Source organism: Pseudonocardia wallangbongensis, from assembly GCF_054486945.1.
On the sequence record NZ_JBRERS010000003.1, the window covers coordinates 798,578 to 840,707 of the forward strand.

Below are 42,130 nucleotides of genomic sequence, written 5' to 3' on the forward strand. Positions count from 1 at the left end.
GCTCGCTGCTGGCCGTCGCGCTCCCGACGCGCTCCAGCCCGGCGACGAGGTCGGGGTCGGGTCGGACGATGTCGGGCGTCTCCACCATGTGGTCCTCTCACGTGCTGCGCCGCGGCGGCCTGCCGCAGCCTCCCGGACGATCTCCGGTTCTCCCCGACCCTCGCCGGAGCCCGGCCCGCGCGTCAATGGAGCCGCGCCACGAGCGTCATTCGACAACCGAATGCCGGTATCAGCCCGCCGGGTGGGTGGGATCGATCCACGGCACGTGCTCGGGCTCCGCCACGCCCTCGATGTCGAGGTTCACCACGACCGGCTCCTGCCCGCTGCGCGTGAGCACGCACTCGAGGGGCTCCTCGTCGAGCGCGTTGATCTCCTGGTGCGGCACGAACGGCGGCACGTAGATGAACCCGCCCGGCCCGGCCTCCGCGGTGAACTCCAGCCGCTCACCCCACCGCATCCGCGCCCGGCCACGCACCACGTAGATCACGCTCTCCAGCTCGCCGTGGTGGTGGGCACCGGTGCGCGCGCCCGGGTGGATCGTGACGGTGCCGGCCCACAGCTTCTGCGCGCCGGTGCGGGCGGCCGTGATCGCCGCGGCGCGGTGCATGCCGGGCGTCTGCGCGGTGTTCGTGTCCAGCGCGTCGCCCGGGACGACGCGGACTCCTTCGGAGCGCCAGTCAAAATTCATCCGGCTAGGATTCACCCGGCCGATCCTGGCAGACCGGCGGCCCGCACGGCGCTCAGACGGCGGTGGCCAGGGTGAGCGCCATCCGGTCCTGCGGATCGGTCCAGCTGCCCACGACGTCGAAACCGGCCCCGGCCAGCATCGCCCGCACCCCCGGCAACCGGAACTTGGCCGATATCTCGGTGCACATCTCCTCCCCCGCCTCGAACTCGACGGTGAGGTCCAGATCGGCGAGGGTGACGGTCATCGCCCGCCGCGCGACGAGGTGCATCTCGATCCATTCGTTGCCGGCGTCCCACACCGCCTCGTGGTCGAACGCCTCGACGTCGAAGTCGGCGGAGAGCTCCCGGTTGAGCACGTGCAGCACGTTGCGGTCGAACTCCGCGGTGACCCCGGCCGCGTCGTCGTAGGCGGGCACGAGCACGGCGGGGTCGACGACGAGCCCGGTGCCGAGCAGGAACTGCTCCCCCGGCCGCAGCGCGGCGCGCAGCGCCCGCAGGAACTCCGCCCGCTCCGGTGGCAGCAGGTTCCCGATCGTGCCGCCGAGGAAGGCGACCATGCGGCGGCCCTCGGTCGGCAGCCGGTCCAGGTGCGCGGTGAAGTCGCCGACCACGCCGTGCAGCTCCAGCCCGGGGTAGTCGGCCGCCAGCTCCGCCATCGCGTCCCGCAGCGCCGAGGCGCTCACGTCCTGCGGCACGTACCGGCGCAGCGTGCCGGCGCGGCGGAACGCGTCGAGCAGCAGGCGGGTCTTGGCCGAGGAACCGGACCCGAGCTCGACGATCGTGTCGGCACCCGACGCGACCGCGACGGCGCCGGCGGTGCGTTCCAGCAGGGCGCGTTCCGTGCGGGTGGGGAAGTACTCGGGCAGCTCCGTGATCTTCTCGAAGAGCGCACTGCCGCGGGCGTCGTAGAACCACTTCGGCGGCAGGTGCTTCGGGCGGGCCGTGAGGCCGGCGCGCGCGTCGGCGCGCAGCGCGGCATCCGCGTCGGCGCCGGTGAGGTGGACGTCGAGCAGCGCGGTCATCGCACTCCTTGGATGGTGGGTGCCCCGGCAGTGGCCGGCGTGGCTACCAGCGGGACGCATCGGTGGCCGCCGGGCTCGGCAGTGACGAGGTGGCGGTCGGGCACCGGGCGCCAGCCCGGATCGGTGTCGAGGGGCTCGGAGGCGACCAGCGCGCTCCGGTCGTCGGTGCGGACGGACAGCGCGTGGTACCAGGCGGTGGCCCAGATCCCGGTGCCGTCGGTGAGCAGCAGGTTCAGCCGGGACTCCGGCGCCGCGGCCACCACGTCGGTGACGACCCCGGCCAGCGCGTCACCCGGCTGGACGCCGGCGCGCAGCCGGTGGCGCACCAGCGCCCAGAGCAACGCGGCATCGGTGGGCGCCTCGAGGGTGAGCAGGTCGGTGACGGGCAGCGCACCGGCGAGCCCGGCCATCGACCGCGGCCATCCCCGGACCACGCCGTTGTGGCTGAACAGCCACCGCCCCTCCGCGAACGGTGCCGCGGCGCCCGCGGTGACGGGCATGCCCACCGTGGCCGAGCGGACGGCGGCGAGCACCCCACCCGACCCGACGGCCGCCGCGACCGCCGGGAACGAGGGGTCCGACCAGATCGGCTGCGCACTGCGGTAGCACGCCGCCGGACCGCCGGGATCGGGGTACCAGCCGGCGCCGAAGCCGTCGGCGTTGATCGTGCCCCCGCCGCGCATGTCGGCGGGCGCGTAGCTCTGGCGCAGCAGCGAGTGCGGCGCCTCGAGCACCAGGGACGCCGGGGTGACCGGCGGCCCGACGTAGGCGAGGTGTCGGCACACTAGTGCCCCCCACCGGGAGCTCGGTGCGCGTATCGGCGGATCCAGGTTCCTGCCGCGGGGCCGGCCTCGTACCGGGCGTACTCGGCCGGTACGCCGGTACGCCCAGCGGGAAGCTGGGCCGTCGAGACGTGTGTCGGGCTTCCGGTGGGGGGCACTTTCTACGCCACGTCCTCGGGACGGGCGTCGCGCGCGCAGCGGAAGCCGGCGAAGATCTGCCGGCGGATCGGGTGGTCCCAGTTGCGGAACGTGCCGCGGACCGCCGCGGGCGCGGTGCCGAACGAGCCGCCGCGCAGCACCCGGTAGTCGCCGCCGAAGAACACCTGCGAGTACTCCGGGTACGGGAAGACCTCGAAGCCCGGGTACGGGTGCCAGCCCGAGCTCGTCCACTCCCAGACGTCACCCATCAGCTGCTGCACGCCCAGCGCGGACGCCCCGAGCGGGTAGGCGCCTGCCGCGGCCGGCCGCAGGTGGCGCTGGCCCAGGTTGGCGCGGGCGGGCGTGGGGTCCTCGTCGCCCCACGGGTAGCGCCGGGACCGCCCGGTGGCCGGGTCGTGCCGGGCGGCCTTCTCCCACTCCGCCTCGGTGGGCAGCCGCTTGCCCACCCAGCGCGCGTACGCCTGTGCCTCGTGGAAGCAGACGTGCACGACCGGCTCGTCGGCGGGCACCGGCTCCACCACACCGAACCGGCGGTGGTGCCAGGTACCGGAGCCGTCGCGCTGCCAGAACTGGGGCGCGACCAGCCCGGCCGACACCCGGTGGGCCCAGCCCTCGTCGGTCCACCACCGCGCGTCGTCGTAGCCGCCCGCCTCGACGAACGCCGCGTACTCGCCGTTGGTGACGGCCGCCGTGTCGATCACGAACGCCGGCACGTCGACGGCGTGGGCCGGCCGCTCGTTGTCCAGGGCCCACGGCTCCGTGGACGTGCCCATCGTGAACCGACCGGCCGGCACCAGCACCTCGCGCACCGCGGGCGGGCGCCCCGCAGGTGGTGGGGGTGCGTGCAGGACCGGCGCCCCGGCGCGCAGCTGGTGGGTGGCGAGCATCGTCTCGTCGTGCTGCTGCTCGTGCTGCACGATCATGCCGAACGCGAACCCGTGCTCGACGAGCCTGCGCCCGGTGAGCGGGCTGCGCTCCAGCGTGTCGAGCGCCTTGTCCCGCACCTCGGCGACGTACGTGCGGGCCTCGGCCGGGGTGAGCAGCGGCAGCTCGACGCGGCTCGCGCGGGTGTGCTGGAACGCGTCGTAGAGCCCGTCGATCTCCGGGCGCAGCGGCTCGCGGCCGCCCACGTCGCGCACGAGCCACAGCTCCTCCTGGCTGCCGATGTGCGCGAGGTCCCAGACCAGGGGGGACATCAGCGGCGAGTGCTGGGCCACCAGATCGGCCTCGTCGACGGCATCGGTGAGGACGGTGCTGCGGGCCCGCGCCTCCGCGAGGAGCCCGGCGACGCGGCCGCGCAGCTCTTCGGTGGAAGTGGCCGTTTCGGGGATGGTCATGGGGTCGCTACCTCCGGGAGGTCCGGATCGTCGGCGGGACATCGCCCGCGGAGTACCTGCTGCTCGTGCATGTCGATGAGGTCGTCGGCCACCCACTGCGGGGCCCCGACGGCGGGCAGCCTGCCGATCGCAAGCTCGAAGACCGTGGCCGCGGCCCGGGCGAGCACGCGGTCGGACAGGCCGTGGCGGGCACCGGAGGTCCAGCGCCCGGCCGCGGGAGCGCACGCCGCGCGCACCTGGTCGATCGTGGCGGGGTCGGACAACAGCCCCACCAGCACCGCGACCGGCAACGCCCAGCGCCGGCCCGGCTGGGCGTCGACGTAGCGCACCTCGAGGTGACCGTGCGGGCGCACCGGCGGGAACAGCGTGGTGACGTGGTAGTCGAGATCGGCCGTGGTGGGCGGCTCCGGCAGGGCACCGCGGACCCAGTCGGCGAACGTGACGCCGTGCGGCACCGTCCACGTGCCGGGCCTGCGCACCGCAAGCACGGGCGTGTCGAGCACCCTGCGGGCCCACGCCTCCCCCGGGTCGGTGCCGCGGGCGTCGGCCACCGGTGGCGGCGCCGTGCGGGCCGGGTCGGCGCTCTGCCAGCACGCCCAGCGCGACGACTTCCAGCCGGTGCGCCTGCCGTGCAGCGTGGGCGAGTTGGCGAACGCGGCGAGCAGCACCGGGCCCAGGGCGTGCAGCACCGCCCACCGGGCGCCGACGTCCGACGCCTCGCCCGCGTCGAGGCACACCTGTACGGCCGCGGTGGAGCACATCGCGCTGCGGCCGAAGGGCCCCCGGCGGTCGAACGACTCCTCCATGGCCTGGTAGCGCGGCAGCTGCAGGATGCGGCGAGGCGGGCGGATCGCGTCGGTGGCGCGGGGCGCTGGATGGAGCCCGGCGGCGGCGAGGCGCTCGTGCAGGACGGCCGTGTCGGCGATGACGGTCTGCAGGAGGGAGGCGAGGTCGGGGCTCGGTGGGCTGGCCAGTTCGATCTGGCCGCCGGGTTCGACCGTGACGGTGGAACCGGAGGGTAGGGGCTGGGCGGGGGACGACGGGTCGAGGCTGGACGGGGCGTACCGGCCGAGTGCGGTGGCGAGCTCCGCGGCCTCCGGTGCCGAGCGCTGCTCGGGCGGGCGGTGCAGGAGCCACTCGAGCTCGACGCCGAACAGCCGCGGTGGACCGTGCTTGAAGCAGACGGAACCGACGTGGGTCTCGGCATCGGCACAGTCGCGCAGCACCGAGGGCCCCGGATCGGGACGACCCGCCTCCGGGCCCGAGTTCTGCTGCGGGACGGCCATGATCGCCGCCTTTTCTGACATGCCCGCGACGCTACCCTCGGGCGCTGACAATTTCGGATGACGTGACGATGACGTCCGAGCCCGACGTCCGAACCGGCGTCCTCCCAAGCCGTACGTACGGTTGGAGATGGCGGTATCGTCGACCGGGTGCCCAGGGTCAGCACCGACCAGCTCGCAGCACGGCGGCAGCAGATCCTCGACGGCGCCCGCAGCTGCTTCGCCCGTCACGGCTACGAGGGCGCCACCGTGAGGCGGCTGGAACAGGCCACCGGCCTGTCCCGGGGTGCGATCTTCCACCACTACCGCGACAAGGAAGCGCTGTTCTTCGCCCTCGCGGAGCAGGACGCCGAGCGGATGGCCGACGTGGTGGCCGCGCAGGGCCTGGTCCAGGTGATGCGCGAGCTGCTGTCGTCCCCCCATTCCCTCGACACCGGCTGGACCGGCACGTTCCTCGAGGTCGCCCGCCGCGGCCGCACCGACCCGGGCTTCCGCGCCCGTTGGCGCGCGCATGCCGAGGCGCTCACCACCGCCACCGAGCAGCGCCTCGCCCGGCAGGCCGCCGCCGGCATCCTCCGCGACGACGTCCCCGTCCCCGTGCTGGCGCGCTACCTGGAGCTGGTGCTGGAAGGCCTGGTGTCGCAGCTGGCCATGGGCCTGCGCGCCGACCACCTGGAGCGGGTCCTGGACGTGGTGGAAGGCTCGGTCCGGCGGAGGTGACCCCGCAGGCGGAGCTGAGCGGCGCACTCCCGGCGCTCGCACACCAACCGTGGTGCTCGCACACCAACTGCAGTTCGTGTGCGAGCACCGGAGTTGGTGTGTGAGCCCGGCGGTCAGCCGACCAGGTGCTCCTCCCGGTGCCGGGCGGTGCAGCCCGGGACGCCGCACGCGACGCCGTCCGCCCCGGGGTCGGGGGCGAACTGGGTGCGGTGCAGCAGGGCGTAGCGCCCGTCGAGGGCCAGCAGCTCGTCGTGGGTGCCGCGCTCGACGATCCGCCCGTGTTCCAGCACCGCGATCCGGTCGGCGGCGCGCACCGTGGAGAGGCGGTGCGCGATGACGATCGCGGTGCGGCCGTCGAGGGCCTCGGCGAGCGCCTCCTGCACCGCGGCCTCGGACTCGGAGTCGAGGTGGGCGGTGGCCTCGTCGAGGATCACCACGCGGGGCCTGGCGAGCAGCAGCCGCGCGATCGTCAGGCGCTGGCGTTCGCCGCCGGACAGCCGGTAGCCGCGCTCCCCCACCACCGTGTCGAGCCCGGCGGGCAGGCCGGCGAGGAGGTCGCCGAGCCGGGCCCGGCGCAGCGCGTCGACGATCTCGGCGTCGGTGGCCTCCGGCGCGGCGTAGCGCAGGTTGGCGCGGATCGTGTCGTGGAACAGGTGCCCGTCCTGCGTGACGACGCCGACGGCGCCGCGCAGCGACGCGAACGTCAGGTCCCGCACGTCGGTCCCGGACAGGTGCACCGAGCCCGCGTCCACGTCGTAGAGGCGCGGCACGAGCGAGGCGAGCGTCGACTTCCCGGCGCCCGACGACCCGACCAGCGCCACCAGCTGCCCGGCCCCCACCTCGAGGTCGATGTCGTGCAGCACCTCGTCGCCGCCGCGGGTGTCGAGCACCGCGACCTCCTCGAGGGACGCGAGCGACACCTGCTCGGCGCTCGGGTAGCCGAACCGAACGCCGGTGAGGCGCACGTCGACGGGGCCGTCGGGGAGCGCGACGGCGCCGGGCCGCTCGGTGATCATCGGCTTCAGGTCGAGGACCTCGAAGACGCGCTCGAACGACACCAGCGCGGTCATCACGTCCACCCGCGCGTTCGCGAGGGCGGTCATCGGCGTGTACAGGCGGGTCAGCAGCAGTGCGAGCGTGACGACGGTGCCCGCTTCGATCCGGCCGGTGACGGCGAGCCAGCCGCCCAGCCCGTAGACCAGCGCCTGGGCCAGCGCGGACACCAGCGACAGGGCCGTGACGAACACCCGCGAGACCATCGCGGTGCGCACGCCGATGTCCCGGATGCGCTCGGCGCGCTCGCCGAACTCCCGCGCTTCCTCGTCCGGCCGGCCGAAGAGCTTCACGAGCGTGGCACCGGGCGCGGAGAACCGCTCGGTCATCTGGTTGCCCATGCCGGCGTTCAGGTCGGCCGCCTCCCGGCGGAGGTCGGCGAGGCGGCGGCCGAAGCGGCGTGCGGGGATCACGAAGATCGGCAGCAGGACCAGCGCGAGCAGCGTGACCTGCCAGGCGAGCGTCATCATCACGCCGAGCGCGAGCGCCAGCTGGATGCTGTTGCTCAGCACGGTGGCCAGCGTGGAGGTGATCGCGGACTGGGCACCGATCACGTCGCCCGACAGCCTGCTCACGAGCGCGCCGGTGCGGGTGCGCGTGAAGAACGCGACCGGCATCCGCTGCACGTGCTCGAAGACCGCACGGCGCAGGTCGACGATCACGCTCTCGCCGATGCGGGAGGAGAACCAGCGCGAGACCAGCCCGACGACGGCCTCGACGACCGCGAGCGCCGCGATGCCCGCGGCCAGCCCGACCACCGTGGCGACCGCGACCGACACCTCACCGCGGGCGACGATCGCGTTCACGACCCGCCCGGCGAGGACGGGCGTGAGCACGCCGACGGTGGCCGACACCACCGTGAGCAGCAGGTACGCGAGCAACCGGGCGCGGTGGGGGCGCGCGAACGCCCAGATCCGCGGGATCGTGCCCTTCTTGATCGATTTCGGCGCGTCCGCGCCGCGCACGACCCCGCGCAGCATCCCCATCGGCCGATCCATCCACGGCCCCCTTCACTTACACCGTTGCAACCAACGTTCCAACACGAAGAGGACCTCCGGTACTCCCCCTCCCGTATTACGGTCGACCCACCCGCCTCAACGAGGAGACCGGCCATGCCCCTTGACCCGCCCGACCACGCCGCACTCCACGCCGCAGCCGAGCGCTACGGCCTCGGCCTCTCCGACTCGGACATCGAGTCGTTCGGCCCGTTCGTCGACGGGCTGCTGGCGTCGTGGGACGTCGTCGAGCAGCTGTACACCGCCGACGCGCCGGCAGCGCCCGAGCGCACGTGGCGGCGCCCGGACGACGCCGACAACCCGTACGGCGCCTGGTACGTCACCACCGACGTCACCGAGGGCGGGCAGGGCCCCCTCGCCGGCCGCACCGTCGCGATCAAGGACAACACCGCGGTGGCAGGCGTGCCGATGATGAACGGCTCGCCGTACCTGGAGGGCTACGTCCCGCTGCGCGACGCCACCGTCGTCACGCGACTGCTCGCCGCCGGCGCCACCATCGCTGGCAAGGCGGTCTGCGAGGACCTCTGCTTCTCCGGCGGCTCCCACACCTCCCGCCCCGCGCCGGTGCGCAACCCGTGGGACGAGTCCCGGTCCGCGGGCGGCTCGTCCTCGGGCAGCGCCGCGCTCGTCGCGGGCGGCGTCGTGGACGTCGCCACCGGTGGCGACCAGGGCGGCTCGGTCCGCATCCCGTCCGCCTACAGCGGCACCGTCGGCCACAAGCCGACGTTCGGGCTGGTCCCCTACACCGGGGCGTTCCCGATCGAGCAGACCATCGACCACCTCGGCCCGATCACGCGCACGGTGGCCGACGCCGCGCTCGTGCTCTCGGTCATCGCGGGCCCGGACGGCCTCGACCCCCGCCAGCCGCGCGACATCGTGCCCGACGACTACGTCGGGGCGCTCGCCCGCGGCGCCGAGGGCCTGCGCATCGGGGTGGTCGCCGAAGGCTTCGGGCACCCGAACTCCGAGGCCGAGGTCGACGACGCGGTGCGCGCGGGCGTCGACGTCCTGCGCGGCGCCGGCCTCACCGCCGAGGACGTCTCGATCCCGTGGCACGCGCACGGCGCGCGCATCTGGGACGTCATCGCCACCGAGGGTGCGATGAACCAGATGGTCGAGGGCAACGGCTACGGCATGAACTGGGAGGGTCTCTACGACCCCGAGGTGATCGAGCACTACGGCAGCCGGTGGCGCGCCGACGGGAGCCACTTCTCCGAGACCGTGAAGTTCGTGCTGCTGACCGGCGGCTACGCCGTCGACCGCCAGCACGGCCGCTACTACGCGATGGCGCGCGACCTCGCGCCCCGGCTCCGAGCGGCCTACGACGAGGCGCTCGAGCGCTACGACGTGCTCGTCATGCCCACGCTGCCGCTGCGCGCCACCACGCTGCCCGCGCCCGGCGCCCCGCGCGAGGAGGTGATCCCCCGCGGGCTCGAGATGATCGCCAACACCTGCGTCACCGACGTCACCGGGCACCCGGCCTGCTCCGTGCCCACCGGTCCCGCCGGCGGCCTCCCGGTCGGGATGATGATCATCGGCAGGCACTTCGCCGACGCGACGGTGCTCCGCGTGGCCCACACGTTCGAGCAGGCGGTCGGCGGCTTCCCGGCGCCACCGCGCACGGCTGCCGCGGCCCGGGCCTGATCCGGCGGACGGCGCGGCGGTCGGACAGCTACCGACGAACGCGCCGTCCGTCCGCGCCGCGCTCAGCCTTCGCCCGCTGCCAGCGAGCGGAGCCTGCGCAGCTGGGCCGCCCGCTCCGCGGCGAGGGCCTGGGCCGGGTCGGCGCCCTCGGCCACGCCCGCCAGCAGGCCGAGGGTCTCCGCCGCGGCCTTCGGCGATGCGGTGAGCAGGGAGGCGATGCCCGCGTCGACAGCGGCGTCGAGCTCCGCGACCGGCACGGCACGCACCGCGAGGCCGATCGAGACCGCCTCGGCGGCACCGATCCGCCGTCCCGACAGGCAGATCTCCACGGCGCGGGCGTAGCCGACGGCGTGCACGAGCGGGTACGTGCCGCCGAGGTCCGGGACGATGCCCAGGGTGGTCTCGGCCATGCAGAACTGCACGTCGTCGGCGACGACGCGCAGGTCGCAGGCGAGCGCGAGCTGGAAGCCCGCGCCGATGGCGTGGCCCTGCACCGCCGCGACCGTGAGGCGCGAGGGGTCACGCAGCCACGAGAAGCCCGCCTGGTAGGTGGCGATCGTCGTGTCGGCCTCGCCGTCGGGCAGCGCGGCGACACCGGCCAGGCCCGGCTGCCCGTCCAGCTCCGTGGCGGTGAAGAACTTCCGGTCGAGACCGGCGGAGAACGCGCGGCCGGAGCCACGCACCACCACGGCGCGGACCCCGGCCGGCAACGTCTCCCCGATCGCCCGGAGCGCCTCCCACGTGGACGGGCTCTGCGCGTTCAACACCTCGGGTCGCGCCAGCGTGATCGTGGCCCGTGAACCGTCGACGTCGAGCGTGAGCCCGCCGCGCTGAAGGAGCTCCGGGTCGATCGCCGTCGCAGTCATGACGGCAGGTTACCTCGGAGTAGGAAGCGGCTTGCGCCTACTTCTTCTTGGTGCGAGTGGCCCCGCCACGCCCGCGCAGCGTCACACCCGTCTCGGACAGCACCCGATGGACGAAGCCGTACGACCTGCCGGTCTGCTCGGCGAGCGCACGGATGCTGGCGCCCTTCTCGTACTTCTTCTTCAGGTCGGTGGCGAGCTTGTCGCGCTGGGTGCCGGTGATACGAGCACCCTTCTTCAGGTCGGCCATGACACCTGATCTCCTTCGCCCACCTGCATGACCGCAGGCAGATCGTTTCCGGCTCCCCCCGGTGGGGCAATGATCGTCCACGGAGGTACCCGGTGCCAGGAGATCCACTCAGTGATCGGCGAACGGTTCGGCCGAATGGATCACGCGTACGGGTGATCATTGCCGCGGCCCGCACATCCGGATGTCACCCCGTCGCCACCTGGACGTCACTCCGCAAGGGGAGCGCGGGGCCCCGAAGCCCCGCCGCTCCGGCGGGCCCCAGGCCGCCCGCACCCCGATCGGGTGGCGGGGCGGGGGCGGTACCGGCCGGGAGAAATCGCCCGATCAGGCCAACTGCACGAGCTCGAGGTAGTCCGCGGACCAGTGGTCCTCCGTGCCGTCGGGCAGCACGATCACCTTGTCCGGGGCCAGCGCCTCCACCGCTCCGGGGTCGTGCGTGACGAGCACGACGGACCCGGAGAACCGGCGGAGCGCGTCGAGCACCTGCTCGCGGCTGGCCGGGTCGAGGTTGTTGGTGGGCTCGTCGAGCAGCAGCACGTTGGCCGCGCTGGAGACCAGCCCGGCGAGGGCGAGCCGGGTGCGCTCGCCACCGGACAGGGTGCCCGCGGACTGCGACAGCTGCTCGCCCGAGAACATGAACGCCCCGAGCAGGGTGCGCAGCTGCTGCTCGGGGGTGTCCGGCGAGGCGTGCCGGACGTTCTCCCAGACCGTGGCCTCCATGTCGAGCGTGTCGTGCTCCTGCGCGAAGTAGCCGGTGCGCAGGCCATGGCCGGGCACGACCCGGCCCGAGTCGGCGCTCTCGGTGCCGGCGAGCAGCCGCAGGAGCGTGGTCTTGCCGGCGCCGTTGAGGCCCAGCACCACGACCTTCGTGCCGCGGTCGACGGCGAGGTCGACGCCCGTGAACACCTCGAGCGAGCCGAACGACTTCGACAGGCCCTCCGCCGTGAGCGGGGTGCGCCCGCACGGCGCCGGGTCGGGGAAGCGGATCCTCGCGACCCGGTCGGCCTGCTGCTCCGGCTCGAGCGCGGCGAGCATCTGGTCGGCGCGGCGCGCCATGTTCTTGGCCGCGACCGCCTTGGTGGCCTTCGCGCCCATCTTGGCCGCCTGGGTGTGCAGCGCCGCCGCCTTCTTCTCCGCGTTGGCGCGCTCGCGCCGGCGCCGCTTCTCGTCGGTGGCCCGGGCCTGCAGGTAGCGGACCCAGTCCATGTTGTAGACGTCCACCTCGCTGCGGGTGGCGTCCAGGAACCAGACCTTGTTGACCACGGCGGCGAGCAGGTCGGTGTCGTGGCTGATCACGACGAGCCCGCCCTCGTGCGAGGACAGGAACGAGCGCAGCCACGTGATGGAGTCGGCGTCCAGGTGGTTGGTGGGCTCGTCGAGCAGCAGGGTGGTGGCGCTCTGGCTGCCCCCGTCGGACGCGGCGAAGAGGATGCGCGCGAGCTCGACACGACGACGCTGGCCGCCCGACAGCGTGGCCATCGGCTGGCCGAGCACGCGCTCCGGCAACCCGAGGTGGGTGCAGATCCGGGCGGCGTCGCTCTCGGCCGCGTAGCCGCCGAGCGCGGAGAACCGCTCCTCGAGCCGGCCGTACTCCCGCACCGCCTTCGCGTTCTCCGTGCCGTCGACCAGCTCGGCCATCGCGGTCTGCGCCTTCTCCATCTTGCGCAGCAGCGTGTCGAGCCCGCGGGCGGACAGCACGCGGTCCCGGGCCGGGACCGACAGGTCGCCCTCGCGCGGGTCCTGCGGGAGGTAGCCGACGGGGCCGGTGGAACCGATCTTCCCGCCGTAGGGCTCGCCCTCACCGGCGAGCACCCGCATGGAGGTGGTCTTGCCGGCGCCGTTGCGGCCGACGAGGCCGATGCGGTCGCCGGGCTGCACGCGCAGCGTGGCCCCGGACAGCAGGATCCGGGACCCGGCGCGCAGTTCCAGGTCAGAAGCAGTGATCATCAGAAAGACTCCAGGACGAGCGGAAATGGCGGCACGGAGCCGCTCGCTACTCGATCCGGATCTCGATCACGCCGTCCAGAGTACCGACCGGGTCGAGCGAATACGGGCAGTAGGGTCGCCCACATGACCGACGTCACCGCCGACTCCCTCGACGCCCTGGCCGGACACGACCTCGCGGGGCGCGCCGCCCTCGTCACGGGAGCGAGCCGGGGCATCGGATTCGCCATCGCCCACGAGCTGCTCGGCCGGGGCGCCTCGGTGACGATCACCGCCCGCAAGCCCGACGAGCTGAACGAGGCCGCCGCGCGGCTGGTCTCCGGGGCGGCGGGCGGCGCCGCCGACCGGGTGCTCGCGGTGCCGGGCAACGCCGGCGTCGCCGAGGCGCGGGAGGAGGCGGTCGGGCGCACCGTGGAGCGGTTCGGCAACCTCGCGATCCTGGTCAACAACACCGGGATCAACCCCACCTACGGCTTCCTCATGGACGCCGACCTCGACGCCGTCCGCAAGACCTTCGACACCAACGTCGTCGCCGCGCTCGGGTACGTGCAACTGGCCTACAAGGCGTGGATGGCCGAGCACGGCGGCGCGATCATCAACCTCGCCTCGGTGGCGGGCATCCGCTCCTCGGGGGTGATCGCCGCGTACGGGGCGTCGAAGGCCGCGCTCATCCGGCTCACCGAGGAGCTGGCCTGGCAGCTCGGCCCGGCCATCCGCGTCAACGCCGTCGCGCCGGCGATCGTGAAGACGAGGTTCGCCACCGCCCTGTACTCCGACAACGAGGAGCAGGTGAGCGCCGCCTATCCGATGAAGCGGCTCGGCACGCCGGAGGACGTCGCCCGGCTGGTCGGGTTCCTCGTCTCGGACGCCGCGTCGTGGATCACGGGCGAGACCGTCCGCGTCGACGGCGGGATCCTCTCGACCGGTTCGCTCGGTACGGCCTGATCAGAGGTCAGAGGGCCACGGCGTCGACCCAGAGCCGGGCCGAACGGCCGGTCAGCACGTCGAGCAGCGCACCGGCCTGCCCGTCGGTGAGCGAGGCCACGTAGTCGATCACCGCTCTCCCCCGCGCGAGCGTGTCCACGTCCGGGTCGGGGCCCAGCCTGCCGTCCGCGGCGAGCCCGCGGTACTCGTCGTGGGACAGCGCCACGAGGTCGTGCAGCCGGGGCGGGAGACGGACCTCGTCGTCGCCGGTGAGCCAGTCGGCGAGCGCGTCGACCAGCCCGGTCAGGACCGTCGCCTGGCCGCGCTGGTGGGATGCCAGGTCGGCGCGCCGCAGCACGAACCGGTGGTGCACGAACTTCAGCACCGCCACCTCGTGCCACGGCGCCGTGGCGAGGGCGACCGGGGCGGCGCGCACGGGCGGGTCGGGCAGCACCCGCACCCCGGCGACGAGACGGGCCGTCCACCGCGCCGAGAACTCCGCGACGGCCCGCTCGGCGGCCATCGACCCGTCGAACGGCACGGCCAGTAGCCCGTCCACGAGCTCGTCGCGCACCACGGCGACCGCGAAGGCGAACACCTCGTCGTCGAACGCCCACCCGTCCTTGGCGTGCAGCCGCCTGCGCAGCCGCTCGAGGTCCGCGCCCGGGCGCAGGGGCCCAAGCGCGGACGGGTCGGCGGCGGCGAGCCCTCCGCGGTCGCGCAGCCAGCCGCCCAGCTCGGCGGCGACGCCCGGCTGGGCGAGCACACCGACCCGGTGGAAGTCCTCCAGGTCGTGGATGGCGTAGGCGACGTCGTCGGCGGTGTCCATCACCGCGGCCTCGACCGTCTGCTGCCACGGCCCGACGGCACCGGCGACCGCGTCCCGGCTGTCGACCAGGTCGTCGAGCTCGGTGAGGTAGCAGGAGAACTTGGCGGAACCCGCATCCGGGGCACCCGGCAGCGGGCCGGCGCCACGCGGCGGGGTCGGCGCCGCACTCGGGTGCGGGTCCGGGTGGCCGCGGCGCGCCCACGGGTACTTGAGCACGGCCGCCCGCACCGCCGCGGTGAGGTCGAGCCCGGCCCCGCCCGGGCCGTGCAGGTCGATCGTCGTGATCACCCGGAAGCTCTGCGCGTTGCCCTCGAAGCCGTCGGGCAGGCCCAGCCGCTCGCGGCCCGCCCGGTCGAGGACCTGCTCCCCGAGGTGCCCGAACGGCGGGTGGCCCAGGTCGTGGGCGAGCGCGGCGGCCTCCACGACGTCCGGGTCGCAGCCCCCCAGCGAGTCCAGGAGCGGGCCGGCGTCGGTGGCCAGCCGCTCCGCGATCGACCGCGCCACCTGCGCGACCTGCAGGCTGTGGGTGAGCCGGTTGTGCAGCAGCAGGCCGCCGCCGGTCGGGCTCACCACCTGCGTCACGCCGGCGAGGCGCGCGAAGTACGGCGACGCCGCGATCCGGTCCCGGTCGACGCGGAACGGGCTGGCGGCCAGGCCGGCCCCGGTCTCCCCCACCCCGGAACGCCGAGCCGCCCGCGAGTGATCCACCACACCGGAAGGCTAGTGCGCCGCAGGCTCGCGGCCGGAGGCCCCCGGAAGTTCAGGAAAGCCACATTCCTGAACCTGCAGGACAGCAATGTGGCTTTCCTGAACTCCTCCGGAGGCCCTCCACGGCAGGATGCGGGGGTGGACCCCGATGTGCTCGTCGTCGGCGGCGGGCCCGCCGGGCGCGCCGTCGCCGCTGCCACCGCCGGGCGCGGGCTGCGGACCGTGTTGCTCGACCCGGCGCCGGAGGCGCCCTGGCGGGCCACCTACGGCTGCTGGGCCGGCGAGCTGCCGGCCGGCCTGCCGCCGTCGGTGATCGCCGCGCGCGCGGCGGGTCGGGCGATCGCGCTGTCCGAGCACCGGCTGGGCTGGGAGTACGCCGTGCTGGACGTCCCGGCGCTGCGCGCGCACCTGGACGGGGAGATGGCGCGGCACGGGGTGGAGGTCCGCGCCGGGCGGGCCACCGGGTGGGCCGCCGGGGCCGTCGGGCTGCCCGACGGCGCGGAACTGCGGGCCGCGGTCGTCGTCGACGCGGGCGGGCACCGCAGGCCGCTGCACACCGGGTCCGCTCGGCGCCGGCCGGCCGCCGAGCAGACGGCCGCGGGCGTGGTCGTCGCCGAGGAGGTGGCCGCACCGCTGGTCGCGCCCGGTGCGGCCCTGTTCATGGACTGGCGTCCCGACCACGGGGAGGACGGCCCGCCCACGTTCCTGTACGGCGTCCCGCTCGGCGCCGGGGCCGTGCTGCTGGAGGAGACCTCGCTCGCCCGCCGGCCCGGCCTGCCGCTGCCGGTGCTGCGCAGGCGGCTGCACGCCCGCCTCGCCCGGCTCGGGGTCGTCGCGCCCGCCGGTGCCGTCACGGAGTCCGTCCGGTTCCCGGTCGACACCCCCCGCCACCGCGGTCCCGGCGTGCTCGCCTTCGGCGCGGCGGCCCCGCTCGTGCACCCGGCGAGCGGGTTCTCCGTGGCGACGTCGCTGCGGCTCGCGCCCGCGGTCGCCGACGCGATCGCCGCCCGCCTCCCGGGCGGGCCGGACGGCGCGCTCGCCGCCGCGCGCTCGGTCGTCTGGCCGCCCGGGTCCCGCGCCGTGCACCGGTTCCGGCGGATCGGCCTCGAGGCGCTGCTGAGGATGCCTCCCGCCGAGGTGCCGGTGTTCTTCGAGACGTTCTTCGCGCTGCCGCCGCGCCACCGCTGGTGCTACCTGGTGGGCCGCGCCGACGTGCGCGGCACCGCCGCCACCATGCGCGCCCTGTACGGCCGTTCCGGCTGGCGCATGCGAGCCCGGCTGATCGGCCCCGCCCTGCTTCCCCCGACCGGGGTATGACGGTGTGCACGCGCCTCTCACTACCGGCGGTAACCTGAGGCCCGTTCCCCGATGCCGGAGGCTCCCCCATGCCCGCCTACCGCACGATCGTCGTCGGTACCGACGGCTCCGAGACGTCGTTCAACGCCGTCGTCCGCGCCGCGGCCGTCGCCGCCGACAGCGACGCCCAGCTCGTCATCGTCTGCGCCTTCACCCCCGCGTCGCGGGAGGACACGGCCCAGGCCGAGGACGCCCTGAAGGACGAGGCGTACCTCGTGGTCGGGTGGACCCCGGCCGAGGAGACCCTGCGCGCGGCCGAGGAACGTGCGGCTGCCGCCGGCGCCCGCAAGGTCAGGACGCTCGCCGCTGACGGTCCGCCCGTCGACGTCCTGCGCAAGGCGGTCCACGACACCGGCGCCGACCTGCTCGTCGTCGGCAACCGGGGCCTCAACACGCTCAGCGGGCGGCTGCTCGGCTCGGTGCCGTCGGACGTGGCCCGCCGCGCCGGCATCGACGTGCTGATCGTCCACACGACGTGACGTGAGGGACCCCGCACCGGAGGACGCCCTCGAGGAGCTCATCCTCGGTGCCCCGCGGCGCTACACCCGGCGGCAGGTCAGCGAGGTCGCCGGGCTCGACCTCGAGACCGGGCGGCGCCTGTGGCGCGCCCTCGGGTTCGCGGAGGCGGGCGACGACGAGGTGCTCTTCACCGAGCGTGACCTCGAGGCCGTGCGGCTCATGACCCACCTCACCGACGCGGGTGTGCTCGATCCCGACGTGCGCGAGGCGGTGGCGCGGGCGATGGCGCAGTCGCTCTCGCGGCTCGCGGACTGGCAGGTCGGGATGCTCGTCCGCGTGATCGAGGGGCAGGGCGGCGAGGTCACGCCGCACGGCTCCCGCGACATCGCGGCCGCCGTCCTGCCCGTGCTGGAGGAGCTGCAGAGCTACGTGTGGCGGCGGCACCTCGCCGCGGCGGTCCGCCGGATGGTGGTGCCGGCGGACGGCTCCGGCCAGGAGCCCGGGACGTGGCCGCTCGTCGTCGGGTTCGCCGACATGGTCGGGTTCACCCGCACCACCCGGCGCCGCTCCACCTCCGAGCTGAGCGAGATGATCGAACGCTTCGGGTCCACCACCACCGAGGTCATCGCGGACGGGCACGGGCGGATCGTCAAGACGGTCGGGGACGAGGTGCTGTTCGTCGCCGACGACGCCGCCGACGGCGCGGAGATCGCGCTCGCCCTGCAGGACCGCGTCCGGGCCGAGCCGGCCCTGCCCGAGCTGCGCATCGGGCTGGCCGCGGGCCCGGTGCTGGTGCGCTACGGCGACGTCTACGGCGAGGTCGTCAACATCGCCGCCCGGCTCACCTCCCACGCCCGGCCCGGCAGCGTGCTGGCCGACCGCGGGGTGGCCGACGCCCTGACCGGCGACGCGCGCTTCGCGCTGCGGCCCCTGCGGTCGGTCGCCGTCCGCGGGTACCGCCACCTTCATCCCTGGGTGGTGGAACGGGCGGCCTGATCCGCGACCACGAGCTCGCCGCTCTGCATGTACTCCGTCGCCGCCACGAACTCGGGCGCCACCATCCGGCGCGCGATCTCGTCCGGCTCCAGCTCGGCCACGCGGGTGCCCGCCGGGCGGCGCTGGTACCTGGTGGCCCACGACCTCGACCGCGACGGCTGGCGGATCTTCCGGGTCGGCCGCGTCGACGCCCCGCAGCCCACCGGTGCGCGGGCGTCGGCGGAGGAGCTGCCGGCGCCCGACGCCGCCGCGTACGTCACCGACAAGCTGTACTCGGGCGTGCCCCTCCACACGGCGGTGGCCAGGCTGCACGCCCCGGTCGAGCAGGTGCGCGGCCGCATCGGGGACGGGGCCGCCGACCTGGAGCCGATCGGCGCGAGCACCTACGCACGTTGGCCGGACGCCTCGGTCGCGCCGCGGGCGCCGGGTGACGTGCGCACCCGGTGGGTGGCGTCGTCCGCACCTCTGACCACCAGCGTGTTGCGGCCCGGCTCCGCCACCTGCACCTCGGCCCGCAGCACCACGTGCCGGGCCGGGCCCTCCACACCCTCGAGACGCTCGTGCACCAGGCGGGCCGCCTGCCGGCCCATCTCCCGCGCCGGCAGCCGGGCCGACACCACCGACAGCGGCGACACGGCGTCCGGGATGGACTGGTCCATGCTCGCCAGCTCCAGCGGGCCCGGGAACTCCACGTCCATGGCCAGCAGGTCCGAAACGGTCACCGCGAGCGTGGGGGCGTTGCCGAACAACAGCGCGGTGAGCGGCTCGTCCGCCGCCAGCAGGGCGCGCAACCGGTGCTGGCGGGCCGCGGAGTCGAGGTGCGCGAAGGGCCGCAGGGCCGACCGTTCCGGCAGCTCGGGCAGCCCGCGATCACGCATCGCACGGCGGTGGCCGGACAGCCGGTCCCGCACGCTCGTCACATCGGTCTCGCTCCACAGCACGGCCATGGAGCGGTGCCCGCGGTCGATCATCGCCGAGGTGACGTCGTAGCCGATCGCGAAGTCGTCGAAGAGCACCGCGTCGGTGGGCAGTCCGGGCAGGTACCGGTCGACGAGCACCACGACCACCCCCTCCCGGCGCAGCTCCTCGATCACCCCGGCCGCGGCGGAACGGTCGTGCGCGAAGAGCACCACGGCCCCCGCCCCGCCGGCCACGACGGTGCGCAGCACCTCCACCTCGTGGGCGGCACCGCTGCTGTGGGCCACCGTGAGCTGGTGACCGAGCGCGGCGGTCTCGACCGACAGGCCCGCGAGCACCTCCGAGTCGTGGATGCCTCCGCGCAGGTCCGGGCTGACGTAGGCCAGCCCGGTGAGCCCGGTCCCCGCCGCCCGGCGCGGCGCGTCCCGTTCCGCGACGAACGTGCCCCGGCCGCGGCGCCGGACGACCACCCCGTCCGCGACCAGCTCGTTCAGCGCCCGGACGGCCGTGGTGGTGGACACCCCGAAGCGCTCGACGATCTCGCGCTGCGTGATGAAGGGCTGATCCGGGGAGAACTCGCCGCGGCCGATGGAGTCGAGCAGCTCCTGCTTGACCCATGCGAACAGCGCAACGCCGGAAGGCGGCTCGCCCGTCCCAGATGCCATCCCGCGCACGTCCTCCCGATCGCCGATGACGATAGCGCTCCAGTATTGACGCATTAAAGCGTTGAACCTAGGTTCCTGCTCCACACGATGGTCCGTCCGGCTCGCCGAGGAGCACCTGAATGCACGACGACCGTGTCCTGATCGAGCGGCGGATCGAGCGCATCCTGCGCGAGCGGCTGCAACCGGCGGTGCACGGCACGGACGTCCCCCTCGACATCGGGATCTGGCACGCCCCGGGCGAGCCCGTGCCCGTCGCGGAGGCGCTGCGGGCGCCGTACCGGCCGGCCCGGGAGCGGGAGGCGTGGGGCCCGGCGTGGGGCACGAGCTGGTTCCACCTCACCGGCTCGGTCCCGCCCGGGTGGGCCGGCCGTCCGGTGGAGGCCGTGATCGACCTCGGGTTCGCCACCGACCGCCCCGGCTTCTCCGCCGAGGCGCTCGTGCACCGGCCGGACGGCACGGCCGTCAAGGGGCTGAACCCCTTCAACACCTGGATCCGGGTCGCCGACCGGGCCGAGAGTGGTCAACCTGTCGACCTCTACGTCGAGGCGGCGGCCAACCCGGTCATCGAGGGGGTGGGCACGCGGCTGGGCGAGGTGCACACGGCCGGCCGGGACCCGCTCTACCAGGTGCGCCGGGTCGCCCTCGCGGTGTTCGACGCGCAGGTGTGGGAGCTCGTGCAGGACGTCGAGGTGCTCGCCGGGCTCATGCACGAGCTGTCCGTCGACGACCCGCGGCGCTGGAACGTCCTGCGCACCCTGCAACGCGCCTTCGACGCCCTCGACCTCCGGGACGTCCCCGGCAGCGCGGCCGCGGTGCGTGCGGCCCTCGCGCCCGCCCTCGCCGTGCCGGCGACCGCGAGCGCCCACCGGGTGAGCGCGGTCGGGCACGCCCACATCGACTCGGCGTGGCTGTGGCCGCTGCGCGAGACCGTGCGCAAGGTGGCGCGCACCGCGTCCAACGTGCTGACGCTGATGGACGCGGACCCGGGCTTCGTCTTCGCCATGTCCTCGGCCCAGCAGTGGGCGTGGATGGAGGAGCACCGCCCGGACGTGTGGGAGCGGATGCGCAAGCGGGTCGCGGAGGGGCGGCTCGTGCCGGTGGGCGGCATGTGGGTGGAGTCCGACACCAACATGCCCGGCGGGGAGGCGCTCGCCCGCCAGCTCGTGCACGGCAAGCGGTTCTTCCTCGACAAGCTCGGCGTGGAGACCGAGGAGGTGTGGCTGCCGGACTCCTTCGGCTACACCGGCGCCCTCCCCCAGCTCGTGCGCCTGTCGGGCTCGCGGTGGTTCCTCACGCAGAAGATCTCGTGGAGCCAGTTCAACCGCTTCCCGCACCACACGTTCCGGTGGGAGGGCATCGACGGCACCCGCGTCTTCACCCACTTCCCGCCCGTGGACACCTACAACGCGACGCTCTCCGGCGCGGAGCTGGCCCACCTCGTGCGCAACTTCGCCGACAAGGGGCTCGCCAACCGCTCGCTGGTGCCGTTCGGGCACGGCGACGGCGGCGGCGGGCCCACCCGCGAGATGCTGGCGCGCGCCGCGCGGCTGCGCGACCTGGAGGGGTCGGCGCGGGTCGAGGTCGAGGCCCCCTCCCGGTTCTTCGCGAAGGCGTTCGAGGACTACCCGGAGCCGCCCGTGTGGGTCGGCGAGCTGTACCTGGAGACCCACCGCGGCACCTACACCAGCCAGGCCGGGAACAAGCGCGGCAACCGACGCAGCGAGCACCTGCTCCACGAGGCCGAGCTGTGGGCCGCCACGGCCGCCGTGCGCGCCGGCCACCCGTACCCGTACGAGGACCTGGACCGCATCTGGAAGTCGGTGCTGCTGCACCAGTTCCACGACATCCTGCCCGGGTCGTCGATCGCGTGGGTGCACCGCGAGAGCCGGGAGACCTACGAACGCCTCGGCGCCGAGCTCGAGGCGATCATCGCGGCGGCGCAGCGGGCGCTCGCCGGGGACGCCGGTTCCGGTGGCGAGCTCGTGTTCAACGCCGCTCCCCACGACAGGTCCGGCGTTCCCGCCCGGGGTGCCGCGCCCGTGGTCGCGGCGCCGGCCGCCACCCGGAGCGCGGTCGGCGGCGGGTACGTCCTCGACAACGGCCTCGTCCGGGCCACCGTCGACGCGCGCGGGATGCTCGTGTCCGTCGTCGACGCGGCGTCCGGGCGGGAGGCCGTCGCCCCCGGCAGCCCGGCCAACCTGCTGCAGCTGCACCCCGACCTCCCGGCGGAGTACGACGCCTGGGACGTCGACCACGCCTACCGGCGCACGGTCACCGACCTCACCGGGCTCGAGACCCTGGAGCCCGCGCCGGACGCGGCGGTGCGCGTGGTGCGCCGGTTCGGCGGGTCCCGCGTGACCCAGCTGATCTCGCTGCCGCCGGGGGCCTGCCGCGTCGACGTCGACACCGAGGTCGACTGGCACGAGTCCGAGACGTTCCTCAAGGCGGCGTTCCCGCTCGACGTGCGCGCGGACCGCTCGGCGGCGGAGACCCAGTTCGGCTACGTGCACCGCGCGACCGACACCAACACCAGCTGGGAAGCCGCCAAGTACGAGATCTGCGCCCACCGGTACCTGCACGTCGGCGAGCCCGGCTTCGGCGTCGCGCTCGTGAACGACTCGACCTACGGCCACGACGTCACCCGCACCGTCCGGCCGGACGGCGGCACGACCACCACCGTGCGCCTGTCCCTGCTGCGTGCGCCGCGCTTCCCCGACCCGGAGACCGACCAGGGCGTGCACCGCATGCGCTTCGCCCTCGTCCCCGGCGCCGACATCGCCGGCGCCACGCGCGAGGGCTACCGGCTCAACCTTCCCGAGCGGCGCGTGCGGGGCGATGCCGAGGTGGAACCGCTGGTGCGGGTCGACGGAGACGACGCAGACGGGGTCGTGATCTCGGCGGTGAAACTCGCCGACGACGGGTCCGGCGACGTGGTCGTGCGCCTCTACGAGGCACTCGGCGGGCGGGCGGCGGCGCGGCTCGACCCCGGCTTCGCGGCGTCCGGCGTCGCCGAGACGGACCTGCTCGAGCGGCCGCTGGGCGACGCACCCGCGTTCGACGGCACGACCGTGGAGCTGGCACTGCGACCGTTCCAGGTCGTGACCCTGAGGTTCTCCCACCCGGGCGGGGATCGGCAGTGACGCCCGGACGTCAACCAACGGCGGGAAGACGGAGGTAGCGCAGTGCTGTCAACGAGCTCAGTGCGGGCAACGAGTGCAGGGCGGCGATGGCGACGGGCGGGCGCGCTCGCCGCGGCCGGTGTGATGGCCGTGACCCTCGCCGCCTGCGGGGGTGGCGACAGCGGCGGGGACTCCACCGTGACCGTCTCCTACCGGCAGTTCGGCGGCACGCGGGTGCAGGAGAACTACCTGAACCAGATCAAGACCCAGTTCGAGCAGGCCCACCCCGGCGTCACGATCGACCTGCAGCCCATCCAGGCGTCCGAGAACGAGTACTTCACCAAGCTGCAGCTGCAGATGCGCACCCCGCGCACGTCGCCGGACGCGGTCTACGAGGACACCTTCCTCATCAACTCCGACATCGAGGCCGGCTACCTGCGCCCCCTGGACGACCGCCTGGCGCAGTGGCCGGACTGGAACCAGTTCGAGGACACGGCCAAGGGCGCGGGCCGGGCCCTCGACGGCAAGACCTACGGCGTGCCGGACGGCACCGACACCCGCGGCGTCTGGTTCAACAAGGAGATCTTCGCCCGGGCCGGGCTGCCCGCCGACTGGCAGCCGAAGACGTGGGACGACCTGCTGAGCGCCGCCCGGACGGTCAAGGCCGCGGTACCCGGTGTCATCCCGTTCAACGTCTACGCCGGCAAGGGCGTCGGCGAGGCGGCGTCGATGCAGGGCTTCGAGATGCTGCTGTACGGCACGGGCGACACCCTCTACGACCAGGCCCAGCAGAAGTGGATCGTCGGGAGCAGGGGCTTCACGGACGCGCTGCAGTTCCTGCGCACCGTCTACTCCGAGGGGCTCGGCCCGAGCCCGCAACAGGCGCTGGACCCGAACTGGACCAACACGACCACCGAGCAGCTGATCCCGGAGGGCCAGATCGCGATCAGCATGGAAGGCTCGTGGATCTCGCAGGACTGGCTGGAGACCGGCCCCAACCCGTGGCCCGAGTGGAGCACCGCCATGGGGTGGACGGCCATGCCGACGCAGACCGGCCAGGCACCCGGCAGCGCGAGCATGTCCGGCGGCTGGACGTGGGCGATCCCGCAGAACGCCGACAACCCGGACATGGCGTGGGAGTTCATCAAGCTGGTGTCGAACCGCGAGAACCAGCTGGAGTGGGCGATCGAGAACGTGCAGATCCCGGTGCGGAAGGACGTCGCGGACGACCCCTCCTACACCGGCGCCAACCCGTCGAACGAGTTCTTCTCCTCGCTCGTCCCGACCACCAGCTACCGGCCGGCGTACTCGCTCTACCCCCGGGTCTCCAACGAGATCCAGGTCGCCACGGAAGCCGTGATCACCGGCGGCGACGTCGCGAGCGCGGCCACGAACTACGACGACCAGGTGCGGTCCCTCGCCGGTGACGCGGTGGTCGCGGCAACCGGGTCATGAGTGCGGTCACGGTCGGCCCGGGGCAGCGCCGCACCTCGGCGCCGGCGGCGCTCCTGCGCGGCATGCCGCTGGCGCCTGCCGTCGTCCTGCTCGTCGTGTTCCTCGCCGGGCCGGTGGCGTACTGCATCTGGTCGGCGTTCACCGACATGGCGCTCACCGGTGCCTCCGGTGCCGACTTCGTCGGCCTGGACAACTTCCGGCAGGCCTTCGGGAGCGCCGACTTCCACCTGTCGGTGCTCCTCACCGTGGTCTTCACCCTGGTGTCGGCGATCATCGGCCAGAACGTCCTCGGGATGACGCTCGCCCTGCTCATGCGCGCCGGGCACCGGGTGGTGCGCACGGTCGTCAGCGCGATCGTGATCGGCGCGTGGGTCCTGCCCGAGGTGGTCGCCGGCTACCTGTGGTACGCCTACCTCGGCCAGGAGGGGTCGTTCAACGCGATACTCGGGTGGCTGCACCTCCCGGAGCAGAACTGGCTCTTCACCCTCCCGATCCTGGCCGTGTCGATCGCCAACATCTGGCGCGGCACGGCCTTCTCGATGCTCGTCTACGCGGCCGCGCTGTCCGAGGTGCCGAGGGAGATCGAGGAGGCCGCCACGGTCGACGGGGCGGGCACGTGGCGGCGGCTGTTCCTCGTCACGCTGCCGATGGTGCGCCGCTCGATCGCGACCAACCTCATGCTCATCACGCTGCAGACGCTGTCGGTCTTCGGCCTGATCTGGACCATGACCCGCGGCGGGCCGAACAACCAGAGCACGACGCTGCCGATCTTCGCCTACCAGCAGGCCTTCCAGTTCTCCCAGCTCGGCTACGGCACGGCGATCGCGCTGGTCCTGCTGCTCATCGGCGCGATCTTCTCGCTCGTATACCTGCGCGCGCTCCGACTCGGGGAGAGCATGTCGTGACCACCGAAACGCCGGTCACCACGCAGCCGGCCCGATCCGGCCAGGCGGACGGCCGCGGGCACCGGACCGGCCGGCGGCTGCGCCCGGCGCAGCTCGCCGGGAAGGCCGCGGTCAACATCGTGCTGGCGCTGATCGGGGCATGCTTCGTGGTGCCGATGCTGTGGCTGCTGCTCGGAGCGTTCAACGAGTCGGCCGGCCTGTCGGTGTCCTGGCCGCAACCCTGGTCGCTCGGCAACTTCCGGGCGGTCCTCAACGAGGACACGACCTACCGGCCGATGCTCAACGGGTTCATCCTCTGCGGGGGCGCCACGCTCGTCACCCTGGTGGCCTCGGTCCTGGCCGCCTACCCGCTGTCGCGGTACCAGTCGCGGTTCAAGCGCCCCTTCATGCTCACGGTGCTCTTCACGACGGGGCTGCCGATCACCGCGATCATGGTGCCGGTGTACGGCCTGTTCGTGCAGCTCAACCTGATCGACACCTACACCGGGACGATCCTGTTCATGGCGACCACGGCCCTGCCGATCGCCATCTGGCTCACGAAGAACTTCATGGACGCCGTGCCCATCGAGCTGGAGGAGGCCGCCTGGACCGACGGGGCCTCCCCGATGCAGGCGCTGCGCACGATCGTCATGCCGCTGATGTGGCCCGGGCTGTCGGTGGTGGCGATCTACACGTTCATCAACCTGTGGGGGAACTTCTTCGTCCCCTTCGTGCTGCTGCTGTCGAACGAGAACCTGCCGGCGTCGGTCAGCATCTTCACGTTCTTCAGCCAGTACGGGTCGGTGATCTACGGGCAGCTCGCCGCGTACTCGCTGCTCTACTCGCTGCCGGCGCTGCTGCTCTACCTCGTGCTCTCGCGCCGCCTCGGCGGGGCGTTCGCGTTCGGTGGTGCGGTGAAGGGCTGAGCCGAACATCGGCGGCCCGGCGACCTCGTTGGGGTGCGAGCGCGGCCAGCACCGCCGCGACCGCCGGCACCCGCTCGACCCCAGGGCGGTGGAGCACCCCCACCGTCCGCGGGGCGAGCGCGGGGTCGGGGTGGGCGCGCACACCGTCGACGGCGGCGGCGCGCAGCGCCATCTCCGGCAGCAGCGACACCGCGACGCCCCGCGCGACCAGCGCCTGCACCGCCACGTAGTCGTCGGTGACGTGCCGGATGTCCGGGGTGAAGCCCGCGGCCGCACAGGTGGCCAGGAGGTTGGCGCGGCAACGCTCGCACCCCGCCACCCAGGCCTCGTCCCGCAGCGCGGCGAGATCGTCGACCCCGGGGTGCGCGGAGGGGAGCACGATCCGCACCGGGTCCGTGCCGAGGGGCCGCCAGGCCAGATCCGGCTCGGCCGCCTGCGCCGGGTACCGGAACGCGAGCGCGAGGTGCACCGTGTTGGACCGCACGAGTGCCGCGGCCTCCGGCGGCTCGGCCTCCTCCGTCAGCAGGTGCAGACCACGTGACCGCAGCTCGGCGGCAACCGCGGGGACCACGACGGCACCGGCCGACGGGAACGCCGCCACCCGGACGGTCCCCCGGCGCAGCCCGACCAGCTCGTCGACCTCCTCGCGCGCCGAGCGCAGCGCGGACTCCACGGCGTCCGCGTGGCGCAGCACCGCGGCCCCGGCCTCGGTCGGGACGACCCCGGCCGGGCCCCGCACCAGCAGCGGTGTGCCCGCCTCCCGCTCCAGCCCGGCGAGCTGCTGGCTCACCGCCGGCTGCGTCCACCCCAGCTCACGGGCGCCGGCGCTGATGGAGCCCGCGCGCACGACCGCCCGGAAGGTGAGCAACCGCCTCGGATCCACCCCATAAGCATGGCCGATGGCTGCTCCAGGAAGAACACGGCTTCCTATGGCTCGCGGCTCCCCCCACGATGACCGCATGCAGCGGATCGGTGTGATCGGTGGGATGAGCTGGTACTCGACGGCCGAGTACTACCGGGTGCTCAACGAGCGGGTGCAGGCGCGGCTGGGCGGACACCACAGCGCCGACCTGCTCGTGCACTCGCTCGACTTCGCCGAGATCCGGCAGTGCCAGATCGACGGCGACTGGGCGCGCGCCGGGAAGATCATGGCGGCGAGCGCCACCGGGCTCGCCGGCGCCGGCGCCGAACTGGTCGTGCTGGCCACGAACCTCATGCACAAGGCGGCCGGCGCGATCGAGGACGCCGTCCCGGTGCCGTTCCTGCACATCGCGGACGCGGTGGCACAGGAGGCGGGCCGCCTCGGTGCGAGCCGGCTCGGCCTGCTCGGCACCCGCCCGGTGCTGGAGGACCGCTTCTACACCGAACGGCTGGCCCGGCACGGGATCGAGGCCGTCGTGCCCGACGCGCCCACCCGCACCCGGCTCGACGAGATCATCTTCGGCGAGCTGACGGTGGGCGAGGTGCGCCCGGACTCGCGCGCCGAGCTGCGGGCCGCCGTGGAGCGCCTCGCCGCGGACGGCGCCGAGGCGGTGGCACTGGCGTGCACCGAGCTGGAGCTCGCCCTCACCGAGGCCGAGCTGCCCCTGATCGCGACGGCCCGCACCCACGCCCGGACGGCCGCCGACCTCGCCCTGGCCGGCTGAGCCGCCTCTGCAATCCGGATCAGACGCGGAAGCCGAGCGCTCGCAGCTGCTCGCGGCCGTCTTCGGTGATCTTGTCGGGGCCCCACGGCGGCATCCAGACCCAGTTGATCTTGATGTCGTCCACCAGGCCCGGGCCCACCAGGGCGCCTCTTGCCTGCTCCTCGATGACGTCGGTCAGCGGGCAGGCCGCGGACGTGAGCGTCATGTCGATGGTGGCGACCCCGTTGTCGGCCTGGATGCCGTACACCAGGCCCAGGTCGACGACGTTGATGCCCAGCTCGGGGTCGACCACGTCGCGCATGGCCTCCTCGAGATCGTCGACCGAGACGCCTCCCGCGGGGGGCGCGGCCGGCTCGGGCATGCCGGCGGCGCCGCGCACGACCTCTTCGGTGTCGGTCACGTGCTCGCTCATCGCTCGGCCTCGCTGGGGCTCGGCCGGCGCTTCGCGCGGGCGCTGTGACATTGATTCGCTCGCTGGCGCTCGCTCATGTGGTTGCCTCCTCCGGCTCGACGGTACCCGGCGCACCGTCCTCGGCACGGCCGACGGCGTCCTTGAACGCCATCCACCCGAGCAGCGCGCACTTGACCCGTGCCGGGTAGCGGGCCACGCCCGCGAACGCGACGCCGTCGCCGAGCACGTCCTCGTCCGGCTCGACCTGCCCGCGGCCCTGCGCCATCGCCTGGAACGCGGTGAGCACCTCGCGGGACTCCTCGACCGACCGGCCCACCACGAGGTCGGTGAGCACCGACGCCGAGGCCTGGCTGATCGAACAGCCGAGCGTCTCGTACGAGACGTCCGTGATCTTCTCGCCGTCCAGCTTGACCCGCAGCGTGATCTCGTCGCCGCAGGTCGGGTTGATCTGGAACGACTCCGCGTCGAACGGTTCGCGCAGGCCGGCCCCGTGTGGTGACCGGTAGTGGTCCAGGATGATCTCCTGGTACATCTGCTCCAGCTGCATGTCGGCTCAGCTCACCCCGAAGAAGTCGCGGGCCGCGCGCACGCCGTCGATCAGTGCGCCGACCTCTTGAGGGGTGTTGTACACCGCGAACGACGCCCGGACGGTGGCCGCCACGCCGAACCGGCGGTGCAACGGCCATGCGCAGTGGTGTCCCACCCGGACGGCGACCCCGCGGTCGTCGAGCACCTGCCCGGCGTCGTGGGCGTGCACCCCCTCCACCACGAACGCCACGGTGCCGCCGCGCTGTTCCAGCGTGCGCGGGCCGATGATCCGCACGCCGGGCACCTCGGCGAGGCCGTCGAGAGCGGCCCGGGCGAGCCCCAGCTCGTGGGCGTGCACGCGGTCCATGCCGATCCCGGACAGGTAGTCGACCGCCGCGCCCAGGCCGACCGCCTGCGACGTCATCGGCACGCCCGCCTCGAACCGCTGCGGCGGCGGCGCGTAGGTGGATCCCTCCATCCGCACCAGCTCGATCATGGAGCCGCCGGTGAGGAACGGCGGCATCGCGGCCAGGAGCTCCGCACGGCCGTACAGCACGCCGACGCCGGACGGGCCCAGCATCTTGTGCCCGGAGAACGCGGCGAAGTCGACGCCCAGGTGCGCCAGGTGCACCGGCATGTGCGGCACGGACTGGCACGCGTCGAGCAGGGTGAGCGCACCGACGGCCCGCGCCCTGCTCACCAGCTCCGCGACGGGCAGCACCGTGCCGAGGACGTTGGACTGGTGGGCGAACGCCACCAGCTTCGTGCGCTCGGACAGCTCGACCGAGTCGAGGTCGAGCCGGCCCTCGTCGTCGACGGCGTACCAGCGCAGCGTGGCGCCGGTGCGGCGACACAACTCCTGCCAGGGCACCAGGTTGGCGTGGTGCTCGAGCTCCGTGATCACGATCTCGTCGCCGGGGCCGAGCGCGAACCGCTCGGACTCCGGGCCGAGGCCGGTGCGCACCGACGAGTTGCCCATGGCGTACGCGACGAGGTTGATCGCCTCGGTGGCGTTCTTCGTGTACACCACCTCGCCCGGGTCGGCACCGATGAACGTGGCGATCCGCGCCCGGGCCGACTCGTAGGCGTCGGTGGCCTCCTCGGCGAGCAGGTGCGCGCCACGGTGCACGGCCGCGTTGTGCCGCTCGACGAACTCGCGTTCGGCGTCGAGCACCTGCCGCGGCCGCTGCGAGGTGGCCCCCGAGTCGAGGTAGACCAGCGGCCACCCGTTGCGCACCGTGCGGGCGAGGATCGGGAAGTCCGCGCGGATCTTCTCGATGTCCAGGCCCGTCAGTTCGGGAGCATCGAGCGCGGTCATCAGACCGTCGCCCCGGCCTTCCCCGTGAACCGCACGTACCCGTTGCGCTCCAGCTCGTCGGCGAGCTCGGGACCGCCGGACTCGACGACCCGGCCACCGGCGAACACGTGCACGACGTCGGGCGTGATGTGCTGCAGGATCCGCGTGTAGTGCGTGATCAGCAGCACGCCCGTCTCCCCGCCCTCGCGGTAGCGGTTGACGCCCTCGGAGACGACGCGCAGCGCGTCGACGTCGAGACCGGAGTCGGTCTCGTCGAGGATCGCGAACTTCGGCTTGAGCAGGGCGAGCTGCAGCACCTCGTGGCGCTTCTTCTCGCCACCGGAGAAGCCCTCGTTGACCGAGCGCTCGGCGAAGTCCGGGTCGATGTCGAGGTCGCTCATCGCGCCCTTGACCTCCTTGACCCAGGTGCGCAGCTTCGGCGCCTCACCGCGGGTGGCGGTGGCCGCGGACCGCAGGAAGTTGGCCATCGACACGCCGGGCACCTCGACCGGGTACTGCATGGCGAGGAACAGCCCGGCGCGAGCGCGCTCGTCGACGGTCATCTCGAGGATGTCCTGGCCGTCGAGCGTGACGCTGCCGGAGGTGATCTGGTACTTCGGGTGGCCCGCGACGGCGTAGGCGAGGGTGGACTTGCCGGACCCGTTGGGACCCATGATCGCGTGCGTCTCGCCGGTGCGGACCGTGAGGTCGACGCCCTTCAGGATCTCCTTGGCGCCGTCATCGGTCGCGACCGAGACGTGCAGGTCCTTGATCTCCAGAGTGGACATGTTCTGTGACTGCTCCGTGGTGGTGGGGTTCAGGCGCCGGTCACTGCGAGCTCGGCCTCGACGGCCGCTTCGAGGCGTTCGCGCAGCTCGGGCAGGGTGATCTTGGACAGGATCTCGCCGAAGAAGCCGCGGACGACGAGGCGGCGCGCGACATCCTCGGGGATGCCGCGGCTCTGCAGGTAGAACAGCTGCTCGTCGTCGAACCGCCCGGTGGCGCTGGCGTGGCCGGCCCCGGTGATCTCGCCGGTCTCGATCTCCAGGTTCGGCACGGAGTCGGCCCGGGCGCGCTCGGTGAGCACGAGGTTGCGGTTGAACTCGAACGTCTCGGTGGCCTCCGCGGCGGCCCGGATCACAACGTCGCCGATCCAGACGGTGTGCGCCCCGTCGCCCTGCAGCGCGTTCTTGTACATCACGTCGGAGCGGCAGTGCGGCACCGAGTGGTCGACGAGCAGCCGCTGCTCGAGATGCTGGCCCGCGTCGGCATAGCCCAGCCCGCGCAGCTCGGCGTCGCCGCCGGGACCGGAGTAGGTGACGGTCTCGCTCACCCGCACCAGGCCGCCGCCCAACGACACCGACGTGGAGCGCAGGGTGGCGTCGCGCCCCACCGACAGGTGGCGCGCGCCCACGTGCACGGCGTCGTCGGCCCACTCCTCGGTGACCACCAGGTCCAGGCGGGAACCGTCGGCGAGCACGACCTCGAGGTTGTCGGCGACGGCGCCCGAGCCCCGGTGCTCGATGACGACGGTGGCCTCGGCGTGCCGGGTGGTGCGCAGCTGCAGGTGGCCCACGGCGGCGCGCCCCTCCCCGGGCCCGGTGACCGTGATCGTGACGGGCCCCGGGGTGCCGTCGAGGGTGACGACGGTGGCCTCGCGGAAGGCCGACCACGCGGCGGCCGCGACCCGGTCGGCGGGCACGCCACCCTCACCGAGGCGCGAGTCGTGGCGACCGACGGTCTCGACGGTGACGCCGTCGACGGGCGTGACCTCGACGGCAGGCGCGGCGTCGAACGTCGCACTCCCGTCGTGCAGGCCACGCAGCCGCCGCAGCGGGGTGAACCGCCAGTTCTCCTCGCGACCGCCGGGCACCTCGAACGCCTCGACGTCGTAGGACGTGAAGCGCTCGCTCGCCGTGGCGATCGGCGACTCGCCCTGGCCCTTCTTCGCGCCCTTCAGCTCGGGGGCGAGGCCGGCAACTTCTGGAGCCGTCATCCGACAGCGCCCTCCATCTGCAGCTCGATCAGCCGGTTCAGCTCCAGCGCGTACTCCATGGGGAGCTCGCGCGCGATGGGCTCGACGAACCCGCGCACGACCATCGCCATGGCCTCGTCCTCGGTGAGACCCCGGCTCATCAGGTAGAAGAGCTGGTCGTCGCTCACCTTCGAGACGGTGGCCTCGTGGCCCATCGACACGTCGTCGTTGCGGATGTCGTTGTACGGGTACGTGTCGGAGCGCGAGATCGTGTCGACCAGCAGCGCGTCGCACTTCACCGTGGACCGGCTGTGGTGCGCCCGCGGGTTGATCTGGATCAGGCCGCGGTAGGAGGTGCGGCCGCCGCCGCGCGCCACCGACTTCGAGATGATCGTCGAGGACGTGTGCGGCGCCAGGTGCACCATCTTCGCGCCGGCGTCCTGGTGCTGGCCCTCACCGGCGAACGCGATCGACAGGACCTCGCCCTTGGCGTGCTCGCCCATCAGCCACACGGCCGGGTACTTCATGGTGACCTTGGAGCCCAGGTTGCCGTCGACCCACTCCATGGTGGCGCCCTCTTCGGCCTTGGCCCGCTTCGTCACCAGGTTGTAGACGTTGTTCGACCAGTTCTGGATCGTGGTGTAGCGGCAGCGGCCGCCCTTCTTGACCACGATCTCGACCACGGCCGAGTGCAGCGAGTCGGTCTTGTAGATCGGCGCGGTGCAGCCCTCGACGTAGTGCACGTACGCACCCTCGTCGACGATGATCAGCGTGCGCTCGAACTGGCCCATGTTCTCGGTGTTGATCCGGAAGTAGGCCTGCAGCGGGATGTCGACGTGCACGCCCGGCGGCACGTAGATGAACGACCCGCCCGACCACACCGCCGAGTTCAGCGCGGAGAACTTGTTGTCGCCCGCCGGGATGACCGAGCCGAAGTACTCCTTGAACAGCTCCGGGTGTTCCTTGAGCCCGGTGTCGGTGTCCAGGAAGATGACGCCCTGCTGCTCCAGGTCCTCGCGGATCTGGTGGTAGACGACCTCCGACTCGTACTGCGCCGCGACGCCCGCGACGAGGCGGGCCTTCTCCGCCTCGGGGATGCCCAGCCTGTCGTAGGTGTTCTTGATGTCCTCGGGCAGGTCCTCCCACGAGGAGGCCTGCTTCTCCGTGGACCGCACGAAGTACTTGATGTTGTCGAAGTCGATGTCCGACAGGTCGGCACCCCAGCGCGGCATCGGCTTGCGCTCGAACAGGCCGAGCGCCTTGAGCCGGAAGTCGAGCATCCACTTCGGCTCGTTCTTCATCCGGGAGATGTCGGCAACGACATCCGCCGACAGCCCACGGCGGGCGGAGGCGCCAGCGACGTCGGAATCGGCCCAGCCGAAGTCGTAGCGGCCGAGCGTCGCGAGCGTCTCCTCCTGGGTGAGTGCCTCAGGAGCGGTGGTCATTCGGACTGCCTCCCTGCAGGGACGGTGGTGGTGGGTTCGTGCTTCCGCTGGATGTCGGGAGCGTCCAGCGGAACGTGTGTGGTGCACGCGGAGTCGCCGCGCGCGATCGTGGCGAGCCGCTGCACGTGCGTGCCGAGCAGGGCCGCGAACGCCTGGGTCTCGGCCTCGCACAGCTCGGGGAACGCCGCCGCGACGTGCGCCACCGGGCAGTGGTGCTGGCACAGCTGCACGCCGGACCGCGACTCGCGGGCCTGCGCCGCGTAGCCGTGGGCGGTGAGGAGTGTGGCCAGTGCCTCGGCCCGCTCGTCCGGCCGGCGCGCCGCAGCGACCTGCTGCGCACCCGCGGCGAGCAGCGCGTCCACCCGGCTGCGGGCGAACCCGCGCACCGCGGACTCACCGCCGTGCTCGGCGAGGTACTGCAGCGCCGCCACCGCCAGCTCGTCGTAGCCGTGGCCGAACCGGGCCCTCCCCGAGTCGGTGAGCAGGTACTCCCTGGCCGGGCGCCCCCGCCCGCGCGGGCCCCGCCGGGGCGCCCCGCGGGCCTCGGCCTCGCCGTCGGCCAGCAGCGCGTCCAGGTGCCGCCGGACGGCCGGGGCGGACAGCTCCAGCTCGGCCGCGACCGCGGCAGCCGTGACCGGGCCCTGCTCCATGAGCAGCCGGGCCACCGCCTCGCGCGTGCCGCCCTCACCGGCCGACGTGCCCTCCGGGGGGCGGACGTCGACCGGCACGGCGGGCCGGGCGCTTTTCACAACACCAGTCTTGCGTATATCCGGCTCCGGGGCAAAACCGTCCCCGCCCGAGGTGAGGACGCTCACGTCCGGGTGGGGCCCGCCGGCCCATCCGACACGGGGTGACCTCCCGGCGGGGACCACTCGATACGCTGCAGCCCATGGTCGCCCGGGAGCTCGATGCCGCAGAGGCCGTCGCGGCGCCCGCGCCTCCACCCGCGCGCGATCCCAGCCGGATGGCCCGGCTCGTGGGGCTCACGGGCACCCTCCTCATGGCGGTGGGCGGGCTCGGCGCCGGCGCCCTGCCGGTGCCCAACCCGCTGTTCGGGCTGCGGCTGCTCGGCCTGCCGAGCCGCAACACGACCATCGCCATCGCCGTCACCTACACCGGCATCTGCCTGCTCGTGCTCGCGTGGCTGTGGGTCGGCAAGATGCTGCGCTCCCGCGGAGCCGTGGCCCCGGCGCCCACCCCCGCGCAGCTCGCCCGCACGGCCGTGATGTGGGCCGTGCCGCTCGCGCTGGCGCCGCCGCTCTTCTCCCGCGACGTCTACAGCTACCTCGCGCAGAGCGCCACCCTCGCGCGCGGGCTCGACCCGTACGTGCTCGGGCCGGCCGAGGCGCTCGGCGTCGACGACCCGCTCACCCGCAGCATCCCCACGATCTGGCGCGACACCCCCGCGCCGTACGGGCCGCTGTTCCTGATCCTCGGCCGCGGGATCACGGCCGTGTCGGGCAACGACGTGGTCCTGGGCATCTTCGAGTACCGGGTGCTCGCGGTCGCCGGCCTCGGCCTCATCCTGTGGTCGCTGCCGAAGCTCGCCCGCCGCTGCGGGCTCGACACCGGCCTCGCGATGTGGCTCGGTGCCGCCAACCCCCTCGTCCTGTTCCACCTCGTGAGCGGCATCCACAACGAGGCGCTCATGGTCGGCCTGATGCTCGCCGGCTTCGAGATCGGGCTGCGCACCGGTGAGCGGCTGCTCGACAGCAACCTCCTGGCCGGTGCGCTGCTCATCGTCGCCGCGTCCGCGATCAAGCTGCCCGCCCTCCTCGCGCTGGGCTTCCTCGGCATGGAGTGGGCCCGCCGCCGCGGTGAGCTGCGCGGCGACCGGAGCGGAGAGCAGCGGGGCGGCCGGATCATCGACGTCGCCCGGGTCGCCGGCCTGTTCGGCCTGCTGACGGTCGTCTGCTACCTCCCGATGTCGCTGGGCACCGGGGTCGGGATCGGGTTCCTGGAGACCCTCAACATCCCGCAGCTCATCCGGAGCTGGATGTCGATCACCACCGACCTCGGCATGGTCGGCGGACAGCTCGGCATCGTCGCCAGGTTCGGCGACCACACCGACGCCGTGCTCGCCGTGTCCCGCAACATCGGCCTGGCCGCGTCGGCCGTGCTCGTCGTGATGCTGCTCTTCGCCGTGCTGCGCGGCCGGGTCGAACCCATCACCGGTATGGGCACCGGGCTCGGCGCGGTGGTGCTGCTCGGCCCCGTCGTGCACCCCTGGTACCTGCTGTGGGCCGCCATCCCGCTCGCCGCCACCCGCGGCCTGCCCCGCTACCGCCGCGCCGCCCTCGCGGCATCGGCGGTCCTCGCGCTCCTCGTGCCCCCCACCGGCGCCGACTTCCAGTTCCGCGCGTTCCAGCTACCGCTGTCGATCATCGCCGGGCTCGGCATCCTGCTGGTCTTCCTGCTCGTGCTGCGCCGCCACCTCGCCGGTCAGAGCGGCTTCGACATCGACGTGCTGCCCGGCCGATCCCCCGTCCCCGGGCCCGAGACCCGTGCCGAGACCAGTGCCTAGACCGCTCGCCTTAAGCTCGACCACCGTGAGTACCGCGCCGCCCGACGAGGCGCCTTCCTCGGCGCCCGCCGTCTCGGTTCGCGGCCTCGTGAAGCGCTACGGACGCACCACCGCGGTGGACGGGCTCGACCTCGAGCTGCACACCGGGTCCGTCCTCGCGCTGCTCGGGCCCAACGGCGCCGGCAAGACCACCACCGTCGAGGTCTGCGAGGGCTTCCTGCGCGCCGACGCGGGCGAGGTGCGGGTGCTCGGCACCGACCCCGCGGGCGCCCCGGACGCCCTCCGCGCCCGCATCGGCGTCATGCCGCAGGGCGGCGGCGCCTACCCGGGCGTGCACGCCGCGGAGATGCTGCGCCTGGTCGCCGCGTGCTCCGCGCACCCGCTCGACGTCGACTGGCTCGGATCCGTGCTCGGCCTCGACGGCTGCGCCCGCACCCCGTACAAGCGGCTGTCCGGCGGCCAGCAGCAGCGGCTCGCGCTCGCGTGCGCCATCGTCGGCCGCCCCGAGCTGGTGTTCCTCGACGAGCCCACGGCCGGCATGGACCCGCAGGGCCGCCGGCTCGTCTGGGAGCTGATCCACGCGCTGCGCCGCGACGGCGTCTCCGTGCTGCTCACCACCCACCTCATGGAGGAGGCGGAGGCACTCGCCGACCACGTCGTGATCGTCGACGGCGGGCGCGTCGTGGCCCAGGGCTCCCCCGCCGCGCTCACCGCCACCGGTGGCCAGCAGGAGCTGCGCTTCCGCGCCCGGCCGGGCATGGACGTCGCCGGGCTCACCGCGGCGCTCCCGGCCGGGTACGGCGCGGACGAGCCCGTCGCCGGGCGGTACGTGGTGCAGGGCCGCATCGACCCCGCCGTGCTCTCCACGATCACGTCCTGGTGCGCGGCCAACGGCGCGCTCGCCGACGACGTCCAGGTCGCGCGGCGCAGCCTGGAGGACGTGTTCCTGGAGCTCACCGGGCGGGAGCTGCGATCATGACCCCGCCCGTGTTCCCCGCAGGCACCTTCACGCCCCGCCCCGGCCCCGGGTCGCCCCCGCGGATGCTCGCCGCCCAGTCGGCCACCGAGCTGCGGCTCGCGCTGCGCCACGGTGAGCAGGTGCTGCTCACGGTGCTGGTCCCGATCGTGCTGCTGGTGGGGCTCACCCTGCTGTCGGTGGTGCCGCTGCCCGAGCCGCGGATCGCCACCGTCGCGCCGGGGGTGCTCGCGCTCGCCGTGATGTCCACCGCGTTCACCGGGCAGGCGATCGCGCTCGGGTTCGACCGCCGCTACGGCGTGGTGCGCCGGCTCGCCGCCACCGCGCTCCCCCGCTGGCTGCTCGTCGCCGGGCGCCTCGCCGCCGTGCTGGGGGTCGTCGCCGTGCAGGTCGTGCTGCTCGGCGCGATCGCTGCCGCGCTGGGCTGGCGGCCCGAGCCCGCGGGCGTCGGGTGGGCGTTGCTGCTCGTGCTGCTGGGCTGCGCCGCGTTCGCCGCGCTCGGCATGCTGCTCGGCGGGTCCCTGCGCGCCGAGATCACCCTCGCCGTGGCCAACCTCGTGTGGTTCGTGCTGCTGTTCGCGGGCGGCATCGTGATCCCGGTGGACCAGCTGCCCGGCCCGCTCGCCGCCGTGGCGGCGGCTCTGCCGTCCGGCGCGCTCGCCGAGGGCCTGCGCCACACCCTCGCCACCGGCGCACCGCCGTCGGCGGGAGCGGTCCTCGTGCTGCTGGCGTGGACGGCGGTGGCCACCGCGCTGGCGATCCGCTTCGTCCGCCTCCGGTAGCCCGCGACGTCCCGCGGCCCACTTCACACACCGAAGCGGTGATCAAGCGCTCGGGCACGCACGTCGTCGGTTCCCGGTGGGGCCTCCGGTGGCGCCGCGCATCGTGCGGGCCGCCCTCGCTCTGCGACCCCTCCGGGCGGCGTCGCGGGCAGGGCGGGGCCTGCCCGGTGGGGCGCGCGGCGCCACCGCAGGCCGGTCTCGCGGGCATGATCGAGGCTTCGGCGCGAAAGCGGGCGAATCCGACCCGAGAACGCGCCCAATCGCCGATCATGTGGCCGGGGACCTGGGTCGGCCCCCGCCCGCTCACCCCCGACGGTCTCCCGCTCATCGGAGCGACCCGGATGCCGGGCGTGCACGTCGCAGGAGGGCACGGGATGTGGGGCGTCACGCTCGGGCCAGTGACCGGCAAGCTCCTCGCCCGCGCGGTGATGACGGCGGATCCGCTACCGGAGCTGGCGCCGTTCGATCCGCTGCGTCGTGGGACCGGCTGACCGGCGCCGTCAGCGGGACGTGGGGTCGTCGTTCGGGCGCGACTCCTTGGCCACCGAGTGGGCGAGCGCCTCCGACGGAGCCGCATGCCGCCGGCCGACGTGCGCCTCCCCCCGGTAGCGCTCCACCAGGTGCGGGTAGTGCAGCTCGAACGCCGGACGCTCCGACCGGATCCGCGGCAGCTCGGTGAAGTTGTGCCGCGGCGGCGGGCAGGACGTGGCCCATTCGAGCGAGTTGCCGAAGCCCCACGGGTCGTCCACCGTGACCACGCGGCCGTAGCGGTAGCTGCGGAAGACGTTCCAGACGAACGGCAGCACGGAGGCGCCCAGCACGAACGCGCCGATCGAGGAGATCGCGTTCAGCACGTTGAACCCGTCGGTGGGCAGGTAGTCGGCGTACCGGCGCGGCATGCCCTCGTTGCCCAGCCAGTGCTGCACCAGGAACGTCAGGTGGAACCCGATGAACGTGAGCCAGAAGTGGACCTTGCCCCACGTCTCGTCCAGCATCCGCCCGGTCATCTTCGGGAACCAGAAGTAGATCCCGCCGTAGGTGGCGAACACGATCGTGCCGAACAGCACGTAGTGGAAGTGCGCCACCACGAAGTAGGTGTCCGAGACGTGGAAGTCCAGCGGCGGGGACGCCAGCAGGATGCCGGTGAGCCCGCCGAACAGGAACGTCACCAGGAACCCGATGGCGAACAGCATCGGCGTCTCGAACGTGATCCGGCCCCTCCACATGGTGCCGACCCAGTTGACGAACTTGATGCCCGTGGGGATCGCGATCAGGAAGGTCGTGAGCGAGAAGAACGCCAGCAGCACCGCGCCGGTGGCGTACATGTGGTGGGCCCAGACGACCACCGACAGCGCCGCGATGGTGATGTTCGCGAAGACCATGCCGGTGTATCCGAACAGCGGTTTGCGGCTGAACACCGGGATGATCTCGCTCATGATCCCGAAGAACGGCAGCGCCACGATGTAGACCTCGGGGTGCCCGAAGAACCAGAACAGGTGCTGCCACAGGATGGCGCCGCCGTTGGCGGGGTCGAAGACGTGGGTGCCGAGGTGCCGGTCGGCCAGCATCCCGAACAGTCCCGCCGTGAGCACCGGGAAGGCGATCAGGATGAGGAGGACCGTGACGAGGATGCCCCAGCAGAAGATCGGCATCCGGAACATCGTCATGCCCGGCGCGCGCAGGCAGACGATCGTGGTGGTGAAGTTGACGCCGCCGAGGATCGTGCCGAGGCCCGCGAGGATCAGCCCGGTGATCCACAGGTCACCGCCCGCACCGGGCGAGAACTCGGCGCTGTGCAGGGGGGCATAGGCGAACCAGCCGAAGTCGGCCGCGCCGCCCGGGGTGAGGAACCCGGACATGACGATGATCCCGCCGAACAGGAACAGCCAGTAGGAGAACGCGTTCAGGCGCGGGAACGCGACGTCGGGCGAGCCGATCTGCAGCGGCACGATGTAGTTCGCGAAGCCGAACAGGATCGGCGTCGCGTACAGCAGCAGCATGATCGTGCCGTGCATGGTGAACAGCTGGTTGTACTGCTCGGTGGACAGGAACTGCAGACCCGGCACGGCCAGCTCGCCCCGCATGAGCATCGCCATCGCGCCGCCGATCATGAAGAACGCGAACGACGTGACCAGGTAGAGGATCGCGATGTCCTTGGGGTCCGTCGTCCGCATCATCTTGGCGAACGTCGCGCCCTTCCGCGTTCTGCGCGCAGGATATTGCGGCGCGATCGGTTTCGGCTCGACGGCAGTCATCGGCGCCTCCCTGCGTTGGGCTGCATCAACGAACCTAGGACGCTGGGAGCGGCCTGTCAGCCCCCCGATCGGCGGGCGCCCGGCCGAGGAGGCCCCCAACCTCCCGCGATCCCGTCTTCTACGATGTGTCGATGACCCGCTCCACCCTGCTCGATCGCCTCCCTGCCGCGCCGCCCGCGGTGATGCGAGCGCTCGCGATCGCGGCGGTCGTGGCGCAGGCGGGGATCGCGGTCACCGGCTCGGTGGTGCGCGTCACCGGCTCCGGTCTGGGCTGCCCGACGTGGCCCGAGTGCGTGCCGGGCAGCCTGGTGCCCACGCCGCACCCCGAGGTGGAGCCGCTCACGCAGTGGATCGAGTTCGGCAACCGGCTGCTCACCGGTGTCGTCGTCCTCGTCGCCGCGGCGTGCCTGCTCGCGGCGCTCGCCACCCGCCCGCGGCGCTCCCGACTCACCCGGCTCGCCCTCGTGCAGCCGTTCGGCGTGGTGGCCCAGGCGGTGATCGGCGGCGGCGTCGTGCTGCTGGGGCTGGTCTGGTGGAGCGTCAGCGTGCACCTGCTCGTGTCGATGGTCCTCACCTGGCTGGCCGTACAGCTCGTGGCGGCCGCGTCGGACGGCGCCGGCCCCCCACGCCGGCTGGTGCCGGGGCCCGTCCGCGGGCTGGTCGCCACGAGCACGGCCGTTCTCGCCGCGGTGCTCGTCGCCGGCTCGTTCGTCACGGCGGCCGGACCGCACGCGGGCGACGCGCAGACCCCGCGGCTGCAGGTGGGCGTCGAGTCCGTGGCGCAGGTGCACGCCGACCTGCTGTTCGGCTACCTCGGCCTGCTCGTCGGCCTGGGCTTCGCCCTGCGCGCGGTCGCCGCGCCGGCCCGGGTGCTGCGCCGCTACGCGCTGCTCGTGGCGGTGGTCCTCGCGCAAGGACTTCTCGGCGGTGTCCAGTACGCGCTCGGCGTGCCCGAGGTGCTCGTGTCGCTGCACGTGCTGGGCGCCGCGCTCGTCACGGTGGCCGCGGCAGCGCTGTGGGCCTCCCTCACCGAGCGCCCCGCGGTGGCGGCGCCCGCCCCGGCCCGGGCTCCCGCGCTCGCCGACAGCGGGGCATGATCGGGGGCGTGCGCGCGATCCAGATCAGCTCGGCAGGCGGCCCCGACGTCCTGACGCAGGTGGAGCTGCCCGACCCGGAGGCGGTCGCCGGCACGCTCCTCGTGGAGGTCGCGGCGGCCGGCGTCAACTACATCGACACCTACCAGCGCCAAGGCATCTACCCGATGTCCCTGCCCTACGTCCCCGGTCTGGAGGGCGCGGGCCGGGTGCGGTCGGTCGGCGCCGACGTCAGCGGGTTCGCGGTGGGCGACCGGGTGGCGTGGTCGGAGAACCTCGGCAGCTACGCCGAGCTCGCGGCCGTCGCCGCCGGCAAGGCCGTGCCCGTCCCCGACGCCCTGTCCGACGACGTGGCCGCCGCCGCCCTGCTACAGGGCATGACGGCCCACTGCCTCGTCACCGACTGCCACCCGGTGCAGCCCGGCGAGGACGTGCTCGTGCACGCGGCCGCGGGCGGCCTCGGGTTGATGCTCACCCAGCTCGCCACCGCCCGCGGGGGCCGCGTGATCGGCACCGTGTCCACGCCGGAGAAGGAGGAGCTGGCACGCGGTGCCGGCGCCGCCGAGGTGATCCGCTACACCGAGGTGGACGACCTCGCGGCGGCCGTCCGGGAGGTCACCGGTGGCGCGGGTGTGCACGTCGCCTACGACAGCGTCGGCGCCACCACCTTCGACGCGAGCCTCACCGCGCTGCGCCGCCGCGGCCTGCTGGTGCTCTGCGGCGCCAGCAGCGGGCCCGTACCCCCGGTCGACCCCCAGCGCCTGAACGCGGCCGGCTCGGTGTACCTCACCCGCCCCAAGCTGTTCGACTTCATCGCCACCCGCGAGGAGCTGACCGCCCGGGCGGCGGCCGTCTACGCGGCCGTGGCCGACGGCAACCTCGACGTGCGGATCCACCACCGCTACCCGCTCGGAGAGGCCCGCACCGCCCACGAGGACCTGCAGGCCCGGCGCACCAGCGGCAAGGTGCTGCTGATCCCCTAGCCCCCTCGGCGAACCCCCGGTGTCGTCGCGGTGGGCCTTATGGGGCTCTCCTGTCCGATGTGTGGATCACGTTGCGCGTCCGGGCAGGGGCGGGCAGAGGCCGCCGAGGGCGAGCATGGCTAGTGCGATGAGTGCTTCGGGCCGAGCGAAGCCAAACGCGACCCGGGTCAGGAGCCGGATCTTGGTGTTCGTGCTTTCGATTAGCCCGTTGGAT

38 protein-coding genes and 2 pseudogenes (1 of these 40 only partly in view) are annotated in these 42,130 nt (G+C 73.4%); 18 read left to right on the forward strand and 22 right to left on the reverse strand.

Going from position 1 to position 42,130, the window contains the following annotated elements; translation table 11 throughout:
- From ACU436_RS15055 to egtA, 6 genes are all read right to left on the reverse strand, one after another.
- Positions 1-88, reverse strand: partial view of a ribonuclease activity regulator RraA gene (locus ACU436_RS15055; protein WP_459025602.1) — the start only. Its footprint begins 656 nt before the window's first position; 88 of the gene's 744 nt are visible here — the first part of the coding sequence; it begins with the start codon at positions 86-88; its stop codon lies off the left edge, out of view.
- A gap of 141 nt (positions 89-229) precedes the next feature.
- Positions 230-688, reverse strand: a complete 459-nt coding sequence (locus ACU436_RS15060; protein WP_459025604.1) for a cupin domain-containing protein — start codon at positions 686-688, stop codon at positions 230-232.
- Between the two features lie 52 nt (positions 689-740).
- Positions 741-1,709 carry an L-histidine N(alpha)-methyltransferase gene (gene egtD / locus ACU436_RS15065; protein WP_459025606.1) on the reverse strand — a complete coding sequence of 323 codons (969 nt, stop codon included), beginning with the start codon at positions 1,707-1,709 and terminating at the stop codon, positions 741-743.
- Positions 1,706-2,494 carry an ergothioneine biosynthesis protein EgtC gene (gene egtC, locus ACU436_RS15070; RefSeq protein WP_459025608.1) on the reverse strand — a complete coding sequence of 263 codons (789 nt, stop codon included), beginning with the start codon at positions 2,492-2,494 and terminating at the stop codon, positions 1,706-1,708. Before egtC ends, egtD begins: the two co-directional genes overlap by 4 nt.
- Positions 2,495-2,652: 158 nt before the next feature.
- Positions 2,653-3,987, reverse strand: coding sequence for an ergothioneine biosynthesis protein EgtB (gene egtB / locus ACU436_RS15075; protein WP_459025610.1), 1,335 nt, complete (start codon positions 3,985-3,987; stop codon positions 2,653-2,655).
- Positions 3,984-5,294: an ergothioneine biosynthesis glutamate--cysteine ligase EgtA gene (gene egtA, locus ACU436_RS15080; RefSeq protein WP_459025611.1), complete on the reverse strand. Its 1,311-nt coding sequence runs from the start codon at positions 5,292-5,294 to the stop codon at positions 3,984-3,986. Before egtA ends, egtB begins: the two co-directional genes overlap by 4 nt.
- A 126-nt stretch (positions 5,295-5,420) precedes the next feature.
- Here egtA and ACU436_RS15085 point away from each other — a divergent pair, with 126 nt between their 5' ends.
- Positions 5,421-5,990 carry a TetR/AcrR family transcriptional regulator gene (locus tag ACU436_RS15085; RefSeq protein ID WP_459025613.1) on the forward strand — a complete coding sequence of 190 codons (570 nt, stop codon included), beginning with the start codon at positions 5,421-5,423 and terminating at the stop codon, positions 5,988-5,990.
- Positions 5,991-6,103: 113 nt separating this feature from the next.
- On the opposite strand, the gene ACU436_RS15090 is transcribed toward ACU436_RS15085, so the two are convergent.
- On the reverse strand, positions 6,104-8,041 hold the full coding sequence (locus ACU436_RS15090) for an ABC transporter ATP-binding protein (protein WP_459025615.1): 1,938 nt from the start codon (positions 8,039-8,041) through the stop codon (positions 6,104-6,106).
- Between the two features lie 114 nt (positions 8,042-8,155).
- Between ACU436_RS15090 and ACU436_RS15095 the strand changes: the two genes are divergently transcribed.
- Positions 8,156-9,703: an amidase gene (locus ACU436_RS15095; RefSeq protein WP_459025617.1), complete on the forward strand. Its 1,548-nt coding sequence runs from the start codon at positions 8,156-8,158 to the stop codon at positions 9,701-9,703.
- Positions 9,704-9,765: 62 nt separating this feature from the next.
- Here the strand turns inward: ACU436_RS15095 and ACU436_RS15100 are convergent, their stop codons facing one another.
- From ACU436_RS15100 to ACU436_RS15110, 3 genes are all read right to left on the reverse strand, one after another.
- Positions 9,766-10,569: an enoyl-CoA hydratase/isomerase family protein gene (locus ACU436_RS15100; protein WP_459025619.1), complete on the reverse strand. Its 804-nt coding sequence runs from the start codon at positions 10,567-10,569 to the stop codon at positions 9,766-9,768.
- A 37-nt stretch (positions 10,570-10,606) separates the two neighbouring features.
- The gene (locus ACU436_RS15105) at positions 10,607-10,816 is read right to left on the reverse strand and encodes a helix-turn-helix domain-containing protein (protein WP_028932228.1); all 210 of its coding nucleotides are present in this window, start codon (positions 10,814-10,816) and stop codon (positions 10,607-10,609) included.
- A gap of 324 nt (positions 10,817-11,140) precedes the next feature.
- Positions 11,141-12,763: an ABC-F family ATP-binding cassette domain-containing protein gene (locus ACU436_RS15110; protein ID WP_459025621.1), complete on the reverse strand. Its 1,623-nt coding sequence runs from the start codon at positions 12,761-12,763 to the stop codon at positions 11,141-11,143.
- A 123-nt stretch (positions 12,764-12,886) separates the two neighbouring features.
- Here ACU436_RS15110 and ACU436_RS15115 point away from each other — a divergent pair, with 123 nt between their 5' ends.
- On the forward strand, positions 12,887-13,705 hold the full coding sequence (locus tag ACU436_RS15115) for an SDR family oxidoreductase (protein ID WP_459025623.1): 819 nt from the start codon (positions 12,887-12,889) through the stop codon (positions 13,703-13,705).
- Positions 13,706-13,712: 7 nt separating this feature from the next.
- Here ACU436_RS15115 and ACU436_RS15120 read toward each other — a convergent pair whose 3' ends face one another.
- Positions 13,713-15,224, reverse strand: a complete 1,512-nt coding sequence (locus tag ACU436_RS15120; protein ID WP_459025625.1) for a deoxyguanosinetriphosphate triphosphohydrolase family protein — start codon at positions 15,222-15,224, stop codon at positions 13,713-13,715.
- 135 nt (positions 15,225-15,359) lie between these two features.
- Here ACU436_RS15120 and ACU436_RS15125 point away from each other — a divergent pair, with 135 nt between their 5' ends.
- From ACU436_RS15125 to ACU436_RS15140, 4 genes and pseudogenes are all read left to right on the forward strand, one after another.
- On the forward strand, positions 15,360-16,538 hold the full coding sequence (locus ACU436_RS15125; protein ID WP_459025626.1) for a lycopene cyclase family protein: 1,179 nt from the start codon (positions 15,360-15,362) through the stop codon (positions 16,536-16,538).
- A 68-nt stretch (positions 16,539-16,606) separates the two neighbouring features.
- A complete protein-coding gene (locus ACU436_RS15130) occupies positions 16,607-17,056 on the forward strand; it encodes a universal stress protein (RefSeq protein WP_459025628.1) in 450 nt (149 codons plus the stop codon).
- Between the two features lies 1 nt (position 17,057).
- Complete coding sequence (locus tag ACU436_RS15135; protein WP_459025630.1) at positions 17,058-18,032, forward strand: adenylate/guanylate cyclase domain-containing protein; 975 nt, start codon at positions 17,058-17,060, stop codon at positions 18,030-18,032.
- Positions 18,033-18,059: 27 nt separating this feature from the next.
- Positions 18,060-18,188 (forward strand): annotated as a pseudogene (locus tag ACU436_RS15140) (helix-turn-helix transcriptional regulator); the annotation flags it as partial.
- Positions 18,189-18,415: 227 nt separating this feature from the next.
- On the opposite strand, the gene ACU436_RS15145 reads toward ACU436_RS15140, so the two are convergent.
- Entirely contained in the window at positions 18,416-19,615 is a 1,200-nt protein-coding gene (locus ACU436_RS15145; protein ID WP_459025632.1) for a substrate-binding domain-containing protein, read from the reverse strand.
- A 119-nt stretch (positions 19,616-19,734) separates the two neighbouring features.
- On the opposite strand from ACU436_RS15145, the gene ACU436_RS15150 reads away from it, so the two are divergent.
- The 4 genes from ACU436_RS15150 (at position 19,735) to ACU436_RS15165 (ending at position 25,999) form a co-directional block, all read left to right on the forward strand.
- Positions 19,735-22,755 carry an alpha-mannosidase gene (locus ACU436_RS15150; RefSeq protein WP_459025634.1) on the forward strand — a complete coding sequence of 1,007 codons (3,021 nt, stop codon included), beginning with the start codon at positions 19,735-19,737 and terminating at the stop codon, positions 22,753-22,755.
- 129 nt (positions 22,756-22,884) lie between these two features.
- On the forward strand, positions 22,885-24,189 hold the full coding sequence (locus ACU436_RS15155; protein WP_459025636.1) for an extracellular solute-binding protein: 1,305 nt from the start codon (positions 22,885-22,887) through the stop codon (positions 24,187-24,189).
- The gene (locus ACU436_RS15160; protein ID WP_459025638.1) at positions 24,186-25,094 is read left to right on the forward strand and encodes a carbohydrate ABC transporter permease; all 909 of its coding nucleotides are present in this window, start codon (positions 24,186-24,188) and stop codon (positions 25,092-25,094) included. Before ACU436_RS15155 ends, ACU436_RS15160 begins: the two co-directional genes overlap by 4 nt.
- Positions 25,091-25,999, forward strand: coding sequence for a carbohydrate ABC transporter permease (locus ACU436_RS15165; RefSeq protein ID WP_459025639.1), 909 nt, complete (start codon positions 25,091-25,093; stop codon positions 25,997-25,999). Before ACU436_RS15160 ends, ACU436_RS15165 begins: the two co-directional genes overlap by 4 nt.
- A 46-nt stretch (positions 26,000-26,045) precedes the next feature.
- On the opposite strand, the pseudogene ACU436_RS15170 reads toward ACU436_RS15165, so the two are convergent.
- A pseudogene (locus tag ACU436_RS15170) lies at positions 26,046-26,960 on the reverse strand (LysR family transcriptional regulator); the annotation flags it as partial.
- Between ACU436_RS15170 and ACU436_RS15175 the strand changes: the two are divergent.
- Complete coding sequence (locus ACU436_RS15175) at positions 26,959-27,645, forward strand: aspartate/glutamate racemase family protein (protein ID WP_459025641.1); 687 nt, start codon at positions 26,959-26,961, stop codon at positions 27,643-27,645. The pseudogene ACU436_RS15170 and the gene ACU436_RS15175 sit on opposite strands and share 2 nt — an antisense overlap.
- A gap of 19 nt (positions 27,646-27,664) precedes the next feature.
- Here ACU436_RS15175 and ACU436_RS15180 read toward each other — a convergent pair whose 3' ends face one another.
- The 7 genes from ACU436_RS15180 to ACU436_RS15210 all read right to left on the reverse strand — a co-directional run bounded on the left by ACU436_RS15180 (position 27,665) and on the right by ACU436_RS15210 (position 34,051).
- Positions 27,665-28,057, reverse strand: a complete 393-nt coding sequence (locus tag ACU436_RS15180; RefSeq protein ID WP_459025643.1) for a metal-sulfur cluster assembly factor — start codon at positions 28,055-28,057, stop codon at positions 27,665-27,667.
- A gap of 73 nt (positions 28,058-28,130) precedes the next feature.
- Entirely contained in the window at positions 28,131-28,604 is a 474-nt protein-coding gene (gene sufU, locus ACU436_RS15185) for a Fe-S cluster assembly sulfur transfer protein SufU (RefSeq protein ID WP_459025645.1), read from the reverse strand.
- 6 nt (positions 28,605-28,610) lie between these two features.
- Positions 28,611-29,903: a cysteine desulfurase gene (locus ACU436_RS15190; protein ID WP_459025646.1), complete on the reverse strand. Its 1,293-nt coding sequence runs from the start codon at positions 29,901-29,903 to the stop codon at positions 28,611-28,613.
- On the reverse strand, positions 29,903-30,670 hold the full coding sequence (gene sufC, locus ACU436_RS15195; protein WP_459025648.1) for a Fe-S cluster assembly ATPase SufC: 768 nt from the start codon (positions 30,668-30,670) through the stop codon (positions 29,903-29,905). The genes ACU436_RS15190 and sufC overlap by 1 nt, the downstream gene beginning before the upstream one ends.
- Positions 30,671-30,699: 29 nt before the next feature.
- Complete coding sequence (sufD, locus tag ACU436_RS15200) at positions 30,700-31,878, reverse strand: Fe-S cluster assembly protein SufD (protein WP_459025650.1); 1,179 nt, start codon at positions 31,876-31,878, stop codon at positions 30,700-30,702.
- On the reverse strand, positions 31,875-33,302 hold the full coding sequence (gene sufB, locus ACU436_RS15205; protein ID WP_459025652.1) for a Fe-S cluster assembly protein SufB: 1,428 nt from the start codon (positions 33,300-33,302) through the stop codon (positions 31,875-31,877). Before sufB ends, sufD begins: the two co-directional genes overlap by 4 nt.
- Positions 33,299-34,051, reverse strand: a complete 753-nt coding sequence (locus ACU436_RS15210; protein WP_459025654.1) for a helix-turn-helix transcriptional regulator — start codon at positions 34,049-34,051, stop codon at positions 33,299-33,301. Before ACU436_RS15210 ends, sufB begins: the two co-directional genes overlap by 4 nt.
- A 140-nt stretch (positions 34,052-34,191) precedes the next feature.
- On the opposite strand from ACU436_RS15210, the gene mptB reads away from it, so the two are divergent.
- The 4 genes from mptB to ACU436_RS15230 all read left to right on the forward strand — a co-directional run bounded on the left by mptB (position 34,192) and on the right by ACU436_RS15230 (position 38,075).
- Positions 34,192-35,826, forward strand: a complete 1,635-nt coding sequence (gene mptB, locus ACU436_RS15215; protein WP_459025656.1) for a polyprenol phosphomannose-dependent alpha 1,6 mannosyltransferase MptB — start codon at positions 34,192-34,194, stop codon at positions 35,824-35,826.
- Between the two features lie 25 nt (positions 35,827-35,851).
- Positions 35,852-36,805: an ABC transporter ATP-binding protein gene (locus ACU436_RS15220; protein WP_459025657.1), complete on the forward strand. Its 954-nt coding sequence runs from the start codon at positions 35,852-35,854 to the stop codon at positions 36,803-36,805.
- Entirely contained in the window at positions 36,802-37,584 is a 783-nt protein-coding gene (locus ACU436_RS15225; protein ID WP_459025659.1) for an ABC transporter permease, read from the forward strand. Before ACU436_RS15220 ends, ACU436_RS15225 begins: the two co-directional genes overlap by 4 nt.
- Positions 37,585-37,751: 167 nt before the next feature.
- Positions 37,752-38,075, forward strand: coding sequence for an NAD(P)/FAD-dependent oxidoreductase (locus ACU436_RS15230; RefSeq protein WP_459025723.1), 324 nt, complete (start codon positions 37,752-37,754; stop codon positions 38,073-38,075).
- A 9-nt stretch (positions 38,076-38,084) separates the two neighbouring features.
- Here the strand turns inward: ACU436_RS15230 and ctaD are convergent, their stop codons facing one another.
- Complete coding sequence (gene ctaD, locus ACU436_RS15235) at positions 38,085-39,839, reverse strand: aa3-type cytochrome oxidase subunit I (protein WP_459025661.1); 1,755 nt, start codon at positions 39,837-39,839, stop codon at positions 38,085-38,087.
- Between the two features lie 131 nt (positions 39,840-39,970).
- Here ctaD and ACU436_RS15240 point away from each other — a divergent pair, with 131 nt between their 5' ends.
- Both ACU436_RS15240 and ACU436_RS15245 read left to right on the forward strand, forming a co-directional pair.
- Complete coding sequence (locus ACU436_RS15240) at positions 39,971-40,936, forward strand: COX15/CtaA family protein (RefSeq protein ID WP_459025663.1); 966 nt, start codon at positions 39,971-39,973, stop codon at positions 40,934-40,936.
- Between the two features lie 8 nt (positions 40,937-40,944).
- Entirely contained in the window at positions 40,945-41,916 is a 972-nt protein-coding gene (locus ACU436_RS15245; protein WP_459025665.1) for a quinone oxidoreductase family protein, read from the forward strand.
- Positions 41,917-41,982: 66 nt separating this feature from the next.
- On the opposite strand, the gene ACU436_RS15250 is transcribed toward ACU436_RS15245, so the two are convergent.
- Positions 41,983-42,130, reverse strand: a 148-nt coding sequence (locus tag ACU436_RS15250) for a transposase (RefSeq protein ID WP_459025725.1), incomplete at its 5' end; no start/stop codon positions are given.

Bases quoted from the DNA above. Each gene is read 5' to 3' on its own strand.
- egtD (WP_459025606.1), bottom strand. From the start codon at position 1,709: ATGACCGCGCTGCTCGACGTCCACCTCACCGGCGCCGACGCGGATGCC.
- ACU436_RS15240 (WP_459025663.1), top strand. From the start codon at position 39,971: ATGACCCGCTCCACCCTGCTCGATCGCCTCCCTGCCGCGCCGCCCGCG.
- ACU436_RS15160 (WP_459025638.1), top strand. From the start codon at position 24,186: ATGAGTGCGGTCACGGTCGGCCCGGGGCAGCGCCGCACCTCGGCGCCG.
- ACU436_RS15190 (WP_459025646.1), bottom strand. From the start codon at position 29,903: ATGACCGCGCTCGATGCTCCCGAACTGACGGGCCTGGACATCGAGAAG.
- ACU436_RS15105 (WP_028932228.1), bottom strand. From the start codon at position 10,816: ATGGCCGACCTGAAGAAGGGTGCTCGTATCACCGGCACCCAGCGCGAC.
- ACU436_RS15110 (WP_459025621.1), bottom strand. From the start codon at position 12,763: ATGATCACTGCTTCTGACCTGGAACTGCGCGCCGGGTCCCGGATCCTG.
- sufC (WP_459025648.1), bottom strand. From the start codon at position 30,670: ATGTCCACTCTGGAGATCAAGGACCTGCACGTCTCGGTCGCGACCGAT.
- ACU436_RS15150 (WP_459025634.1), top strand. From the start codon at position 19,735: ATGCACGACGACCGTGTCCTGATCGAGCGGCGGATCGAGCGCATCCTG.
- egtB (WP_459025610.1), bottom strand. From the start codon at position 3,987: ATGACCATCCCCGAAACGGCCACTTCCACCGAAGAGCTGCGCGGCCGC.
- ACU436_RS15130 (WP_459025628.1), top strand. From the start codon at position 16,607: ATGCCCGCCTACCGCACGATCGTCGTCGGTACCGACGGCTCCGAGACG.
- ACU436_RS15180 (WP_459025643.1), bottom strand. From the start codon at position 28,057: ATGAGCGAGCACGTGACCGACACCGAAGAGGTCGTGCGCGGCGCCGCC.
- sufB (WP_459025652.1), bottom strand. From the start codon at position 33,302: ATGACCACCGCTCCTGAGGCACTCACCCAGGAGGAGACGCTCGCGACG.
- ACU436_RS15115 (WP_459025623.1), top strand. From the start codon at position 12,887: ATGACCGACGTCACCGCCGACTCCCTCGACGCCCTGGCCGGACACGAC.
- egtA (WP_459025611.1), bottom strand. From the start codon at position 5,294: ATGTCAGAAAAGGCGGCGATCATGGCCGTCCCGCAGCAGAACTCGGGC.
- sufU (WP_459025645.1), bottom strand. From the start codon at position 28,604: ATGCAGCTGGAGCAGATGTACCAGGAGATCATCCTGGACCACTACCGG.
- ACU436_RS15145 (WP_459025632.1), bottom strand. From the start codon at position 19,615: ATGGCATCTGGGACGGGCGAGCCGCCTTCCGGCGTTGCGCTGTTCGCA.
- mptB (WP_459025656.1), top strand. From the start codon at position 34,192: ATGGTCGCCCGGGAGCTCGATGCCGCAGAGGCCGTCGCGGCGCCCGCG.
- ACU436_RS15225 (WP_459025659.1), top strand. From the start codon at position 36,802: ATGACCCCGCCCGTGTTCCCCGCAGGCACCTTCACGCCCCGCCCCGGC.
- ctaD (WP_459025661.1), bottom strand. From the start codon at position 39,839: ATGACTGCCGTCGAGCCGAAACCGATCGCGCCGCAATATCCTGCGCGC.
- ACU436_RS15095 (WP_459025617.1), top strand. From the start codon at position 8,156: ATGCCCCTTGACCCGCCCGACCACGCCGCACTCCACGCCGCAGCCGAG.
- ACU436_RS15060 (WP_459025604.1), bottom strand. From the start codon at position 688: ATGAATTTTGACTGGCGCTCCGAAGGAGTCCGCGTCGTCCCGGGCGAC.
- ACU436_RS15175 (WP_459025641.1), top strand. From the start codon at position 26,959: ATGCAGCGGATCGGTGTGATCGGTGGGATGAGCTGGTACTCGACGGCC.
- ACU436_RS15100 (WP_459025619.1), bottom strand. From the start codon at position 10,569: ATGACTGCGACGGCGATCGACCCGGAGCTCCTTCAGCGCGGCGGGCTC.
- sufD (WP_459025650.1), bottom strand. From the start codon at position 31,878: ATGACGGCTCCAGAAGTTGCCGGCCTCGCCCCCGAGCTGAAGGGCGCG.
- ACU436_RS15090 (WP_459025615.1), bottom strand. From the start codon at position 8,041: ATGGATCGGCCGATGGGGATGCTGCGCGGGGTCGTGCGCGGCGCGGAC.